At 71.3% G+C, this 55,305-nt stretch carries 56 protein-coding genes and 1 tRNA gene (1 of these 57 running past the window's edge); 30 read left to right on the top strand and 27 right to left on the bottom strand.

Annotated elements, in window-relative coordinates:
* Together HNR73_RS41050 and HNR73_RS34520 are read right to left on the bottom strand one after the other, a co-directional pair.
* On the bottom strand, positions 1-552 hold the 5' portion of the coding sequence (locus tag HNR73_RS41050; protein ID WP_184792247.1) for a TetR/AcrR family transcriptional regulator. It extends 105 nt beyond the left edge of the window; the window shows 552 of its 657 coding nt (coding positions 1-552); it begins with the start codon at positions 550-552; its stop codon lies beyond the left edge, outside the window.
* A gap of 14 nt (positions 553-566) precedes the next feature.
* Complete coding sequence (locus tag HNR73_RS34520) at positions 567-1,727, bottom strand: MFS transporter (protein WP_184792246.1); 1,161 nt, start codon at positions 1,725-1,727, stop codon at positions 567-569.
* Positions 1,728-1,787: 60 nt separating this feature from the next.
* Between HNR73_RS34520 and HNR73_RS34515 the strand changes: the two genes are divergently transcribed.
* Positions 1,788-2,489: a cysteine hydrolase family protein gene (locus HNR73_RS34515; RefSeq protein WP_184792245.1), complete on the top strand. Its 702-nt coding sequence runs from the start codon at positions 1,788-1,790 to the stop codon at positions 2,487-2,489.
* Between the two features lie 66 nt (positions 2,490-2,555).
* Here HNR73_RS34515 and ctaD read toward each other — a convergent pair whose 3' ends face one another.
* Positions 2,556-4,244: an aa3-type cytochrome oxidase subunit I gene (gene ctaD, locus HNR73_RS34510; RefSeq protein WP_184792244.1), complete on the bottom strand. Its 1,689-nt coding sequence runs from the start codon at positions 4,242-4,244 to the stop codon at positions 2,556-2,558.
* A gap of 151 nt (positions 4,245-4,395) precedes the next feature.
* Here ctaD and HNR73_RS34505 point away from each other — a divergent pair, with 151 nt between their 5' ends.
* On the top strand, positions 4,396-5,112 hold the full coding sequence (locus tag HNR73_RS34505) for a phosphotransferase (protein WP_184792243.1): 717 nt from the start codon (positions 4,396-4,398) through the stop codon (positions 5,110-5,112).
* A gap of 687 nt (positions 5,113-5,799) precedes the next feature.
* Here HNR73_RS34505 and HNR73_RS34500 read toward each other — a convergent pair.
* The 5 genes from HNR73_RS34500 to HNR73_RS34480 form a co-directional block, all read right to left on the bottom strand.
* Positions 5,800-6,813: a TAXI family TRAP transporter solute-binding subunit gene (locus HNR73_RS34500; RefSeq protein ID WP_239122177.1), complete on the bottom strand. Its 1,014-nt coding sequence runs from the start codon at positions 6,811-6,813 to the stop codon at positions 5,800-5,802.
* A gap of 23 nt (positions 6,814-6,836) precedes the next feature.
* Positions 6,837-7,280, bottom strand: a complete 444-nt coding sequence (locus HNR73_RS34495; RefSeq protein WP_184792241.1) for a roadblock/LC7 domain-containing protein — start codon at positions 7,278-7,280, stop codon at positions 6,837-6,839.
* Positions 7,281-7,288: 8 nt separating this feature from the next.
* On the bottom strand, positions 7,289-9,916 hold the full coding sequence (locus HNR73_RS34490; protein WP_239122178.1) for a nitrate- and nitrite sensing domain-containing protein: 2,628 nt from the start codon (positions 9,914-9,916) through the stop codon (positions 7,289-7,291).
* Positions 9,917-10,134: 218 nt separating this feature from the next.
* Positions 10,135-10,818 carry a potassium channel family protein gene (locus HNR73_RS34485; RefSeq protein ID WP_184792239.1) on the bottom strand — a complete coding sequence of 228 codons (684 nt, stop codon included), beginning with the start codon at positions 10,816-10,818 and terminating at the stop codon, positions 10,135-10,137.
* Positions 10,808-12,139 (bottom strand): TrkH family potassium uptake protein, encoded by a 1,332-nt coding sequence (locus HNR73_RS34480; RefSeq protein ID WP_203686356.1) that lies wholly within the window; start codon positions 12,137-12,139, stop codon positions 10,808-10,810. The genes HNR73_RS34485 and HNR73_RS34480 overlap by 11 nt, the downstream gene beginning before the upstream one ends.
* Before the next feature lie 281 nt (positions 12,140-12,420).
* Between HNR73_RS34480 and HNR73_RS34475 the strand changes: the two genes are divergently transcribed.
* The 6 genes from HNR73_RS34475 (at position 12,421) to HNR73_RS34450 (ending at position 15,517) form a co-directional block, all read left to right on the top strand.
* Positions 12,421-12,493 (top strand) — tRNA-Ala (locus tag HNR73_RS34475).
* Between the two features lie 271 nt (positions 12,494-12,764).
* Positions 12,765-13,079, top strand: coding sequence for a hypothetical protein (locus HNR73_RS34470; protein WP_184792237.1), 315 nt, complete (start codon positions 12,765-12,767; stop codon positions 13,077-13,079).
* A 2-nt stretch (positions 13,080-13,081) separates the two neighbouring features.
* On the top strand, positions 13,082-14,077 hold the full coding sequence (locus HNR73_RS34465; protein WP_184792236.1) for a hypothetical protein: 996 nt from the start codon (positions 13,082-13,084) through the stop codon (positions 14,075-14,077).
* A 9-nt stretch (positions 14,078-14,086) separates the two neighbouring features.
* Positions 14,087-14,758, top strand: a complete 672-nt coding sequence (locus HNR73_RS34460; RefSeq protein WP_184792235.1) for a hypothetical protein — start codon at positions 14,087-14,089, stop codon at positions 14,756-14,758.
* Positions 14,759-14,765: 7 nt separating this feature from the next.
* Complete coding sequence (locus HNR73_RS34455) at positions 14,766-15,203, top strand: hypothetical protein (protein ID WP_184792234.1); 438 nt, start codon at positions 14,766-14,768, stop codon at positions 15,201-15,203.
* Positions 15,188-15,517: a hypothetical protein gene (locus tag HNR73_RS34450; RefSeq protein WP_184792233.1), complete on the top strand. Its 330-nt coding sequence runs from the start codon at positions 15,188-15,190 to the stop codon at positions 15,515-15,517. Before HNR73_RS34455 ends, HNR73_RS34450 begins: the two co-directional genes overlap by 16 nt.
* 5 nt (positions 15,518-15,522) lie before the next feature.
* Here HNR73_RS34450 and HNR73_RS34445 read toward each other — a convergent pair whose 3' ends face one another.
* A complete protein-coding gene (locus HNR73_RS34445; RefSeq protein ID WP_184792232.1) occupies positions 15,523-15,885 on the bottom strand; it encodes a YbaB/EbfC family nucleoid-associated protein in 363 nt (120 codons plus the stop codon).
* Positions 15,878-16,168 (bottom strand): YbaB/EbfC family nucleoid-associated protein, encoded by a 291-nt coding sequence (locus tag HNR73_RS34440; protein WP_184792231.1) that lies wholly within the window; start codon positions 16,166-16,168, stop codon positions 15,878-15,880. Before HNR73_RS34440 ends, HNR73_RS34445 begins: the two co-directional genes overlap by 8 nt.
* Before the next feature lie 67 nt (positions 16,169-16,235).
* Between HNR73_RS34440 and HNR73_RS34435 the strand changes: the two genes are divergently transcribed.
* From HNR73_RS34435 to HNR73_RS34385, 11 genes are all read left to right on the top strand, one after another.
* Positions 16,236-16,661: a hypothetical protein gene (locus tag HNR73_RS34435; RefSeq protein WP_184792230.1), complete on the top strand. Its 426-nt coding sequence runs from the start codon at positions 16,236-16,238 to the stop codon at positions 16,659-16,661.
* Between the two features lie 44 nt (positions 16,662-16,705).
* On the top strand, positions 16,706-16,879 hold the full coding sequence (locus HNR73_RS34430) for a DUF4236 domain-containing protein (protein WP_184792229.1): 174 nt from the start codon (positions 16,706-16,708) through the stop codon (positions 16,877-16,879).
* A 68-nt stretch (positions 16,880-16,947) separates the two neighbouring features.
* Positions 16,948-17,724, top strand: coding sequence for a DUF4253 domain-containing protein (locus tag HNR73_RS34425; protein WP_184792228.1), 777 nt, complete (start codon positions 16,948-16,950; stop codon positions 17,722-17,724).
* Between the two features lie 78 nt (positions 17,725-17,802).
* Complete coding sequence (locus HNR73_RS34420) at positions 17,803-19,224, top strand: serine/threonine protein kinase (protein WP_184792227.1); 1,422 nt, start codon at positions 17,803-17,805, stop codon at positions 19,222-19,224.
* Between the two features lie 158 nt (positions 19,225-19,382).
* On the top strand, positions 19,383-19,661 hold the full coding sequence (locus tag HNR73_RS34415) for a hypothetical protein (protein ID WP_184792226.1): 279 nt from the start codon (positions 19,383-19,385) through the stop codon (positions 19,659-19,661).
* Between the two features lie 99 nt (positions 19,662-19,760).
* Positions 19,761-20,264, top strand: a complete 504-nt coding sequence (locus HNR73_RS34410) for a SigE family RNA polymerase sigma factor (protein ID WP_184792225.1) — start codon at positions 19,761-19,763, stop codon at positions 20,262-20,264.
* Complete coding sequence (locus HNR73_RS34405) at positions 20,261-21,295, top strand: hypothetical protein (protein ID WP_184792224.1); 1,035 nt, start codon at positions 20,261-20,263, stop codon at positions 21,293-21,295. The genes HNR73_RS34410 and HNR73_RS34405 overlap by 4 nt, the downstream gene beginning before the upstream one ends.
* A 57-nt stretch (positions 21,296-21,352) precedes the next feature.
* A complete protein-coding gene (locus HNR73_RS34400) occupies positions 21,353-21,697 on the top strand; it encodes a nuclear transport factor 2 family protein (RefSeq protein WP_203686358.1) in 345 nt (114 codons plus the stop codon).
* Between the two features lie 70 nt (positions 21,698-21,767).
* Positions 21,768-22,073 (top strand): type VII secretion target, encoded by a 306-nt coding sequence (locus tag HNR73_RS34395; RefSeq protein ID WP_184792223.1) that lies wholly within the window; start codon positions 21,768-21,770, stop codon positions 22,071-22,073.
* A gap of 10 nt (positions 22,074-22,083) precedes the next feature.
* Positions 22,084-23,160, top strand: coding sequence for a polymorphic toxin type 44 domain-containing protein (locus HNR73_RS34390; protein ID WP_184792222.1), 1,077 nt, complete (start codon positions 22,084-22,086; stop codon positions 23,158-23,160).
* Between the two features lie 361 nt (positions 23,161-23,521).
* Positions 23,522-24,772: an alpha-L-fucosidase gene (locus HNR73_RS34385; protein WP_221331275.1), complete on the top strand. Its 1,251-nt coding sequence runs from the start codon at positions 23,522-23,524 to the stop codon at positions 24,770-24,772.
* Between the two features lie 3 nt (positions 24,773-24,775).
* On the opposite strand, the gene HNR73_RS34380 is transcribed toward HNR73_RS34385, so the two are convergent.
* The 7 genes from HNR73_RS34380 to HNR73_RS34350 all read right to left on the bottom strand — a co-directional run bounded on the left by HNR73_RS34380 (position 24,776) and on the right by HNR73_RS34350 (position 29,099).
* Positions 24,776-25,438, bottom strand: a complete 663-nt coding sequence (locus HNR73_RS34380) for a hypothetical protein (RefSeq protein ID WP_184792221.1) — start codon at positions 25,436-25,438, stop codon at positions 24,776-24,778.
* Positions 25,439-25,454: 16 nt separating this feature from the next.
* Positions 25,455-25,967, bottom strand: a complete 513-nt coding sequence (locus HNR73_RS34375) for an Asp23/Gls24 family envelope stress response protein (RefSeq protein WP_184792220.1) — start codon at positions 25,965-25,967, stop codon at positions 25,455-25,457.
* 4 nt (positions 25,968-25,971) lie between these two features.
* Positions 25,972-26,295: a hypothetical protein gene (locus HNR73_RS34370; RefSeq protein WP_184792219.1), complete on the bottom strand. Its 324-nt coding sequence runs from the start codon at positions 26,293-26,295 to the stop codon at positions 25,972-25,974.
* On the bottom strand, positions 26,292-26,792 hold the full coding sequence (locus HNR73_RS34365; RefSeq protein ID WP_184792218.1) for an Asp23/Gls24 family envelope stress response protein: 501 nt from the start codon (positions 26,790-26,792) through the stop codon (positions 26,292-26,294). Before HNR73_RS34365 ends, HNR73_RS34370 begins: the two co-directional genes overlap by 4 nt.
* 26 nt (positions 26,793-26,818) lie before the next feature.
* Positions 26,819-27,013 carry a DUF2273 domain-containing protein gene (locus HNR73_RS34360; protein ID WP_184792217.1) on the bottom strand — a complete coding sequence of 65 codons (195 nt, stop codon included), beginning with the start codon at positions 27,011-27,013 and terminating at the stop codon, positions 26,819-26,821.
* Between the two features lie 88 nt (positions 27,014-27,101).
* Entirely contained in the window at positions 27,102-28,559 is a 1,458-nt protein-coding gene (locus HNR73_RS34355) for an SDR family oxidoreductase (RefSeq protein WP_184792216.1), read from the bottom strand.
* Positions 28,560-28,568: 9 nt separating this feature from the next.
* Entirely contained in the window at positions 28,569-29,099 is a 531-nt protein-coding gene (locus HNR73_RS34350) for an ArsR/SmtB family transcription factor (protein ID WP_203686367.1), read from the bottom strand.
* A gap of 65 nt (positions 29,100-29,164) precedes the next feature.
* Between HNR73_RS34350 and HNR73_RS34345 the strand changes: the two genes are divergently transcribed.
* Complete coding sequence (locus HNR73_RS34345; protein ID WP_184792215.1) at positions 29,165-31,120, top strand: prolyl oligopeptidase family serine peptidase; 1,956 nt, start codon at positions 29,165-29,167, stop codon at positions 31,118-31,120.
* Between the two features lie 42 nt (positions 31,121-31,162).
* Here HNR73_RS34345 and HNR73_RS34340 read toward each other — a convergent pair whose 3' ends face one another.
* A complete protein-coding gene (locus HNR73_RS34340; protein WP_184792214.1) occupies positions 31,163-34,297 on the bottom strand; it encodes a S41 family peptidase in 3,135 nt (1,044 codons plus the stop codon).
* Between the two features lie 133 nt (positions 34,298-34,430).
* Between HNR73_RS34340 and HNR73_RS34335 the strand changes: the two genes are divergently transcribed.
* Together HNR73_RS34335 and HNR73_RS34330 are read left to right on the top strand one after the other, a co-directional pair.
* Positions 34,431-35,240 (top strand): Fpg/Nei family DNA glycosylase, encoded by an 810-nt coding sequence (locus tag HNR73_RS34335; RefSeq protein ID WP_184792213.1) that lies wholly within the window; start codon positions 34,431-34,433, stop codon positions 35,238-35,240.
* 28 nt (positions 35,241-35,268) lie between these two features.
* Positions 35,269-36,198, top strand: a complete 930-nt coding sequence (locus tag HNR73_RS34330; RefSeq protein ID WP_184792212.1) for a S1C family serine protease — start codon at positions 35,269-35,271, stop codon at positions 36,196-36,198.
* On the opposite strand, the gene HNR73_RS34325 is transcribed toward HNR73_RS34330, so the two are convergent.
* A complete protein-coding gene (locus HNR73_RS34325; protein WP_239122179.1) occupies positions 36,195-36,845 on the bottom strand; it encodes a ThuA domain-containing protein in 651 nt (216 codons plus the stop codon). The two genes, HNR73_RS34330 and HNR73_RS34325, sit on opposite strands and share 4 nt — an antisense overlap.
* An 87-nt stretch (positions 36,846-36,932) precedes the next feature.
* Between HNR73_RS34325 and HNR73_RS34320 the strand changes: the two genes are divergently transcribed.
* Entirely contained in the window at positions 36,933-39,128 is a 2,196-nt protein-coding gene (locus HNR73_RS34320) for a hypothetical protein (RefSeq protein WP_184792210.1), read from the top strand.
* Positions 39,129-40,617: 1,489 nt separating this feature from the next.
* On the opposite strand, the gene HNR73_RS34315 is transcribed toward HNR73_RS34320, so the two are convergent.
* The 6 genes from HNR73_RS34315 to HNR73_RS34290 are packed head-to-tail and all read right to left on the bottom strand — an operon-like array spanning position 40,618 to position 47,420.
* A complete protein-coding gene (locus HNR73_RS34315; RefSeq protein ID WP_184792209.1) occupies positions 40,618-41,475 on the bottom strand; it encodes a sugar phosphate isomerase/epimerase family protein in 858 nt (285 codons plus the stop codon).
* A gap of 1 nt (position 41,476) precedes the next feature.
* Positions 41,477-42,673 carry a substrate-binding domain-containing protein gene (locus tag HNR73_RS34310; protein WP_184792208.1) on the bottom strand — a complete coding sequence of 399 codons (1,197 nt, stop codon included), beginning with the start codon at positions 42,671-42,673 and terminating at the stop codon, positions 41,477-41,479.
* Positions 42,674-42,675: 2 nt separating this feature from the next.
* The gene (locus tag HNR73_RS34305; protein WP_239122038.1) at positions 42,676-43,719 is read right to left on the bottom strand and encodes an ABC transporter permease; all 1,044 of its coding nucleotides are present in this window, start codon (positions 43,717-43,719) and stop codon (positions 42,676-42,678) included.
* Entirely contained in the window at positions 43,716-44,756 is a 1,041-nt protein-coding gene (locus HNR73_RS34300; protein ID WP_184792207.1) for an ABC transporter permease, read from the bottom strand. The genes HNR73_RS34305 and HNR73_RS34300 overlap by 4 nt, the downstream gene beginning before the upstream one ends.
* A complete protein-coding gene (locus HNR73_RS34295) occupies positions 44,753-46,294 on the bottom strand; it encodes a sugar ABC transporter ATP-binding protein (protein WP_184792206.1) in 1,542 nt (513 codons plus the stop codon). The genes HNR73_RS34300 and HNR73_RS34295 overlap by 4 nt, the downstream gene beginning before the upstream one ends.
* Positions 46,287-47,420 (bottom strand): Gfo/Idh/MocA family protein, encoded by a 1,134-nt coding sequence (locus HNR73_RS34290; protein WP_184792205.1) that lies wholly within the window; start codon positions 47,418-47,420, stop codon positions 46,287-46,289. The genes HNR73_RS34295 and HNR73_RS34290 overlap by 8 nt, the downstream gene beginning before the upstream one ends.
* Positions 47,421-47,527: 107 nt before the next feature.
* Here HNR73_RS34290 and HNR73_RS34285 point away from each other — a divergent pair, with 107 nt between their 5' ends.
* The 6 genes from HNR73_RS34285 (at position 47,528) to HNR73_RS34260 (ending at position 52,409) form a co-directional block, all read left to right on the top strand.
* Positions 47,528-48,706 (top strand): ROK family transcriptional regulator, encoded by a 1,179-nt coding sequence (locus HNR73_RS34285; protein ID WP_184792204.1) that lies wholly within the window; start codon positions 47,528-47,530, stop codon positions 48,704-48,706.
* Positions 48,707-48,775: 69 nt separating this feature from the next.
* Positions 48,776-49,933, top strand: a complete 1,158-nt coding sequence (locus HNR73_RS34280; RefSeq protein WP_184792203.1) for a serine hydrolase domain-containing protein — start codon at positions 48,776-48,778, stop codon at positions 49,931-49,933.
* A 56-nt stretch (positions 49,934-49,989) separates the two neighbouring features.
* The gene (locus tag HNR73_RS34275) at positions 49,990-50,448 is read left to right on the top strand and encodes a hypothetical protein (protein WP_184792202.1); all 459 of its coding nucleotides are present in this window, start codon (positions 49,990-49,992) and stop codon (positions 50,446-50,448) included.
* Positions 50,445-50,705 carry an effector-associated constant component EACC1 gene (locus HNR73_RS34270; RefSeq protein WP_184792201.1) on the top strand — a complete coding sequence of 87 codons (261 nt, stop codon included), beginning with the start codon at positions 50,445-50,447 and terminating at the stop codon, positions 50,703-50,705. The genes HNR73_RS34275 and HNR73_RS34270 overlap by 4 nt, the downstream gene beginning before the upstream one ends.
* A gap of 62 nt (positions 50,706-50,767) precedes the next feature.
* Positions 50,768-51,766 (top strand): L-glyceraldehyde 3-phosphate reductase, encoded by a 999-nt coding sequence (mgrA, locus tag HNR73_RS34265; RefSeq protein ID WP_184792199.1) that lies wholly within the window; start codon positions 50,768-50,770, stop codon positions 51,764-51,766.
* A gap of 76 nt (positions 51,767-51,842) precedes the next feature.
* Positions 51,843-52,409, top strand: coding sequence for a hypothetical protein (locus tag HNR73_RS34260; protein WP_184792197.1), 567 nt, complete (start codon positions 51,843-51,845; stop codon positions 52,407-52,409).
* Between the two features lie 65 nt (positions 52,410-52,474).
* Here the strand turns inward: HNR73_RS34260 and HNR73_RS34255 are convergent, their stop codons facing one another.
* Both HNR73_RS34255 and HNR73_RS34250 read right to left on the bottom strand, forming a co-directional pair.
* Positions 52,475-52,681, bottom strand: coding sequence for a hypothetical protein (locus tag HNR73_RS34255; RefSeq protein ID WP_184792195.1), 207 nt, complete (start codon positions 52,679-52,681; stop codon positions 52,475-52,477).
* A gap of 6 nt (positions 52,682-52,687) precedes the next feature.
* A complete protein-coding gene (locus HNR73_RS34250) occupies positions 52,688-53,758 on the bottom strand; it encodes a LacI family DNA-binding transcriptional regulator (RefSeq protein ID WP_184792193.1) in 1,071 nt (356 codons plus the stop codon).
* 281 nt (positions 53,759-54,039) lie between these two features.
* Between HNR73_RS34250 and HNR73_RS34245 the strand changes: the two genes are divergently transcribed.
* The gene (locus HNR73_RS34245) at positions 54,040-54,528 is read left to right on the top strand and encodes a DUF4395 domain-containing protein (RefSeq protein ID WP_184792192.1); all 489 of its coding nucleotides are present in this window, start codon (positions 54,040-54,042) and stop codon (positions 54,526-54,528) included.
* The last annotated feature ends 777 nt before the right edge of the window (positions 54,529-55,305 follow it).

Below are 55,305 nucleotides of genomic sequence, written 5' to 3'. Positions count from 1 at the left end.
CTGGAGGCCGCCGAGGGTCATGCCGATGAGCTGCCGGACGGCGCGTTCGGGGTCGGGTACGGCAAGCAGGTCGCCGTCGAGCTCGGTGAGGAGTCCGATGAGCGGCGCGTCCATCATCTCGCGGGTGATCTTGAACCAGAGGTGGCCGAGCTGCGGGAAGCGCGCGACCTCGCCGATGACCAGCCGCCGCAGCGCGAGGATGTCGTCGCAGAGCACACGCCGCGACCAGGACGCGAGGTAGGCGGTGAGCGATTCACGCAGGGCGGACAGGCCCGTGATGTCGGAGGCGAGGGGTTCCAGACCGTCGTAGGCATCGGTCAGGACACCGGCGATGACCGCGAGGAACAGCCGCTCCTTGCTGCCGAAGTGCTGGTAGATGGTCGGTTTCGAGACCTCGGCGCGCTTGGCGATCTTGTCGACCGAGGCCGCCGCGTAGCCCTCGCGCAGGAACTCGGCGACGGCCGCGTCGACGATCGAGGCCCGCTTGCGCTCCGAGGCGCTGACGGGCTCGGCGATGACGGGGATCCCGTATTCGTCCACATCGGTCGACACCGGCCCACCATAAACTAAACGGTTTGGTTTCGCTCACGGAGGGCGACGGCCAAGCCGGAGGCGGCCAATGGCAGCAGCGCGATGAGCGCCAGCCCGTGCCCGAGGCCCACGGCCGGGCTCAGCAACGACAGCGCGAAGGGACCGACGACGCTGCCGAACTGGAAGGCGAAGTTGACCAGCCCGACGCCCGCCGTGCGCGCCGACGGCGCCAGCCTCGCCGTCGCCGCGCCGACCAGCACGCCCTGCCCGGCCGCCGAGGCGAAGGCCGCGGCGGCCGAGGCCGCCAGCACCGGCGGGACGCCTCCGGCGAAGCCGGCGAGGAGGGCGGCACCGGCGGCCAGGAGCGCCAGGGCACCGGCCACCCGGGTCGCGCCGAAACGCAGTACCGCGCCCGCCGAGGCCCACGACAGGCCCGCACCGATCAGGCCGGGGACGACGAGCAGCGCGCCGACCGAGGAGCGGCTCCAGCCCGTCGCGGCGGTGAGGAGCTGCGGGGCGGCGTAGACGAGCCCGAAGTAGACGGTGGTGAGACCGAGCACGAGGCCGGTGGCGGCCAGGAAGCGGCGGTCGGTCACCACGACCGCCACAGCGAACCCGCCACGCGCGCGCTCGGTGTCGGGCGCCTTGAGGGCGAAAGGCAGCGACACCAGGCTGAGCGCGGGCAGGGCCAGCGCGACCCGCCAGGAGCTCGCGTCGGCGACCAGGGAGCCGACGAGCGGCCCGAGTGCGCCCGCGACGCCGATGCCCGCCGAGATGGCACCCAGGGCGCGCTGGCGACGGGTGGGGCTCTCGTAGTCGCGCGCGACACCCATGGCGCTGACCACCATCGCGCCCGCGCCCGCCGCGATCAGCGCACGGCCGACGCCGATGGTGGGCAGGGAGGGGCCGAGCAGGATCAGCGCGGCACCGGCCGCCAGCGCCGCTCCCCCGGTCCGCAGCATGGTCCGTCGACCGAAGCGCCCGGCGATGAACGCCGCCAAGGGCATCGCCAAGGCCATGCCCCAGCCGTAGAGGGTGAGCAGCCAGGTGGCCGCGCCGAGCGACACGCCGAGGGCGGTGGCGGCCGTCGGGAGCAGCAGGCTCGTGGCGGAGATGCCGAGCGAGACGGGGAAGGTCAAGGCCACCAGGGCGGGTGCGGCGACGGGAGCGCCGGAGCGGTGGCGGGTGATGGTCATGGCCCGATTGAACTACACGGTTTAGTTGGATGTCAATACTGAACGGTTTAGTATGACCACATGATCCCGAGCACCCACCCCACTGAGATCACCGTCGAAGCCCGCCCCGAGGCGGTCGCGTTCGACCTCGCGCGCACGGCCGTCCTCGTCATCGACATGCAGAACGACTTCGGCGCCGAAGGCGGCATGGTCCACCGCGCGGGCGGCGACCTGTCCCTGGTCCGGCACACCATCGCCCCCACCGCCCGCCTGCTCGACGCGGCACGCGCGGCGGGCATGACCGTCGTCTACACGCAGCACGGCTACCTGCCCGACCTCTCCGACCTGGGCTCGCCGGGCGGCAAGAACCGGCTCATCCACGAGGCCCTGAACGTCGGCGAGGAGGTCACCGCGCCCGACGGCCGCGCGAGCCGCATCCTGATCCACGACACCTGGAACACCGAGATGGTCGGCGAGCTCACGCCCGCCGACGGCGATGTCATCGTCGGCAAGAACCGCTTCAGCGGCTTCCGGGAGACCACCCTCGACGCCGACCTGTGGGCGCGGGGCATCGACACGCTCCTGGTCTGCGGCTGGACCACCAGCGACTGCGTCGAGGCCACCGTCCGCGACGCCGCCTACCGCGACTACCGGGCGATCGTCGTCGCCGACTGCACCGGCGAGACGCACGGCCGGGAGTTCCACGCCAACAGCCTCGCGCTCATCGAGCGCATGCACGGCTGGGTGACCGACTCCGCGAGCGTCCTGGCCGCACTGGCCTGAACCCCGCGAACGAAGAACCGCCGGCCCCCGAAGGGACCGGCGGTTCTCGTCGTCACACGGACCGGGCTAGTGCCCGATCTCCTTGCCGCCGTTGGCGTCGGCGATGGCCGCCAGCGCGGCGCCGTGCCGCGCGTCGAAGGCCGGGCGCTCGGAGCGGATGCGCGGCATCCGGTCGAAGTTGCGCAGCGGGGGCGGGCAGCTCGTCGCCCATTCGAGGGAACCGCCGTAGCCCCACGGGTCGTCGACGTTCACGACCCGGCCGGCCTTGTACGACTTGTACATGTTCCACAGGAACGGCAGCGTCGAGGCGCCGAGGATGAACGCGCCGATCGAGGAGATCGTGTTCAGCGTCGTGAAGCCGTCCTCGGGCGCGTAGTCGGCGTAGCGGCGGGGGAAGCCCTCGTTGCCGAGCCAGTGCTGCACCAGGAAGGTCGTGTGGAAGCCGATCATGGTCAGCCAGAAGTGGACCTTCGCGAGGCGCTCGTCGTACATCCGCCCGAACATCTTCGGGAACCAGAAGTAGACCCCGGCGTACACCGCGAACACGATCGTGCCGAACAGCACGTAGTGGAAGTGCGCCACCACGAAGTAGGTGTCCGAGACGTGGAAGTCGATCGGCGGCGACGCGAGCAGGACGCCCGACAGGCCGCCGAACAGGAAGGTGACCAGGAAGCCGATGCTGAACAGCATCGGTGCCTCGAAGGTCAACTGCCCCTTCCACATCGTGCCGATCCAGTCGAAGAACTTGATACCGGTCGGCACGGCGATCAGGAAGGTCATGAAGGAGAAGAACGGCAGCAGCACCTGGCCGGTGGCGAACATGTGGTGCGCCCACACGGCCATCGACAGGGCGGCGATGCTCAGCGTCGCGGCGATCAGCGTCTTGTAACCGAAGATCGGCTTGCGGCTGAAGACCGGGATGATCTCCGAGACGATGCCGAAGAACGGCAGCGCGACGATGTAGACCTCGGGATGCCCGAAGAACCAGAACAGGTTCTGCCAGAGCATGGCGCCGCCGGTGGCGACGTCGAACACGTGTGTGCCCAGATGCCTGTCGGACAGGACCATGCACAGCGCGGCCGCGAGGATCGGGAAGACCATCAGCACCAGCAGCGAGGTGACCAGGAGGTTCCAGGTGAAGATCGGCATCCGGAACATGGTCATGCCCGGCGCGCGCAGCGTCAGGATCGTCGTGACCATGTTGACCGCGCCGAGGATCGTGCCCAGACCCGAGATCAGCAGGCCGACGAACCACATGTCGGCGCCGGCTCCCGGCGAGTTGACCACATCGGACAGCGGCTGGTAGGCGAACCAGCCGAAGTCGGCGGCCCCGCCCGGCGTGGCGAACCCGGCGACGACGAGCGTGCCGCCGAAGAGGTACAGCCAGTAGGCGAAGGCGTTCAGCCGCGGGAAGGCGACGTCGGGGGCGCCGATCTGCAGCGGGACGATGTAGTTGCCGAACGCGAACACCACCGGGGTGGCGAACAGCAGCAGCATGATCGTGCCGTGCATGGTGAACAGCTGGTTGAACTGCTCGGCCGACAGGAACTGCAGACCCGGCCGCGCGAGCTCTCCGCGCATCAGCAGGGCGAGGGTGCCCCCGATGCCGAAGAACACGAACGAGGTGACCAGGTACATGATCCCGATCTGCTTCGCGTCGGTTGTCCGCAGCGTACGGGCCAGCCACGAGCCCTTGGGCTCGCGACGCACCGGCCATGGCCGCGCGACGATCGGCTTCGGTGAAACGGTGGTCACCTGTCGGCCTCCTGTGGCGATGTCTCAATGTGGGCGGTCCGCGGCAGGGCATGCCGCTGGCCCAGCGATCGCAGAATAGCCCTCCGGGTCCTCTACGCGTTGTCGGGGTTGCCAAAAAGATCGGCGTGGCGTACTGGCATCATGCGTGGCCATGGAGTCCACCGGGGACCGCCTCCCGCACGGGTACACCAACCTCACGACGAGCGACGGCACGACGGTGACCAAGAGGTACACCGGACCGCAGGTCAGCGAGCGGCTCACGCGCGAGGCCGCGATCCTGCGCGCGATCGGCTCGGTCGTACCGGTCCCGGCGGTGAAACACGTCGGCGAGGACTACCTCACGATGCGGCACATGCCGGGCACGCACGGTCAAGAGGTTCTGAATCCCGACACCGCCGCGGCGGTCCTCGCCGCCTGCGGCCGGGTCCTCGCGCGGATCCACGCCGTCCCCGCCGCCGTCCTGCCCTTCGAGCGGACGCCCGACATGGCCGCGCTGGGCCGGACCTCGCTGGTCCACGGGGACTTCGGGCCGAACAATGTGCTTCTCGACACCGGCTCGCGCGAAGTGACCGCCGTGCTCGACTGGGAATGGGCGCACCTGGGCCGGCCCGTCGAGGATCTCGCGTGGTGCGAATGGATCGTGCGGATGCACCACCCCGACTGCATCGACGCGCTCCCCCACCTGCATCACGGCTACGGGGCGCAGGCCCCGGCGTGGGAGCAGCGGCGAGGGGCGATGCTCGCGCGGATCAGGGAGCTGCACGACCACTGCGCGAGCGAGACGGACCCCGCACGGATCGAGGCGGCGCACGCGGGCGTGACGGAATGGCGCCGCCGACACGCGATCACGACGAACTGGCGGCCCTGAGTCGTCGGCGGGGGCCTGACCGGCCGCCATATTCCGGGCTCGAAGACCCGCGGAGGCGTGGCGGCGTGGACTTCCGCGGAGATCGCGGTCGGCCCGACGCAAAGGCGCACACATTCGCTGCCGCGACGCCGTCACCTCGAACCGGCGACACCGCCGCGCGGCACCACCCCTGACCCGGCCCGCGAACTCGCGCGCCGGAGTGCGGCACGACCCGGGTGGTCTCGGAGTCCTCGGCTCAAGGAACGCACGGGGCGTGACGGAACGGCGCTGCGGGCACGCGATCACGACGGACGCAGGGCGCTGACCCGCTGGCTCAACCGACCGCCGTCGTCCGCGGCGTCAGGACTCGCGCGGGGCGAGGGGCCGCACGATCGCCGCGCCGACGGGAGACTCCACGTGGCCCGAAGGCGCGCCGGCATGACGGCCCGGACTTCCGCAAGGATCGGCGTGTGGGTGCGCCGGCTTCGCGCGCTGAGGGTTCGGTTCGTGGTGCGGCTCGAAGACACGCACGGTGTGACAACAGCGATCCCGAGAGGCCCCGGCTGGCGGCATCCGCGCGGCTGCGTTCGGTCACGTCGGCGAATGCGTCTTGGAGCGGGCCGCCGCGATCCATGTCGAACTTCTGGCCCCGCCCCTGCCCCACGCCCCCCGGCGGCTTACTCACCGCCGGGGGTCGTGGGTCGCGGTCTAGGGATTCTCTTTGTAGTACTTCGCCGCGCCGGGGTGCAGCGCGACCGGCGTGGTGTCGGCGGCCGTCGCCTTGGTGATGTCGTTGACCACGGGCACCAGCGCGCCGATGCTCTTCTGGTAGTCGAAGAGGATGCGCGTGATGTCGTAGGCCAGGTCCTCGGGCATCTTGTCGCTGACCAGGAGCAGCGTCGGCGCCTCCACCGAGGCGAGGTCCTCGATGTCGTAGGCCGTGCCCCGGATCGTCGTCGGCCGGTAGCCGCCGTAGTTGTTGCGCATGTCCTCGGCGACCGACCCGAGCGGGACGAGGTGGTGCTTGCCCTCGCTCAGGATCTTCTTGATGTTGGCGTTCGGGACACCGCTGGACGCGAAGAACGCGTCCAGGCCGTTGGAGTCGTCGAAGGGGAGACGGATGCGCGTGAGCGCGTCGGTGATGGGCACGTTCTCGGACTTCACGTCGTCCTTGACGCTCATGCCCGCCGTCACCAGCACGCGCTCGGAGAACACGTCGTCGCCGGATCCCGCGTTACCGCGGCTGATGCGCAGGCCCCGCAGTCCCTCGACCGTGTCGACCCGCTCGCGTGGGGCACCGGTGGCCGGATCGGTGCCCAGGTCGTCGCGGACCACCAGGTGCAGCACACCCGGGAAGACCGAGGCGAGCGCCAGGATCGGCTGCTTGAGGTCCTGGAAGTCACCGGTGCCGTTGTAGGCGTCGGCGGGGACGCCGTCACCGGAGACGCCCAGGGCGGCGTCACCGCGGACGATCCGCTGGACGTTGTCGGCCGACGCGCCGGTCGGCTGCGCCGTCGCGACCGCGCCGGGCAGGCCGCTGTTGATCGCGTCGGCGAGGGCGCCGCCGAACTGGTAGTAGACACCACTGGTACCGCCGGTGCCGATGGCGAGTCGGCCCTGGTTCCAGGCGGTGGCGGAGTTCTCGGGCTTGTCGGCGCCGGCGTCGGAGCACGCCGCCAGCACCGACGAGGAGATTCCGGCGGTGCCGAGGGCCGCGGCCACTCGGAGCAACCGACGACGGTCCATCAGCGCTCCCCGACCGGCGGCGCGCTGCCGGCGGCACGTCGGATGGCGGGCTCAAGGGCGCTGGCGACGCGCTTGACGAGCAACGCCATCTCATAGCCGACAAGTCCAAGGTCGCAACCCGCGGCCGCCAGCACGGCGACCTGGGCGCGGTCCCCAACCGCCATGAGCAGCAGGACTCCACCGTCCATGTCGACGACGGCCTGGCGAACCCGGCCGGCGGCGAGCACACGTGAAGCACCCGTGGTGAGGCTGGCCAAGCCGCTGGTGATCGCGGCGAGCTGGTCGGCACGGTCCGTCGGCAGGCCCGCGGAGGCCGCGAGGGCAAGACCATCCACGGAGACCGTCAGCGCGTGCGCGACATCGGGCACCTTCTGCGTGAACGAGGTGAGCAACCAGTCGAGCTCACCGACCGCGCCCGCATGTGCGCCATTGCCGGGCGGCATCGATCGAGTCATCGTTGGTCCGTCCTTCGGGAGTGGGATTGGGGGTTATTGGAACGCAACTGCATGGTCGAGCTGGAGGGGACCCGTCCACTGTTCTGGCCCAGTCCGGCTTCGTCCTCACGACCCGCGGCGGTGCCGCTGGCCAGGCCGGACAGTCGGGCTCGGATCTCGTCGGGGTCGATGCTTCCGGTGATCTCGGCGGCGGTGGGGACCTGGCGGGAGCCTCGTCCGCCGGCCGGGACCGACGCGTCGATCGAGCCGGGGAGCAGTCGCGCGCCGGGGCGGCGCTGGGGCAGTCCGCCGGTCGTGGCGGCGGCCGGTTCGGCCGCCGGTTCGGCGAGGACCCGCTGCACCTGAGCGTACGCCGTGTCGCTGGGACCGCTGCGCCACTCAAGGGAGCCCGGCGGCAGCGACGGACTGTCGCCGGAACCGGTGCTGGGCCGGAACCAGCCCGTCGGGACGATGTCGGTGCCCAGGGGACCGGCGGGCCGCTCGTCGCCCGTGCGGGGACGCGGGACGCGCTGGTCGGCGGGAGACGTCGGCCGACGGTCCGGGGTGACGACGGGGCGCGGTTCGGGCGCCGCGGCGATGGCCCGGGGGCGCTGTCCGTTGTCGACGGCGGCCGTCGGCGGGCGGCCCGCGATCGGCATGGGCCGCGACTGGCGGGGCGGGAGCTCGCGACGGGGATCGGCGCCCAGGGGCGGACGCGGGTCCTCGTAGGTGTCGAGCGTGCGATCCGTGGAGATCATCGCGTCGGGCACCCGCACCATGGCGAGCGTGCCCTTGCCGGCGGTGCTGTGCAGCTGCACCTCGATGTCGCGGCGGGCGGCCAGTCTGGCGACCACCAGCAGACCCATCGTGCCGGCGGTGGCACTCGTCAGGGCCGAGGGCTCGCGCAGCCGTTCGTTGGCGGCGTCGAGCTGCTCGGGCGGCATGCCGATGCCTTCGTCGGCGATGGAGATCGCGAGGTCGTTGACGCTGCGGCGCACCGTGACGCGGACCTGCGAGGTCGGCGGCGAGAACACCGCCGCGTTCTCCAGCAGCTCCGCGAGCAGGTGCACGAGGTCGCCGACGGAGTGCGCGGTGATCGGGACGTCGCCGGCACCGTCGATCTCGACGCGGGTGTAGTCCTCGATCTCGCCCGCGGCCGCCCGGATGACGCTGGCGACCGGCTCGGGGGTGGTGTAGCGGCGACCGGGGTCGCCACCGGCGAGGACGAGCAGGTTCTCCTCGTTGCGGCGCATACGGGCCGCGAGGTGGTCCAGCGCGAACAGGCGGGCCAGCACGTCCGGGTCGGTCTCGGCTTCCTCGAACTCGTCGAGGAGGCGCAGCTGGCGCTGCACGAGGCTCTGGCCGCGTCGGGCCAGGGCGATGAACAGGGCCTCGACGTCGAGGCGCAGCAGCGACTGGTCGGCGGCGAGCCGGAGGGCCTGTTCGTGGACGGCGTCGAACGCGACGGCCACCTGACCGATCTCGTCGTCGTTGCGTCCGGCGCGGGCCATCGGCGCGGCGTCCATGGCGGTGCGCAGACGCCGGCCGACCTCGTCGGAGTTGCCGGCGCCGGCGACGTCGGCCACCGCGCCCGGCAGGCTCTCGTCGGCGACGGTGAGGGCGTTGCGTCGCAGGACGCGCAGCCGCCGGGAGGTCCGGACCGCGAAGAGGATGGCGATGGTCAGGGTGACCGTGGTGACGCCGAGGGCGATCGAACCGGTCGCGAGGGCTCGCTGCTGGGCGGAGATGGTCAGCTCGGAGGCGCTGGACTCCATCCACGTCGTCACGTCGAGTTCGACGTAGTAGAGGCGCAGGAGCAGGTTGCTCATCGCGACCGTCCACGACTCCGGTGCGATCTCCTTCCAGGCGACCTCGTCGGCGTCGAGGCCCTTGAGGATCGTCTGCTGGAAGCGGTCGACGTTGTCGTAGTCGACGGTCTGCGCGATCTGGTCGTAGTTGAAGCGGATGCCCGGGTCGGCGTAACGGTAGAACTCACCGATGCGCTCCTTGGTCTGACCGACGACGTCGGCGACCAGCGCGAGCTTGGTGGGGTTGTACTTGCCCTCGTCGAGGATGTCGCGGACGAGGATCAGCTCGTGGGCGGTGAACTGCTTCGCCGTCGCGATGGCGGCGGTGGCGCGGGCCTGGGCGGCCAGCTTCGGGTTGACGATCTGGTCGGGCAGCTTGTCGGCCACGACGAGGATCTGCTCACCGATCTTGTTGTAGGAGTCGAGGCCCGAGGCGCGGGAGTTGAGCTCCCCGGCGATCGACTCGGTACGGGCCGTCTCCAGCTGGAGCAGCGAGCTGTTGGCGCTCGTCACCGCTCCCCGGAGGTCGGGTGCGGCGCTCTGGGCGGCCTCACCGGCGCTGCGGAACTTCTCCAGCGCCTGGTCGGTACGCAGGCGCTGCGACTCCAGCAGCGGCTTGCCGACGCCGCCGGCGGCCAGCGAGGGCCCGGAGCGCTGCACGTAGGCCAGGGTCTCACTGGCCTCTCGCTGGAGTTCCTGGACAAGACTGGAGGTGCTGCCGGCGAGTGTGGCCAGCACCTGGGCTCGGTCGGCGTCATCGGCTTCGATCAGGGCGTTGCGGACTTGGATCGTTCCGAGTGCGACCAGGCCCACCAGCGCGATGACGATGGGCAGCATTAGCTGCACGCGGACCGATTGCACAGTCGCGCGCCTGGACGAATCGCCACGGGCCATGATGCGGTCTCGCTCTCATTTGCGGACAACTCTGCGGGTGCCACGGATATCCTGGCCGCCTTCCCGCACCCGCTCAAGTCCGGGGGCGGTATTTCACCCTATGAAGTCGACGGTCCACTGTGCGCGATCGGAATGTCACAGAATAAAGCCGTCTGACTACATCAGGTAATGGCGGCGAAGGTCTCCACTTGCATTGTCGGGCCGGAGACGATGATCAAGTCGCCTTCGGCTATCGAGGTATCCGGCCGGGCGTAGGTGAAGTCCTCTCCCGGTCGTTTCACACCGACGACGGTGACACCGTACTTGGTGCGCAACTGCGCCTCCGCGAGGGTACGACCGACGGCCTCGGCGGGTGGGCGCGTCTTGACGATGGCGAATCCGTCGTCGAATTCAATGAAGTCGATCATGCGTCCGGTGACCAGATGGGCGACCCTTTCACCCATCGCCGCCTCGGGATATACGACGTGGTGCGCGCCGACCCGGTGCAGAATGCGTCCGTGTTTGGCCGTGATCGCCTTGGCCCAGATCTCGCCGACTCCGGCTTCTTCGACGGCGAGGACGGTCAGCACACTGGCCTCGATGTCCGTTCCGATGGCCACGACGACCCGATCGAACTCACCGATTCCGAGTTGGGACAGGACCGAGGCGTCGGTGGCGTCGGCCTGCACGACGTGGGTGAGCCGGTCGGACCACTGCTGGACGATCTCGGCGCGCTCGTCGATGGCGAGGACCTCGTGGCCGAGCCGGACCAGGGACTCGGCGACCGCGCCGCCGAAACGTCCGAGCCCGATGACCGCGACCGTCCCGGAGTCGGGCTGGATCAGCCGCTTCTTCTTAGCCGACAATGGGTCGCTCCTCTGGATAGCGGTACAGGCGGCCGCGCACGCGCAGCGCCATGGCGGTCGCCACGGCGATCGTGCCGACCCGCCCGATGTACATAAGGACGATGAGCACCAGCTGGGCCCCCGCGTTGAGCTCGGGTGTGATGCCCGTGGAGAGGCCGACGGTGCCGAAGGCGGAGAGCGCCTCGAAGAGCACCCGGTCGAGCGGGAAACTCGTCAGGAGCAGCAGGGCGACCGTTCCGGTGGCCGCCGCGGCGACACCGAGCAGCGCGACCGTCAGGGCCTGGCGCTGCACGGTCGGGCTGATCCGGCGGCGGAACACCGACACGTCGGGCTCGCCACGGACCTCGGCCCAGATGACGAAGGCGAGCAGGAAGAAGGTGGTCACCTTCACGCCGCCGGCCGTGCCGCCCGAGCCGCCGCCGATGAACATCAGGCCGTCGGTGAAGGCCAGGGTCTCGGGGCGCAGCGCGGTGATGTCGATGGAGTTGAAGCCGCCGGTTCGGGGCATCGAGCCGGAGAAGAAGGCGGGCAGGAGCTTCTCCCAGGCGCCCATGGGACCGAGCGTGCCGGGGTTGTCCCATTCCAGGGCGAGGTAGGCACCGAAACCGGTGACGAGCAGGACGGCGGTCGCCAGGAGGGTGAGCTTGGTGTGGACGCTCCACTTGCGGGCGGGCATGTTGCGGCGGAAGACGTCGGCGAGGACGGGGAAGCCGATACCGCCGATGATGACCGCGAAGACGATCGGCAGGCACATGAACGGGTCGGTGACGAAGCCGGTGAAGCTGTCGGCGTGCGGTGAGAAACCGCCGTTGGTGAAGGCCGAGACGGAGTGGAAGACGCTGTTCCAGGCGGCCTCGCCCCAGCTGTCGGTGTAGGTCGAGCGCATCCGGACGAGCAGGACGAGCGCGACGAGGGCCTCGACGGTGAAGGTCAGCGCGGCGGTGCGGATGATGACGCTGCGGACGTCGCCGAGGGCGAGCGAGCGCGTCTCCATCTGGGTCATCATGCGATCGCGCAGGCGGAGCCTGCGGGCGACGAGCAGGGCGAGCAGGGAGGCGCCGGTCATGATCCCGAAGCCGCCGGCCTGGACGAGGACGAGGATGACGACCTGCCCGAAGGACGACCAGTAGGTGCCGGTGTCGACGGTGATGAGGCCGGTGAGGCTGACCGCGGAGGTGCTGGTGAACATCGCGGTGAGCGGTGGGGCCGAGCCTTCGCCGGCGCGGGCGATGGGCAGCATGAGCAGGACGGTTCCGACCGCTATCGCGGCCAGGAAGCCGAGCGGCACGATACGGGCAGGGTGCCGCAGTGATCGACGCACACGGGGATTCTGCCGCATCGGCGATCGCGATGGGCGATCATCCCGCCCTCGACCTGGCCACGGCACGTGACGTGCCCGGTCGCTCGCGGAAGGTGCGCGCGGCGGGACGGCGGCACCAAGAGAGATAAGGTGCGCCCGGCGGCGCCCGGCGGCGCCCGGCGGCGGCGCCGCGAAGGGGCGTTCCCGCGGGTGGGGGCCGGTGGCGGGGAAGGCCTAACCTCCTCGACCGCCCCCGAGAGGGCCGTGTAAGCTACTGCGAGTGCTCAACGAAAGACGAGCGCGGGGCTGTGGCGCAGCTGGTAGCGCACCACACTGGCAGTGTGGGGGTCAGGGGTTCGAGTCCCCTCAGCTCCACCCCGTATGAAGGCCGTTGACCTGGTGACAGGTCGGCGGCCTTTGTCGTGTTCGCGGTGGGCGCCCGCTGGGGCGTGAGGTGGGTCTCCGGTCGAGGTGGGCCCTCCCGGTTTCCGAGCTCCGGCGGTCTGGTCCGGACGTGCCCGCGTCGTCCCCGGTCTTCGGCCTTGCGGCAGTGGCTCTTTCCTTGCCGCGCAATGCTTTCCGAACTCACCACATTGGACACCCGGCGCCTTGCGTTCCCTCGCTACCCTCATCTTCGGGAGGCCACATGCAAGGGTTCGCCGTCGACACCACCGCTCTTCGCACCGCCGCCACGCGCCTCGGTGCCCTCGGGGCGCGCGTCGCTCCCCTCGGCGCGGCTCCGGTCGCGCAGGCGACGACCGCGGTCGTCGCGACCCCGACCTATCTCTCCGGCACCGCGTGTGAGGCCTTCGCCGGCCAGCTCGAAGGCGTCCTCGCCCTCATCAGCGAGGAGATCATCGGCCATGAGACCGGCCTGAACGGCAACGCCGGTGCCTATGAGAAGGCCGAGGAGACCGCCGAGGCCGACTTCGCGAAGATCCAGCGAGCGATCGGAGCCTGACGATGCCCACCTACGCCACCGCGATGGCCTCCGCTCCGACCGCCGTGGCGAGCTTCGGGACGGCGATCCAGTCGGTCTCGACCCAGCTGACCACCATCAACGGCCAGTACGCCTCCGACACCGGTGGCCTCGCCGCCCGTTGGCAGGGCGAGGCGCAGCAGGCCCAGCAGAAGAAGGCGACCGACGTCGAGAAGCGCGTCACCGAACTCGCCGGGAAGATCGGCCAGGGCGCGCAGGCCGCGATTCAGGGCGGCCAGCAGATGCAGAGCATGGTCATGGCCCTGCGCACGCGCAGCCAGACCATCCTCGCCTTCGGCTACCTCATCATCCCGCCCATGGGCCTGGTCACCATCGGTCCCGTCCACGAGGCCGAGGCGGCCGCGGCGGGTCCGGGCGCGCCCGGCGTGCTCGCGGGCTACCAGGCGATCGCGGTCGAGCTGACCGCCGAGCTCGCCGCCCAGGTCGTGCAGCTGACCGCGCTCGACGCGCAGACCTCGACGCGCCTGGAGACGATCGTCGCCCAGATGACCCGCAACCCCTCGGCGGCGCACCGTCCGTCCGGGAACGCCTGGGTCCAGCAGCTCAGCGCCACCGACCGGGCCAGTTACCACCGCCTCCAGGGCGCCACGGGCCGCGCCCGCGCCCGCAGCGCCGCCCAGTACCGCGCGAGCATGAACCAGCGCGGCACCGGCAGCATGGTCCCGGTCGGCCGCAACATCGAGGCCCTCCGCCACCGCTTCACCGGCAGCGACATCGAGCACGCCGTCGCCAACGATCCCGCCGTCCGGCTCGACCCGAACATCCGGCACACGGGTTCGCAGCGCGGCGGCGCCGGGAACCCCGACTTCGTCATCGGCGGCCGCCACAACGTCGACATCACCGGCGGCAGCGAGAGTTCCATCGCCAAGCACCTGGGCCGCGACTACTACGACGACGTCGGCCAGATGATCACCTACCCGTCGCTGCCCAACAGCGCGCTCGCGAGCATCTTCGCCTAGGTTTCGCAGATGACCCACGTCAAAGAGCAGTTCCCGTACGCGAAGATCCTCGGCACGGACCGGGTCCTCGGCGGCACCGAACTGGACCGCTGCCGCTTCGAGGGAGGCGTGCTCGCGCAGGACACCGACCCGGCGTGCGGGCTGGTCGTGCGCGACCTGGTGATGCGCGGGTGCCGTACGACCGGGCCCGCCGAGTTCCACGGCGTCACCTTCGACGGCGTCACCGTCGACGGCCTGTCGCACGGCGGTCCGCTCGTCCTCAACGCCTGCCTCCTGCGGCATGTGACCTTTCGCGGGAAGATCGGCGTGATCGGCGGCGGCCCGGCTTCGACGGCCCATCCGGAGGCGGTGCGGCAGGCCTTCGCCGACGCCGCTGCGGCCTTCTACGCCCAGACCGACTGGGCGCTCGACATCACCGAGGCCGAACTCGCGGGCGCCTCGCTGAGTCAGATCCCCGGCCATCTCGTGCGACGCGACCCCGAAACCCAGTTCCTCGTCCACCGGGCCCGGGCCTCCGCCGTCGACTCCCGCACCCTCCCGATGGCCGCCGAGATCGCCGTGGAACTGGCGAAACTGTCACCGTACGAGACGATGGTGGCGGTGGCACCGAAGCGGTCCAAACGCTTCGCGGCCGCGCTGGAGGAACTGACCGTGCTCCGCGACCTCCGCATCGCCGAATAGGGACCCGATGATCACCGACATGTTCGCCGCCGACGCCGTGCGTCTGCGCGCCCTCAACGACGACGGGCTCCCGCACCCGTCGACACACGGCCTGCGCTCGATCGCCGCCCGTGACGTCGATCCCGTCAGCCTCGCCGTCCTCGAAGTGCTGCTCACCGACGTCGCCGTCGAGGAGGCCGTGGCCGAGGCCGTCCGCACGCCCGCGCAAGAGGCACCCGACCTCTACGCCGGGCCCGTCCTCACATTCGTCAACGCCGGCCTCGTCCGGGCCCTGCCCGCCGTCGACGACGCCGCCCTGGAGATCCTCGCCACCGACTGGATCGCCAACGGCGAACTCGCCGGAGCCCAACACGCCGCCGTCGTCGACTGGCTCACCGCCGCTCGCTCGCTGTTTCGCGACGCGGCCGCCAAGGACCGTCTCATCTGCGTTTGGAACTGCCTGTGATCACGCCCCGGCAATTCGAGGCCGCCCGCGCCACCCCGTGGCTGCGGGCCGCCTTCCACCAGAAGGACACCGTCGAGGAGACCCTCGCCGACCCCGAGGTCGTCGGCGATCCCAACACGACGGCGGGGAAGAGCGGCGCGGCGAACCTCGACGCGCCGGACATGCTCCTCGGCGGGCGCACCGGCGTCGACGTCATCCCGGACACCCCGGCCAGTCGTGCCGCACACCTCGACCGGGGATACATCGAGGGTCCCGACCAGCTCGTGACCTACCCGGTGCCCACCGCGCAGTTCCTCGCCGAGATCTTCGCCTGAGGCGGCTAGAACTCCGCCGATTCGGCGACGAGGTCGTCGACGAACTTCCGGTAGGCCCGCACGGCCACCGGGCTGGCCTTGTCGGCCTCGGCCCGGAACTCCTCGCGCGCGGCCAGCTGGCCCTTGCGGATCGTCGCCGCGACGGTCTCGGCGAGGGTGAAGCGGTCGACGTTGCGGAGCACGTCGGGCCGCAGGAGCAACGCCGTCACCCGCCCCTTGAGGCTCACCGTGACCCGGATGGCGCCGTCCTGGTCCTCGGTCTCGACGCTGCGCTCCCCGAGTTCGGCGAGGACCGGCCCGTACTCGGCGGCCGCCGCGACGGCCTCGTCGGCGAGCCGCTGGAACTCGCGTACGCGTTCCTCACTCATGGCCGGTCTCCCGCGGAGGCGCCGGGAACCGCTCGGCCAGTTCGAGGAGCGCGTCGGTGCGGGACTTCTCGGCGGCGTCGACGGCGGCCAGGACCGCCGCGGAGATCGCCTCGGTGTCCTTGCGCTGCACCGCCGTCCCGAACTCCAGTTCCTGGACGAGACCGTCGCCGTCGACGGTCACGGTCGCCAGGCCACCGTCGTCGGAGCCGGTGTACCGGGATTCGCGCAGACGCGCGAATGCGGCGTGAACGGCGTCCGCCGTCGGTGAGGGGTCCGCTGGCATGGCTCCACTGTAGGGAGTCCTGTCACCTGCCGGGGGTCGGCGTTCGGCCACCGCGATGCCTTGGCGGGTGGGCGATCCCGGTGACCGCGGCACACCTCAGGCCCACACCGGAGGCGAGGCGGCGACCGCACGCGCGGCGGCGCGCGCCGGGTCGCTCATGTGCGTCTCCACCGACGCGGGCACGCCCTTCGCCGACATCGGCGCGGCCGGGCCCAGCGTGTGGGACCTCGTCCGTCCCGGTGAGCTCCTGGCCAACCTCGACACCGACGACCTGCCCGACGAGGCGCTCGACAAGGCCGACGGCCTCACCCCCGACATCATCGGCGACCTCGCCGACACCACCGGGCTCCCCGTCGTCGTCAAAGGCGGTCTTCCTCGGCAGACCGGTCCTGTGGGCGCTCGCCGGCCTGGTCGCCTGACAGGCCACACAGGACAGTCCACTGTGCCGTCCTCACCTGGAAGTCGTTTGGGGTCGGGCGTGCCCGGGCAATAACGAGGCACCCCCGAGTGACCGAGATGAGGAAGGACGACCGCCCCATGGGACTCATGTTCCGCAAGCGCAAGAAGATCGGGCCGCTGATCCTCAACTTCACCGAGAACGGCTTCTCGTCGTGGAGCATCAAGATCGGCCGCTGGTCCTGGAACTCCAAGGCCCGCCGCCACCGGGTCGACCTGCCCGGCCCGCTGTCCTGGAAGCAGGACAAGAACTAGCTTCGACGAAGGAGCGCCCGCGGTGTGGGCGCTCCTTATCGTCGCCGTACCCGGCCTAGCCTGGTGACATGGACCTCGCCGAAGCCCTGACCGGGCTGGAAACACCGCTGCCGGCCGGAAGTCTCGTCACGCCCGAGGACGGCGGCGCACCGGTCCTGTGGCTCAGCGACCGGGCCGCCGACGTGGACCTTTGGCGGCGGCTGGCCGACGAGCACCCCCGCTCGGGCCTGTGCCCGCTGGTGCTCTCGGAGCTGTCCTGGGACGACGACGAGTTCCGGCCCTGGGAGTCCGGCGAGCTCTACCCCGGTCACATGAGCTCCCCCGCGCACGCCGACATCGCGACGGTCCTCGACGTCTGGTGGCAGCGCTATGCCGGGCCCGAGGAGGGCGGCAGCGTCACCGCGCCCTATGGCCCGGACTGGCCCGGGCTCGCCGAAGGCGCGTCGTTCGCGCCGGGCGCCGTCGACGAGGCCGCGACGCGACTCGCCACCGAACTGCTGGCCGACAAGAACCGTCGCATCGGGCTCGTCGCGGCCCGGACGAACGCCGAGGCCCTCGCGGCGGTCGGGTGGAGCGGGCCGCTGAACTACGAGAACGACACCGGTCTCTTCTGCGCCGTCCTCGCCGACTGGCGGCGCCGCTTCGGGACGACCGTCGTCGGCGCCGGTTTCGACACGCTCTGGGTGAGCGTCGCCGCGCCGCCGAAGGACCTCACCGAGGCGTTGCCGCTGGCCGCCGAACTCTTCGCCTTCTGCCCCGACAGCGTGTGGCAGGGCGCCGGAACCCTCGACTTCCTGGCCGAGCGGATGGTGGGCGCGGGAACCTGGCGCTTCTGGTGGGACTGAAGTGAACGGGGCCCGTGGGGCCCGCTCGGCCATCGCTACGATGCATGGGATTCCTACCCTGTCGACCGAGGGGCTCCCATGCACGCGGAGGAACTCGTCGGCGCCCGCTACCGACTCGACACCCGCCTCGCCGGCGGCGTGATGGGCGAGGTCTGGCGCGCCGTCGACATCCGGCTCGACCTGGCCGTCGCCGTCAAACTCCTGCACACCGGGGTTTCGGCGGGCGAGGAGTTCCGCGCCCGCTTCGAGTCCGAGGCTCGGACGCTCGCCGGACTCGACGCTCCCTCCGTGGCGACCGTGCGCGACCACGGCGTCGAGGAGACACCCGAGGGCACGCGCTACTACCTGGTCTTGGAACTCGTCGACGGCCGTCCGCTGGCCGGCCTCGGAATCCTGCCCTTCGGGGAGACCGCGCGCGTCCTGGCCGACGCCGCCGAAGGCCTCCAGGCCGCCCACGAGGCCGGGATCGTGCACGGCGGCCTCGCCCCAGCCGAGGTTCTGATCACCGCCGACGGCGACGTCAAGCTCATCGGCTTCGGCGCCGATCGCGTCGCCGCCTACAGCGCGCCCGAACTGTTCGGTGACCCCGATCCGACGCCGTCGGCCGACATCTACGCCCTCGGCGCCATCGGCTTCGCATGCCTCACGGGCACCCCGCCCTTCGGTTCCGGCGACCCCGCCGCCGTCGAGCACGGGCACCTCAACCAGCCGCCGCCCGCGCTTCCCGAGGACGTCCCCGAGGCGCTCGCCGAGGCCGTCTACCGGGCCCTGCGCAAGGAACCGGCCGACCGCTGGCTCACCGCCCACTCCTTCGGCGCGGCCTGCCGGACGGTCGCCACGGCGAAACCGGCGGTCGTGGAACAGGCTGTCGCCGCCCCGGAACCGGCGCCCGAACCGGAAGCGGTCGACAAGCCCGAGCCCACGGCGATCGAGGCCCACGTCCCCGACGAGACCGTCGCCGACACCCGTCCACCGGCCCCCGCCGACGAGCCCGCTCGCCGTCGCCGCCGTGCGCCCGTCCTCGTGCTCGCCGCCCTCGTCGCGCTGATCGCGCTCGCCGCGGCCTTCGTACTGCCGCGCCTGATGGACGACGGCGACCCCGGTACGGCCGGTGCGGCGCCGTCGTCGGGCGCACCGAGCGACGCGGCGTCCTCCTCGCCCGGGGTCGCGCCCACGGAGGAGGACGACGGCGCGCCCGGTTCCGCCGACGACCGGCCCGGGACACCGGCCGGGACGACGACCGGTGCCGAGTCGAGCGGCGCCGCACCCCTCGTCGAGGTCCCCGACCTGGTCGGGAAGCAGATGTCGGAGGCCCCGGAAGTGCTGGAGGCCGAGGGTTTCGAGAGCCACGAGGGCATCTCCGAGCGCTCCGGCGAGTGGATCGCCGCCTGCGAGATCTGGGCGCAGACCCCGGAGGCGGGCGCCCGTGTCGAGGCCGGCACGAAGGTCGTCTACCGCTACGCGCCCACCCTGTTCGGTGACTGCGCGACACGAGCCTGAAGGCACCGGACTCCGCCGGAGACGGCGGCGCGACCCCGGGACGGACCGGCCTGCGCGGGCGGGTCCGTCCCCGGTCCTAGGACCATCGCCCCATGGGCACAAGATCACCGGCTGACTACGCTTCGGACGTCACCGCGCCCCTCCCGAAAGGCAGTCCGATGCCCGCAGACGCCACCGCCCACGTCCGCATCGCCCGACCGAGCCGTGATCTCCAGGCGGCCGAACGGTTCTGGATCACCGGCTCCCCCACCGCCGAGGACCTGCTCGTCGTCTACCTCAACGAAGCCGTCCCCGGCGAACTCGTCGAGCGGCTGGAGGGCCACGGCGGCACGCGGGTCCCGGCGCACAACCCGTACTGGGACACCTGGGGCGTGACCATCGAAGACCCCGACGGCTACCGGCTGGTGCTCTCCACGCGCGACTGGTCGAACTCCTAGCCGCGCGAAAGAACTCTCCCGCCCCGGGCATAGATCGGGGCGGGCCGGCTCGTCTACGCCTGAGCCGGGGTACGGTCCCGGCCCGTCCCCGGAGGTCGCATGAGTCCCGAACACGAGCGCGAGTTCCGCGAGTTCGTGGCGGCGCGCTCCCCGGACCTGCTCCGCACGGCCTACTACCTGACCGGCGACGTCCACCGCGCCCAGGACCTGCTGCAGACCGCGCTGCTGTCCTGCGCCCGCCGCTGGTCGAAGATCCGCGCCTGGGACCAGCCGATGGCCTACGTCCGCAAGGCCATGTTCCGCCACCAGATCAACTGGTGGCGCGTCCGGCGCAACCGTCTGGAGACCCCGACGGAGACGCTGCCCGACCGCGGCCACGACCCGATGGCGGCCTGGACCGTACGCGACGACCTGATGTCGGCGCTGCGGCGGATCCCGCCGCGCCAGCGAGCCGTGGTGCTCCTGCGCTACTACGAGGACCGGCCGGAGAGCGAGGTCGCGCGGATCCTCGGCGTCTCCATCGGCACGGTCCGCAGCCAGGCCGCCAAGGGCCTCGCCAAGCTTCGCGAACGGCACCGGGAACTCGTCTTGGAGGACGGATGAACGAGCACCACCGCGTCCGGGACGAACTGCGCGCGCTTCCCGAGCCCTCGATCCCCACGCCCCCGGCGGATCTCGCCGACACCGTGCTGGGCAGGCTCGGGCGTCAGCGGCGGGCCATGCGCGCCGGGATCGCCGCGCTCGTCCTCGTTCTCGTCGCCGCCGTGCCGATCGCGTTGACGCGGGGGCATTCCGAGGGAGGGCCGCCACCCGCCGGACCACCGACGACGGAGGCGCCCGCGCTGCCGGTTCCGGGCGGCGGGCCGTCGGCCATCCACGTCTACGGCACCGGTGGCGAGAGCTTCGTCCTGGACCCGGACACCGCCTCCTACAAGGCATTCCCCTTCGACGTTGTCCTCTCCCCCGACCTCACCTGGGCCGCGGTCCTCAGCGACGGCAGGATCGGCATCGCGACACGCGAGGCCCTGCTCGCCGACGGCGAGTCGGCCGTGGACTGGGCGAACCTGCCGGCGGTCGACAGTCCACGGTGGGCTCCGAACGGCGTGGCGCTGCTGGTCACCGCCACCGACCGCTCGGCGGCCTACGTGTACGGCCTGGACACCGACGCCTACAACGCGGTTCCCCTGCGCGGCATGGAGATCGCCGGGCCGGCGGGCTGGGGGAGCGACTCCCTGCGGTACGTCGTGCCGGTGGCCAAGGACGGCCGGCCCAGCGGAGTGCGGTATCTCAACGCGCAGGGCACCGGCATGCCGGGCACCCTCGAAGGGTCGCCGGGGACGGTCATGGGCTACTCACCGGATCTGCACTACGGCTTCACGCTCGGCTTCCAGAAGACCTCGACCGTCTTCTACGTCAAGAACGGCGTGATCGCCTCGACACCGACGCAGCTCGGCGGCTTCGCCGGCTGGTACGACGACGCGACGGTCGCGCTGGTCGAGGGTTCGGCGCTGGTGCTCGTCGGCGCCCAGGACGCGAGGGAGATCGAGCGTCTGCCGCTGCCCGGTGTTCCCGCGCTGATCCAGATCGGGCCGAGCGCGGGCCTTGCGGGCGCGGCGGCGGGATACGGCTTTTAGCCACGGTTGTCACACCGGAGTGCGAGTCTGGGCCGAACCGACATCGAGGAGTACTCCGTGAGCGCCACCGACACCGTGCGTGCCATGTTCGCCGCCTACCGCGCCCAGGATCGCGCGGCGGCCGAGGCGCTGATCGGCGAGGACTTCCACTTCACCAGCCCACGGGACGAGCGGATCGACCGGGCGGCGTTCTTCGCGCGCTGCTTCCCCACCGCCGACCGCTTCACCCGGCAGGACCTGCTCCAGGTCGTGCCCGGCGAGGGCGAGGACGTGTTCACCCTGTACGAGTACGATCTCGCCGACGGCGGCGGCACCTTCCGCAACACCGAGGTCAGCACCGTCCGCGACGGGCTGGTCGTCGAGACGCAGGTCTTCTTCGGCGGGGCCGTAACCGGTTCTTAACCGGTAATCGGCCCATGACTGTCCACAAGGGATTGTCCACACAGTACGGGCTGCACTACTCTGCTCACACATGAGGATCGACCCCCAGAAGGTGCGGCAACTGGCCAAGCGGATCCGCGACGCGGCCGACGACATCCAATCGGCCGCGAGTTCACGGGGGCCGCAGATCGAGCAGACCCACGCCGGGATGAGCGGTTTCTCCGCGGCGTCGACGCTCCAGAAGCTCACCTCGACCCTCGGCGGGCAGGTGCGCGGGCTCCATCCGCGCACCGGGAGCCTCGCCGGGGCGATGGACACCGCGGCGGCCAATCACACCGCGAACGACCGCGGTTCACGTGAACAGTTCCTGCGCTACCTCAACTCCCTCAAGAACTAGGGCGGCCGGCATGGTGACCTGGAGCCAGTTACGCGGCGTCGACGTCGGCGGGATCGACGAGCGGGCGGCCGTCGCGCAGAAGCTGTCGGCGGAGATCCGCGGCTACACCGATCACATCGAGAGCGCCCACAAGGGTGTTCCGGCGGCGTGGGAGGGCGAGGACGCCGACGCGGCGGCGACGGCGATCGCCAACCGCGCCAACGACTACAACCAGGCCGCGCACGCCTACCGGATGACGGCCTCGGCACTGTCGAGTTTCACCACGACGATCCGGCACGCGCAGCGCCTCGCCGACGAGGGCGAGCACTGGGCGGCGAAGGCGGGTTATCGCGTCGACGACGCCGGGACGCTGATCCCGGTACGGCCGGTGCCGTTCGGCAGCGGGATGCTGGGGATGGCGAGGGGTGCGGTCCGGCAGGCTCTTGACCTGGCGCGGCAGGCCGATTCGCGGCTGGCCTCGGAGCTGGCGGCGATCGTGCTGCCGTCGGCGCCCGGCCAGGTGCGTCCGTCGACGATGAGCCCGACGCAGTTCGACGAGATCGCCGCCTACATCGCCGATGAGATGAAGCGCAACGCGCAGAGCCCGGAGGCCGCCGACATCCGGCATTGGAACACGGCGGTGATCCCGGTGGTGGCGAAGGCGAAGTTCTGGGACATGGTCGCGACGGGGCATCCGTGGGATCACAAGTGGCAGATCGCCCAGAAGTGGGGGATGGACACCGGGAACCTGAACTCGCTGTACACGTGGGTGGACGAGAAGAACGCGAACCTGCGCTACGACGTCTGGTCGAACGTCCACTATGGATACGTGGGCCGGCACGCGGGTTTCGGCGAGCAGACGCTGCTCGACTCGGCGAACGCGACCTGGCTGCCGGGCACCGGCGGACAGCTCGACGCCGCCGACGACGTGGCGATCCGCATCGGGTACGACTTGTACAACCGTTATCCGCCGGATCAGATCACGCCGGACGTGGTGAAGCGGTCGATCATGGACGCGTGGCCCCGCTTCGAGGCGGCGACGGCGTCGCAACGCCTGGCGAACGAGGCGGCGGGGAAGGACCCGGGGCGGTTCCTGGTGATCGAGTAGGGCGAGCCTCGCTCCGCTCACCCACGGACGCCGGGAACCAAGCCGCAGCCTCGCCCACGAGCGCGCGCCCGCTTCGCAGCTCCCGCACGCCGGGAACCCCACACCGGCGGCGGACCGAGCCCGATCCCATACCCCCCAGGCGGTTTCGATCGCGCCCGCTTCGCAGCTCCCGCACGCCGGGAACCCCACACCGGCGGCGGACCGAGCCCCATCCCATACCCCCCAGGCGGTTTCGATCGCGCCCGCTTCGCAGCTCCCGCACGCCGGGAACCCCGCACCGGCGGCGGGCCGAGCCCGATCCCATACCCCTCAGGCGGTTTCGTTCGCGCCGCCAAAGCAAGCAGAGTATCCTCCGTCGATCATGAGCATCTCCCCCACCTCCCACCAGCTCGCGTGGCAGCGCGCCGGTTTCGGCGTCTTCTGCCATTTCGGCGTCAACACCTTCCACGGCCGTGAGTGGAGCGACGGCACCCTCCCCGCCGCCTCCTTCGCACCGACGGCCTTCGACGCGCGACGGTGGGCTGACGCCGCGGCGGAGGCCGGTGCGCGCTATCTCGTCGTGACGGCGAAGCACCATGACGGTTTCTGTCTGTGGCCGACGGCGACAACGGACTATTCGGTCCGGTCTTCGCCGTGGCGGGGTGGGCGTGGTGATGTCGTCGGGGAGGTCGCGGAGGCGTGCCGGGCGGCGGGGATCGGTTTCGGCGTGTACGTGTCGCCGTGGGACCGCAACGCGTCCTGTTACGGCGATCCGGCTGCCTACGACGACTTCTACGTCCGGCAGTTGACGGAGTTGTGCACCGGCTACGGCGAGCTGTTCGAGATCTGGTTCGACGGCGCCGGTTCGGAGGGCCGGGTCTATGACTGGGACCGCTTCATGGGCGTCGTCGCGGAGCATCAGCCGGGCGCGATGGTGTTCAACATGGGCCGTCCGACGATTCGCTGGGTCGGCAACGAGGACGGTCTGGCCGCCGATCCGGTGCGTTATGCCGTGGCCCATACGGAGAAGTCGATGTTCACCGGTGAGGTCGACACGCTCGGCGCGGCGACGTATCTGCCGCCGGAGTGCGATGTCCCGATCCGCGGGGACTGGTTCTGGCAACCCGATGACGCGCACACGCTGAAGAGTCTGCGCCATCTGATGGCGATCCACTACCGCTCGATCGGGCTGGGCGCGGGTCTGCTCCTCAACGTCGGGCCGGACCGGCGGGGTCTCTTCGACGACGCCGACGCGGCTCGTCTCGCGGAGTTCGGCGCGGAGGTCCGCAGGCGCTTCGGTTCGCCGGTGGAGGCGGTGCTGAGCGTCGAGGGCGACGTGGTCGTCGCGCGGTTCGCGGCGCCGGTGGCCTTGGACCATGTCGAGTTGCGCGAGGATCTGGCCGAGGGGCAGCGGATCTTCGCCCACGAGATCTTCGCCGACGGCGTCGCGGTGGTGAGCGGCGGGACGGTCGGCGTGCGGCGGTTGCACGCGGTGGGAAGCCGGACGGTGCGCGAGTTGCGGATCCGGCTCGACGCGGGCCGGCTGGAGTCGGTCGCGGCCCACGTGACGGGCGTGGAGCGACCGGAGGAACCGGAGGAGCAGCCCGAGCGGCCGCCCGGGAAGATCATGTAGCGGTCAGCGCACGCGCGACGAGCCTTCGCCGGTATCGGGCCGGACGGTCACGTCGAGGCGGTCTACGCGCAGTCCGGTGGTCTCACCGAAGCGGGCCAGGACGGTGTCGAGCTGTTCGCGGGCGTCGGCGACGCGGGCCTCGGGCTTGAGGTCGAGCCGGATCCACGCGACCGGGTCGGGCGCGTCGCCGGTCAGCGCGACGCTGGCCTTGCGCACGGACGGTCCGGCGGCCACGTCGCGTTCGAGGGCACGGGTGATCCCACCGGCGCGGACCTTCGTGCGCCCGACGGCGGGCGTGATCACGGCGGTCGCGACCCCGCCTTTGACGTCGAGGGCGGCGTAGTCGGTCGGCTCCGAGGGCATGACGGGTGTCTCGGTGGTGCGCTCGAAGACGACGTCGCTCATGCCCGCCTCGCCCCGGCGGCGCAGTTGCGCGCGCAGGAGCAGCAGGCCGACCAGCGCGACGATGACACCGGCGGCCATGACGATCGGCAGGCTCCAGGACCCGCCCCGCCGCCACAGGTCGAGCACCTGCGGGCCGAGCAGTGGCGTGTCGGCGCCGAAGCGCGGGAGGAGATCGAAGTGGACGAGCACTCCGCTGACGCCGGCGGCGGTCAGCAGGACGCCGATCACGGTCCACCAGGCCCTGTTCGCGGCATCGGTCACCGGTGCTCCTCCCCCGTCATGCGACCCGCTTGGGCCGCGTCAGCCGCACCCGGACCGGACCCGAAGGCGCCGACATGCGCGCCAGTTCGCCGCGCACGGCCTCCTCCACTTCCGCCTTGGCCTCGGGCGCGGCGGTAGCGCGCATGTCGAGCCGCCAGCCTTTGCCCAGTCGCGCGTGGGAGCGGCTGACACCGGGCACGCGGTCGACGGCGCCGGCGAGACCGAGTTCGGCCGAACGCCGCCGCACGTACCAGCCTTCGGCGCCCTCGACGGGCAGCCGCTCGGGCCGCCACGGCCGCAGTTGCGCGAAGATCACCAGCAGGCCGAGGACGGCCACCCCGATCGCGATCGCGAGGACGACGCGGTCGGCGAAGGTGACCGTCGTGAGCGTGTCGTACCAGCTCCGCAGCGGTATCAGGATCGGCGGACGGCCCGCGGCGACCATGACGCCCTCGGCGGTGACGAGTAGCCCACCGACCAACAGCGCGAGGGCCAGCAGCAGGGCGACGAGCCGGTTGGCGACACGCATCGCCTCACCCCCCCTTGGGGCGCGGCAGGTTCGCCAGGTCGAGGTCGGCGACGGTGACCGCGACGGGCCGGCCGTCCTGCTCGGCGGCCAGCCGCTCGGTGACCAGCGCGCGGACCTTCTCGGCGACCGGCTCGACCGGGACCCGGTCGACCGCGACGTGGACTTCGACGACGTCGCCCGACAGGCGCAGCCCGGCGACGCGGCCGCCCGCGAAGTGCGTGGCGACCTCGACCGGTGAACTCGACACGAGCCTGGTCACACCCGGGACTTTCACGATGGCGTCGTGGAGCTCCTTGGCGAAGGCACCACGGTCATGGGCGTGCGTCACTGGACCCGCGGCTCCTTGTCGTCGTCTTCGTCGTCGCCTTCGACGAACACGTCGTCGACGTTGATGTTGACCTCGACGACCTTGAGCCCGGTCATCTCCTCGACGCGGTCGATGACGTTGCGCCGGACGGCGTCGGTGACGTCGACGATGCTCTGGCCGTACCAGGTGACGATGTCGAGGTCCACGGCCGCTTCGAGCTGCCCGACCTCGACCGACACGCCCTGGCCGAGCGATTCGCCGCTCCCGGGGACGATGGCGCGCAGCTGACCCATCCGGCGCGACAGGCCCGAGCCCATCGAGTGCACGCCGGGGATCTCGCGGGCGGCGAGGCCGGCGATCTTCTCGACGACGCCGTCGGCGATGCGGGTCTTGCCGTTCTCGGTCTCCATCTGGGTGCGGCCCTGTTCGGCCGCGGGCCGTTTCGCGCCGGTCTTCGACGGTGAGGTGTCGCGTTTGGCGTCCTCGCGGGCGGCTGTGCTGGTGGCCGTGTCGGCCATGGTCTGCCTCCTGGCGTAGTGGATCGTCAGCGCGACTTGGTGCCGCTGGGCGTGAACCTGCCGACCAGTTCGTTGACATCGACGTCGCCGTCGAGGACCCGGCCGATGAAGAACCCGATGCCGCCGACGATGAGCGCGCCGATGGCCGGGCCGATGCCCGCGAGTGCCCACAGGCCGACGAACAGGAAGCCCGCCAGGAAACCGAACTGCTGCCGAGACATGGAGCGCCTCCCTCGTCTTGCGCCGGAACCGGGCGGGTCGGTCGGGACAAGGCTATCGGGGTCAATCAGGCGAATGGTTGCTTATCGACTATTTCGGTCGCTCGGCCGCCCGGCCGATGTTACGGGCCATGCCACCGAAGACGATCGCGTGGAAGGGCGCGACCGAGGCCCAGTACAGGTGCCCGGCGAGCCCTTTCGGCAGGAAGATCGCGCGCTGCTCGTAGCGGCTGCCGCCGGGCCGCGAGCGCACCCGCATCTCCAGCCACGCGCGCCCCGGCACGCGCATCTCGGCACGCAACCGGAGCAGTTCGCCCGGGACGATCTCCTCGACGCGCCAGAAGTCGAGGGCCTCGCCGAGACGCAGCCGGCGGGGATCGCGTCGCCCCCGGCGCAGGCCGACACCGCCGACGGCACGGTCGAGCCACCCGCGAACGGCCCATGCCAGCGGGAAGGAGTACCAGCCGCGCTCGCCGCCGACGGCCTCGACGACGTCCCACAGCGCCTCGGGCGGGGCGTCGACGTCGCGTCCGCGCATGTCGGTGTAGACCGTGCGGCCCGACCAGGCGGGGTCGCTCGGCAGGGGTTCGGCGGGCGCGCCGAGAACGGAGGCGTTGGTCCAGCTCGTCTCGACGGCCGCGTCGGCGATCCGGCGCAGCGCCAGCTCGACGGCGGTCTCGAAACCGGTGAGGCCCTCGGGCGGGTCGGGGACGTGGTCGGCGATGTCGTGTTCGGAGCACACGGCCTCGTGCACCAGGCTCTCGACGAGGGGCCTGGCGATCGCGTTGGGAACCGGTGTCACCAGCCCCACCCAGTACGAGGACAGCGTCGGTGTGAGCGCCCGGACCGGGAGCAGGACACGCGGCGGCAGGCCCGCGACCCGGGCGTAGCGGCGCATCATGGCGGCGTAGGTGAGTACGTCGGGGCCGCCGATGTCGAAGGCGCGGTTCACCTCCGGTGGGAAGGCCGCGGCCGCCGCGGTCAGGTAGTACAGGACGTCGCGGACGGCGATCGGCTGGACGCGGTTGCGCACCCAGCGGGGAGTGACCATGAGCGGCAGCCGCTCGGTGAGGTGCCGCAGCATCTCGAAGGACGCCGACCCGGAGCCGATGATGACCGCCGCCCGCAGCACCACCGCCGGGACGTCACCGCGCAGGAAGACCTCGGCGACCTCACCGCGCGAACGCAGGTGCGCCGAGATGTGCCGGCCGTGCGGGACCGGGCCGCCCAGGTACACGATCCGCCGCACTCCGGCCGCGCCGGCGGCCTCGGCGACGTTGGCCGCCGAGCGGCGGTCGACGTCGGCGAAGTCCTTGCGCCCCAGGGCGTGTACGAGGTAGTAGAGGACCTCGATACCGTCCAGGGCGTCGGCGAGGCCTTCGCCCGTGGCGACGTCACCGGTCGCGATCTCGACATCCAGGGCCCACGGGACGTCGCGCAGGCGGTCCGGGGAGCGGGTCAGGCAGCGCACTTCGTGGCCGGATTCGAGCAGGCGGGGGACGAGCCGTCCGCCGACGTAACCGGTGGCGCCCGTGACCAGGATCCGCATGCCCCATGATCACCCCTCGGGCGGATCCGGCACCACCGATTCGGTCATCGCGAAGGCGACCGCGGTGAGACTGACCCGTTCGGCGCCCTCGGCGTGCGGGGCGACGGCGGCGGCGTGGAAGCGCTCGATCGCGGCGAGCACGTCGTCGTGGGCGGCCTGGTAGGCCTCGGGTGTCATCCAGAGTTCGCCGTCGACGGTGAGCAGGGGGCGGTCGACGCGGTGGGCGGGGACGCGGTCGCGCACGGCCCCGCCGAGGCTCTGGACGAGCAGCGGCAGGCCGCCCTCGGCGGCCTGGTCGCTCAGGGGCGTGCCGCGGACGGTGGCGAACCGCCGCTCGCGGCCGCCGCGTTTGGCGCGGATCTCGACGAGTTCGACGTAACCGGCCTTGTCGAGGACCCGCAGGTGCTGCGTGGCCAGGCCGTGGCCGATGGACAGCTCGCGGGCGAGCTCGGCGGCCGACATCGGCCCGGCCCACATCAGCGACAGCATGCGCAGGCGGATCGGGTGGGCGAGGGCGCGCAGGCGCGGACTGGTCGGCACGTCCCCACTAAACCAGACGGGGGACCCTCTGGCCCTACACCCTAGCAATCGCTAGAGTGTTGATCATGCGTTACCCCGAGGCACGCCGGGACGACACCGCCGTGGAGCGCCACGGCCAGGTCGTCCCCGATCCCTACCGCTGGCTGGAGACCGACTCCCCCGCGACCGGCGCCTGGACGAAGGCGCAGGACGCGCTCGCCGAGGGCTACTTCGCGGGGCTGGCCGGGGAGCGTGCGGCCTGGCTGCGGCGGCTCGCCGAGCTGGAGCGGCCGACGGTGGGCACGCCGAAGGAGGGCGGCGGGCGGGTCTTCGTCACGCGCGGCCGTCCCGGCGCCGAACATCCCGTGCTCGTCGTGATCGAACCCGACGGGCGCGAACGCGTCGTGCTCGATCCGGCGGACCTGTCGGAGCGGGCGACGATGACCCTCGACGTGTACACGCCCTCACCGGACGGGCGGCTGCTCGCCTACCAGGTCTCCGACCGGGGCGACGACCGTTCCTTCCTGCACGTCCTCGACGTCGGGCGCGGTGAGACGCTCGGGCCGCCGGTGTGCACCGGCTGGGCCGCCGACGTCGCCTGGCTGCCCGACTCGCACGGGTTCGTCTACCAGCGGCCGTCCGCACCGCTGGTCCACGACGTGTGGCGGCACGAGATCGGCACGGGTTTCGACCGGGACGCGCTCGTGTTCGCCGATCCCGGAGTCACGGCGGCCGAGTACCGGCTCTCGCTGGATCCGGCGGGGTCGCGGCTGGCGGTGACGGTCGAGCACAGCTCCCTCCTGCGGACCGACGTGCACGTCGTGGACCTGCGCGACGGCGGCCGCACGACCGTCCAGTCCGGGCCGGACGTGCTGACCTACGCGCGTTTCGGGCCCGACGGGCGGCTGTACCTCCTCACCGCCGAAGGCGCTCCCCGGTGGCGGCTCGCCGAGGTCGGCGACGACGGGGCCTGGCGGGACGTGATCGCCGAAGGCGAGGACATCCTCTACGCCTTCGCCTTTCACGGACGGCGGATCCTGGCCGCCCATCGCCGTGACGTGGTGAGCGTCCTGAGCCTGCACGACCCTTCCGGCGCGCTCGCCCCGGTCGAACTTCCCCTGCCGGGCAGGGGAAGGCTCGATCTGGGCGGCGGGCTGGTCTACACCGACCACACCACGCCGCCGACGCTGCTGCGCCTTTCGGCGGACGGTCCGGTCGCGGTCGAGGAGACCGAGGCGGTCGCCGGGGTGTCGGTCGAGCAGTTGTTCGCGACCTCGGCCGACGGGACGCGGATCCCGTTCTTTCTACTGTCCCCTTCGGACGTTCCGGCCGGCCGGCGGCTGCCGACGATCGTGGAGGGCTACGGCGGGTGGAACGTGTCCTGGCCGCCGGAGTACCGGCCGACGTGGCTGGCGTGGGTGCTGGCGGGCGGCCGGTACGCGATGACGAATCTGCGCGGCGGCGGCGAGTACGGCGCCGCGTGGTTCGCCGCCGGAATGCGCGCGCACCAGCAGAACCCGGTCGACGACTTCATCGCCTGCGCGCGGCTGATCGTGGAGCGTGGTTCGGCGACCTCGGCGATGCTCGGTGCGAGTGGGGGCAGCAAGGGCGGGATCACCGTCGGGGCGGCGATCACGCAGGAGCCGGGGCTGTTCGCGGCGGCGGTGATGTCGGCGCCGATGCTCGACATGGTGCGCTTCGAGGAGCACGGCGAAGGAGCACAGTGGACGAACGGTTTCGGCAGCGCCGCCGATTCCGCGCAGTTCGCCTGGCTGCGGGACATCTCGCCGGTCGCGCGGGTCCGTGGAGGCGTGGAGTACCCCGACGCGCTGTTCACGATCTTCGACAACGACGCCCGCGTCCATCCCGCGCACGCCCGCAAGATGTGCGCGTCGCTCCAGCACGGGCGGCCGGAGACCGCCGGGCCGCTGCTGCTGCGGCGCCGGGGCGAGAGCGGTCACGGTGCCCGTTCGGCGAGCCGGGCGCGCGATCTGCACGCCGACCACCTGACCTTCTTCGCCGACCGCCTCGGCCTGTCCTGACGCACCGGGTGCCATCCGCTGTGGACGGCACCCGGTCGCGGGTCAGGGACGCGGCGGCAACGCCGGGCGGGTCTTCACCGGCAGTGGGGCCGCCCGGTGCTCGTAGGGCGGCCGCTTCTCCAGTTCGGTCAGGGCCAGTTCGATCGCGGTCTCCAGTTGCGGGTCGCGTCCGGCGGCGTAGTCCTGCGGGGTGCGCCAGACCTCCACATCCGGTGCCACACCGTGGTTTTCGACGCTCCAGTAGGCCTCATCGAAGGAGATCGCCATCATCGGGGTGAAGGTGGTCGAGCCGTCGACCAGCCGCTGGAGACGCGTGCTGCCGATAACGCCTCCCCACGTGCGGGCGCCGACCAGCGGGCCGAGACCCATCAGCCGGAAGGCCTGCGCGAACATGTCGCCGTCGGAGCCGCAGTACTCGTTGACGAGACCCACCAGCGGCCCGCGCGGCGATTCGAGCGGGTAGGGCTGAGTACGGCCGTGCCGCCAGTGGGTCTGACCGACCCTGCGGCGGGCGAGTTTCTCCAGCACCAGCGGGGACAGGTGGCCGCCGGAGTTGTTCCGGGCGTCGACGATCAGGCCCTCGCGGTCGAACTCGGCGAGGTAGTCGCGCATGAAGTAGCCGAAACCGTTCGGGAACATCCCCGGCACGCTGACGTACCCGACGCGCCCGCCGGTCGCCTCGTGGACCCTGCGCCGGTTCGCGGCGACCGCGTCGCTGTAGCGCCCGGCGTACTCCTCACCGACCGGTGTGACCACGACGTCCCGCGAGCCGTCGGGCCCGCGCACGGTCAGCTCGACCGGTGCCCCGGCCTGGTTGACCAGCGCGGCGGCGGGCCCGTGGTCGGCATCGACGCCCACACCGTTCACGGCGAGGATCTCGTCCCCGTCGACGACGCCGGCCACGTGCAGCGGCGAGGTCGCCTCGGGGTTCCAGCGGTCGCCGCCCACGAGTGCCGACACCCGCCAGGTGCCGTTCTCGTCGTCTCGGACGAGGTCGGCGCCGAGCCGGCCGACGGAGCGCCGGTCGCCGGGCACCGGCGGCTCGAACTGGTGGTAGGTGTGCGAGGTGCCCAGTTCGGCGTGGAACTCCAGGATCAGGTCCCCGAGTTCCCGGCGTGTGGCCACTGTGGACAGCAGCGGCTCGTACTCGGCGTAGACACCATCCCAGTCCACACCGGACATCTCCGCGGTCCAGAAGTGGTCGCGCAGTCCGCGCCAGGACTCGCGCATGATCTGCCGCCACTCGTCCGCGAGCCGCACCGACAGCTTGACCCGGCTCAGATCGAGGCGGCCCTCCTCGCCCGACGGCGCCTTGCCCGCGGGCAGCACACGCCACTCGTCGCCGGAGCGGTGGATGGAGGTCGACCGGTCGGCGCTCAGCCACACGTCGGCGACGTTCTCGGCGACCGTGCTCAGCTCACCGCTCGCGAAGTCGAGGACCTGGAGGGTGTCGGTGACCCGGCCCGGCGGCTTACGCCGGTCGAGCTGCTCACTGGAGACACCCGAGAGCAGCAGGGCCCGGCCACCGGGGAGGCCGAGGACGCGCTTGTAGCGGCCGTCGGGAACCGGGAAGCGGTGGATCCGCTCGGCGATCCCTTCCAGGACAACGCCTTCGCCCTCGCGCTCCCCCGCCTCGAAGGGCGAACCGAGGCCCGGGCGCAGCGCGAGGGCGTACGGCCGCGAACCCTTGGCGAAACCGACGTCGAGGTGCAGCGAGTCGTAGGTGCCGTTGAAGTCGCGGAAGCCGATGAAGTAGAGGTAGTGGCCCTCGGGATCGAACTCCGGCCGGAAGTCGTGCAGGACGCGCTCGGCGGCCGTGGCCCACTCACCGGTCTCCACGTTGCGCAACCGGATCGACGAGCGCGGCTCGCCCTCCGGTTCGGTGCCCGCGTCCGGGTGGCGGTAGGCGATCCAGACACCGTCGGGCGAGAAGACCGGGTCCAGCAGGGGCCCGTGCGGGCTGGTGTCGAGGACCCGCGAAGTACCGGCGGCGAGGTCGACGAGGATCAGCTCGTAACGCTGGTTCACCACCACGGCAAGGGAACCGTCGGGCGAGACGGCGTACTCGACGACCGCTCCCAGATCCAGCCCGTGGCGGCGCTCGCCGTCCTCGCCGAGGACGAACAGCCGCTCCTCCGGGCCGGCGTCGCTCACCAGGCCGATCACGCGCTCGCCGTCGAGATGGCGCACCATGCGGTAGCGGGCGGTCGCGGTCTCACCGCGGCGCCGGACCGGACCCTTCGCGGGGGCGAACGCGAAGAGCTTGCCCCGGGTCGCGAGCGTGACCCGCGAGCCGTCGGGCGACAGGGCCGCGGACTCGGCGAACTCGGCCGCGGAGACGAAGGTGTCGGCGAAGGGCAGGGACGGCCGCTCGACATCGACCTCGACGCGGCGGGGCCGCGAGTCGGGGGCCGCGGAGTCGAGGACGTACAGACCGGTTCCGGCGTGATAGACGAGAGTCTCGCCGTCGGTGGAGAGGTTGCGGGCGTAGAAGCCGTCGTGATCGCTGTGGCGGCGCAGGTCACCGGTGTCGAAGGCGACGCTGTAGACGTTGCCGGTGCCCTCGTGGTCGGAGAGGAAGAACAGGCGGCCGTGCGCGACGCGGGGACCGGCGAGATTGCCGTTGAGCTCGGCGAGGATCCGGCGGTACTCGCCGGTGCCGTGCTCGTCCCACCAGATCTGGCCCTGAGTGCCGCCCTTGTAACGCTTCCAGTGCGCCGGGTCGGTCCAGTGGCGGTACACAAAGGACGGTTCGCCGGGGCCACCCCCGACGGCCATGCCGGAGCCCTCCGGCAGGCGAAGCGGCCCGCCGAAGGGAGCGTGGGCGGGCACCTCCCAGAGCAGCGGTTCCCGCACCGACCCGGCCGTCGAGCCGTAGCGGACGACGCGGCCGTCGGGCGACCAGGACACCGAGAACACGAACTCGCCCTGCCAGGTCAACCGCGTGGAGCGGCCGGTGGCGAACTCCATGACGTGGACCTCGGGAGCACCGTGCGCGGCACTGATGTAGGCGAGGTGGGCACCGTCGGGCGAGAAGGCGGGGAACGCGGCCGCCGCACCCGAGGTGAGCCGCGTCGCGCGGCCCCCGGACACCGGGACCGACCACAGGTCGTCCTGGGCGACGAAGACGACCGTGTCGCCGGAGACAGTGGGAAAACGGGCGTACGGGATCGACATGGACAAGCCTCCGTGGGTGGGAGCCATAGATCACGCGGAACCTGAAACCTAACCCCGGCGGGCGGGCGCCCGCAGCCCTGTTTCGGCGGCGGGGCAGGATGGAGCGTCTCCCGGAGCGCAGAACGGAGCCCCCATGCCCGAAGGCCACATCATCCACCGCCTGGCCGGTGCCTACGGCGAGCGCTTCGCCGGGCGGAAGGTCCGGGTGACCAGTCCGCAGGGGCGGTTCGCGGAGAGCGCGAAGCTGCTGGACCGGCGGGTGATGGAGGGCGCCGACGCCTATGGGAAGCACCTGTTCCTGGGTTTCGGTCCGCGCGGCTGGGTGCGGGTCCATCTCGGGCTGTACGGGAAGGTCGCCTTCGCGCCGGGGAGCGGTGGGGAGGTCGTCGGGCAGGTGCGGTTGCGGCTGGCCAACGCCGACTGGTTCGCCGATCTGCGCGGGCCGGCGGCCTGTGAGCTGATCGGGGAGGGTGAGCGGGCGGCGGTCCTCGACCGGCTCGGGCCGGATCCGCTGCGAGCGGACGCCGATCCGGAGCGGGCGTGGCGGCGGGTGTCGAGGTCGCGGACGAGCATCGCCGCGCTGCTGCTGAACCAGGAGATCGTGGCGGGTGTCGGGAACATCTACCGCGCCGAGGTGCTGTTCCGGCACGGCATCGACCCGTATCGCGAGGGCCGGGCGGTCACCCGCGCGGAGTGGGACGCGATCTGGGCCGACCTGGTCGCGCTGATGCGCCTGGGCGTCGAGGCGAAACGGATCGACACCGTCCGCCCGGAGCACCTGCCCGAGGCGATGGGCCGGCCGCCGCGCGTCGACGACCACGGCGGTGAGGTGTACGTCTACCGCCGGGCTTCGCTGCCGTGCCACGTGTGCGGGAGCTCGGTGTCGCAGGCCGCGCTGGCGGGGCGGAACCTGTTCTGGTGCCCGGTCTGCCAGAAGGCATAGATCTTCTTCGATGCGCGTTGAGCCCTTCATGACCGAAGCGATGGACGCCTACAGCCGCATCGTCACCACCGTCGCCGACCGCCTGCTCCCCAGCGTCGCCGCCCTCTCCGTCCGCGGCCGGCGCGGTACGGGCGCGGGTTCGGCCGTCGCCTTCACCGCCGACGGGTTCCTCCTCACCAGCGCGCATGTCGTCGCCGGAGCCGACCACGGCACCGCCGCGTTCGCCGACGGCACCTCGACGCGCTTCACCGTCGTCGGCGCCGATCCGCTCTCCGACCTCGCGGTCCTGCGCGCCGACGGCTCCAGTCCCGCCACCGCGGAACTCGGCGACGCCGACGAACTGCGCATCGGCCAGCTCGTCATCGCCGTCGGCAACCCCATGGGCCTGGCCGGTTCCGTCACCGCCGGCGTCGTCTCCGGCCTGGGGCGCTCGCTGCCCGCTCGCGACGGTCGACACGTCCGGCTCATCGACGACGTCATCCAGACCGACGCGGCACTCAACCCCGGCAACTCCGGCGGCGCCCTCGCCGACTCCCACGGCCGGGTCGTCGGCGTCAACACCGCCGTCGCGGGTTACGGACTCGGCCTCGCCGTCCCGGTGAACGCCACGACCCGCCGCATCATCGGCGAGCTGCTCACCGAGGGCTCGGTCCGGCGGGCGTACCTGGGCGTCGCCGGGATGCCGGTGCCGCTGCCGCCCCCGCTGGCCGAACGCTTCGGGCAGCGCGAGGGGCTGCGCGTCGTCGAGGTCGTCCCCGACAGCCCGGCGGGTCTCGCGGGCATCTACCTCGGCGACGTCCTGCTGTCGGCGGCCGGGGAGAAGCTGACGTCGATGCAGGTCATGCAGCGGCTCATGCTCGGCCCCGCGATCGGCAGCCGCCTCCAGATCACCCTGCTGCGCAAGGGCGCGCTCGTCGACGTCGTGACCGTCCCGACCCGGCTGGGCACGCGGCCTTAGACGCCTGTGGCGTAACGGATCCCGCCGAGGACGTGGGCCAGGAACTCCGGTTCGGCGAAGGACTCGTGGGTGTGGCCGAGGGCGGTGTAGAAGGCCTTGCCACCACCGATCTCGTGGAACCAGGCGAGGGGATGGTCGGCGCCCATCTCGGCGCCCTCGTAGCTGGACTCATCGACGGTGAGGAGGACGCTGACGCGCCCGCGCGGGTTCTCGGCGAACTCGTACCACTCGTCGAAGCGCGGCCAGGTCGCGCCGAGGTGCTTCGTGGAGTCGTGATCGCCGTCCTCGATGTGGATGACGCCGTCCTGGGGACGCGGGTGGCGGGTGAAGCGGGCGCCGACGAGCTCGCCGTACCAGGGCCAGTCGTACTCGGTGGTCGACGCGGCGTGGATGCCGACGTAGCCCCCGCCGCGCTCGACGTAGTCCTTCAGCGCTGCCTTCTGGGCGTCGTCGAACAGCGCGCCCGAGGTCGACAGGAAGACGACGGCGGCGTAGCGGGCCAGGTTCTCCGGCGTGAAGGCGCCGGCGTCCTCGGTGGCGTCGGTCGCGTAGCCGTTGGCGGCGGCCAGGGCCTCGACGGCGGCGACGCCCGTGGGGATCGAGTCGTGGCGGAAACCGGTCGTCTTCGAGAAGATCAGCAGGCGCATCCGGCCAAGATAGCGCTTTCCGAGGAGACTTGCCCGCGTGTGGGACATTGACGGCATGACCTACGGAAACGAGTCCCACGCGCACCGATGACAGGCCCGCACTCCGTCTACGCACACGTGGTCGCGCAACTGGCCGAGCACCGCGATGGCCCCTTCGCCTTCCAACAACCCGCCGAGCAGCACGCCGACACGGTGCCCTTCGAGGAACGCGGCGACCTCATCCTCGCCGAGATCCGGCGCTTCTCCGGGCGCACGCACCGATCACTGCACACCCGGCTCGCCGAGATCGGCTTCCCGGGGCGCCGCTGGCACGCCGACGAGCACGACTTCGGGCCGGAGGAGTCCGTCGCCGCGCTCGCCCGGTGGCTGATCCGCGACGCGAGTGCCTCGCCTCCGCTGCTGATCGGCCTCACGATGCTGCGCGGCCGGGCCGGGCCGGAGGACGCCGACGTGCTGCGGCACCTGGCCTTCCTGCCCAACGAACCCGGCGCGGCGGCGATCGGGATCCTGGCGGAGCCGCCCGGATCCACCGGGCATCTCCTCTGGATCGCCGGTATCTGCGGCGAACGAGGACCCGCCCGGCTCGCCGTCGCCGCGCTCTGCGGCAGACCCGAGGCCGTCCCCTGGCTCCTCCGGCACTCGATGACGGGCCCCGACGACTGGACCGGCAACGCCCCGCGGGTTGCGCGGGCCGTCGACCTGCCGCGCGCCTTGCGGGAGCACGGGGACGAGGTCGTCGTCGTGCGCAACGCCGCCCACATCCTGCTGTCCGCCCCCAGGGTCAGGACGGGAAGCCTCCGCGGCGGGCTCACCGGGTACGCCGACGCCGTCGACGCCTACGCGGCCTTCGCGGAGGTCTGCGACCGGCTGCCGGTCGCCGAACACGGGCTCATCGAACGCGTCCGTGACGACCTGTACCTCCACGTCCCCGCGCTGCTCGACTGGCCACCGGGGACACGGGAGGAGATCGCCGCACGGCTCACCGCCGTGCTGGGACGTTCCCCCGCGCCCGCGACGCCGTCGGCCGGGTTCCGCGTCGAAACCGCGGGCATCGGCGCGGAGGGCAAGACGGCCCTGTCCGTCCTCGTGGACGGGCGGCCGGTGCTCACGGCGGAGTTCTTCGCCACGAGCGATGCCTGGTACCTGCTCGACTCCGCGAACGGGCTGCACGCCCGTGCCGAGCCGCACGAAACCGAACTGGCCAACGGCGCCTGCGACCCCGAATGCTGCGGCGGGCTGTTCGTCACCATCCGCAAGGAAGGCGGCCAGGTCATCTGGGACGGGTGGCGCCAGACGATGGCCGGTGACCCGTGGCCCTTTCCGGAGGTGCGCTTCGACGCCGGCGAGTACGAGGCGGAACTCAAACGGGCCACCCGTGCCCACACCGCCGAGCGTGTCCTCGAACTCGCCACCGCGGGCGACGAGCAGACCCTCATCGCGATCGCCGAGGACGGCCCCGACGCCGACCTCGCGGTACGGCAGCTCAGCCGGCTCGGCACGCCGTCGGCAGCGGACTGGCTGCGGCGCAACGCGATCCGGCACGACGGCCACATCAGCCCACGATCGGCGGGACGCATCGCCGACGCGACCGACCTCGCCACCACGCTGACCACCGGACCGGATGCCGAGACCGTCGCCGGTGCCGCGCGGATCCTCCTGGCGATGGCAATGCCATCGCCGAGGGGGGCGCTGCTCCTCGACCGGGCCGACGCGCTCGCCACCTGGAGGGCGCTCGCCCACGTCGCCGGCGTGCTGGAACCGGTACTGGTCGCCCGGCTCGCCGTCGAACTGCGAACGGGCCAGACCGCAGCCCTGCCATGGAAACCGGGCGAGCCGGCGACACTGCGGAAACGGCTCGTCGCGGCCCTCCCCCGAGGTGACGCCGAACCGTGGGCCGACCGGGTTCTGCGCTGGCTGAAACGCCCTCGAACCGCCGCCACGGAGGGCTTCCACGCACTGTCCCTGGAGCGACCGCCGACCGGGCCGGTCATCGCCGACGTGGGCCTGGTTCCACTCGTCGACGGCGTCCCGGTCTCCCCCGGCGTCTCCAACGCCCGCCTGGAGGCCGACGCGCTCCCCCGCCTGCTCTCCACCGGCCGGACCCGCATCCACAGTGGAGAATGCCACGACGGTTGCGGCGCCACCTACGCCGACATCCGACGAGACGGCGAGGTGATCACCTGGTACGTCACGCCGAGCCTGGAATCGCACCACGTCGATTCCCGCTACCGCTTCGAGGCATCCGCCTACGAAGAGACGATCGAGCGCGCCCGAACGGGGTGAGACCGACAGCCGGACCGCCACCCGCCCCGGCCCGGCCTGGCCTGGCCCGGCCCAGGAGACAACGCCCATGCGCACGCACCAAGATCGCCACCACCGGAGTCGTCGTTCTCGCCCCACGCTGCGGCCGGGGTCCGGCCGGGGTGGGTGAGCGAAGCGGGCCTCGGCCTTGACGGGATGGCTGCGGCCGGGTTCCCTGGCCTGTGTGGGTGAGCGAAGCGAGGCTCGGCCTTGATGGGATGGCTGCGGCCGGGTCCCCGGCCGGGGTGGGCGAGCGAAGCGAGGCTCACGCTCGCGGGGCCGCGTCTTGGGTTCCCGGGCTTGGGTGGGTGAGGTTTTCAGGGCCTGTGCTTGTTTGGGCGGCGCGAACGAAACCGCCTGAGAAGTATGGGATCGGGCTCGGCCCGCCGCCGGTGCCGGGTCCCCAGCGTGGGCGGGCGAGCGAAGCGAGACTCGGCCTTGACGGGATGGCTGCGGCCAGGTTCCCTGGCCTGCGTGGGCGAGCGAAGCGAGACTCGGCCTTGACGGGATGGCTGCGGCCAGGTTCCCTGGCCTGCGTGGGCGAGCGAAGCGAGGCTCACGCTCGCGGGATCGGCGTCTTGGGTTCCCGGTCTTGGTGGGTGAACTTGAAGAGCCTGTGCTTGTTTGGGCGGCGCGAACGAAACCGCCTGACAGGCATGGGATCGGGCTCGGCCCGCCGCCGGTGCCGGGTCCCCGGCCGGGGTGAGCCGCGAAGCGGGACTCGACCTTGACGGGATGGCTGCGGCCGGGTTCCCTGGCCTGCGTGGGCGAGCGAAGCGAGACTCACGCTCGCGGGGCGGCGTCTTGGGTTCCCGGGCTTGGTGGGTGAACTTGAAGAGCCTGTGCTTGTTTGGGCGGCGCGAACGAAACCGCCTGACAGGCATGGGATCGGGCTCGGCCCGCCGCCGGTGCCGGGTCCCCGGCCGGGGTGAGCCGCGAAGCGGGACTCGACCTTGACGGGATGGCTGCGGCCAAGTTCCCGGCCGGGGCGAGCCGCGAAGCGAGACCCGGCCTTGACGGGCCGCTGCGGCCAGGTTCCCTGGCTTGCGTGGGCGAGCGAAGCGAGGCTCACGCTCGCGGGGCGGCGTCTTGGGTTCCCGGCCTTGGGTGGGTGAGGTTTTAAGGGCCTGTGCTTGTTTGGGCGGCGCGAACGAAACCGCCTTTGCGGCATGGGATCGGGCTCGGCCCGCCGCCGGTGCCGGGTCCCCGGCCAGGGCGGGCGAGCGAAGCGGAACCCGCCCTTGACGGGACCGCTGCGGCCGGGTCCCCGACCCAGCGCGAGCCGCGAAGCGAGACTCGCCGAGGGAAGTCCGCTGCGGCCGCGTCCCCGGCGCGAGACCGCTACCGCCGGCCCCCGGCATGACCGAGCGCACCCGAAAGACCGAGCCCGCCGGCCGTCTCCACCGGCAACGTCGCGCGTTGACGAAGACCCCGGACGGCCGCGATGGCGACACGCGGCCGTCCGGGGAACCTACTTACCCCACAGCCCCCGCAGGAACTCCAGCCCGTCGAAGGCGAGCGCGTCCTGCGTCTCGGCGAGCGGCCGCCAGATGGAGGCGGCGGTCGCGATGGTGGCGTTCTCGGCGGTGAAGGACTCGATGACCAGCGGCCCCCGGTACTCCACTTCGGACAGTGCCGCCAGAATGCCCTTCCAGTTCAGGTGGTCGGCGCCGGGGGCACCGCGGTCGTTGGCGCAGACCTGGACGTGCGCGACGCGGTCCTCGGCGATGCGGATCGCCTCGGCGACGTCGCGTTCCTCGATGTTCATGTGGTAGACGTCGAGGGCCAGACCGACACCCTCCTCGGGCAAACCGTCGAGGGCGTCGAGTCCTTGTTCGACGGTGTTGATCAGCGAGGTCTCGTAACGGTTCAGCGGCTCGATCGCGACGGTCACGCCGGCGCCCAGAGCGTGCTCCACGACGGGTCCGAGCCCTTCGCGCAGCTGCTCGTAGGCCGCTTCCCGCTCGGCCTCCGACATCCGCCAGGTCCGCCCCACCGAGGAGTAGGCGGGCCCGGCGATCGTCGGCGACCCGACTTCGGCGGCCACGTCGACGACGTGCCGCAGATAGTCCTGTGTGGACGCCACGACCTCGGGCGGCGCCTCGACCAGTTCGCGGCCCGGGCCCATGACCAGCACGACGCTGGCCGCCAGGCCCAGGCCTTCGAGCAGTGTCGCCGCGCGGCCGGGGTCCCAGTCACCGGGCGTCTCCACAGGAAGCTCGATGACGTCGAAACCCCGGTCGCGCACCATCGGCGCGAGTTCGGCGAGGCGGGCGTCGGTGAGGGGCGACGTCCAGACCCACGTGTTCACGCCGATGGCATGGCTCATGTCAGCGATCTTTCCAGGCGTCGGGGAATCCCGGGAGGTCCTCCCCGCCGAACTTCGCGTAGTGCAGCGAAGGCATGTCGGCGTTGCGGGCCAGGTAGTCGTCGAGTTCGGCGTCGGTGATCGGCGACTGCGGGAGCACCCACTCCGACGGGACCTTCTCGCCCTTGAGGATCATCGTCGCGGCCAGGATCGGCGTGCGCCACTGGAAGTTCGAGTACACCGGCGCGATCGCCTTGATGCCGGTGTCCTTCCACTTGCGCATGAAGGTCAGCTCGTCCTCGCCGGAGAAGACCGGGTAGGGCTTTCCGGCGTCCTCGAAGGCTTCGAGGGCCGCGACGGCACCGTCTCCGGCGTCCATCCAGATGCCGTCGACGTCGCCGCGCTGCAGGTACTGCGAGACGATGTCCTTGATCTTGGCGCCGTCACCGCCGGTGAACTCGTTGCCGAGCACCTCGATGCCGCTGCCCTTGAAGACCTCCTGCGCGGCCGCCCAGCGGTTCTCCAGGACGTCCACGCCGGGCAGGATCCGCAGCGCGAGGACCTTCTTACCGGGTTCGAGGTTCTTCACCAGGAACTCGGCTGCGTCGGCGCCGAATGCGTAACCACCGATGGGGTGGATGTAGGTGACGGCACAGTCGGTCTGCACACCGCGGTCGAACACGACGACCGGGACACCGCTGTCGCAGGCGGCCTGGACGGCGGGCGTCAGGGTCGCCGTCGTCGACGGGGAGATGATGATCGAGTCGCAGTCGCCGGCCTCGACGAAGGCCTGGATGTCGGAGATCTGCTTGTTGTCGTCGTCTCCGGCGTCCGACACGCGGAACTCGCCGATGTCACCGCTCTGCTTGAGCACCTCCACCTGCTGCTGCATGGTGATCCAGCCGGTGACCCGCCACGGGTTGGAGATCGAGGCGTTGGAGAAGCAGACCGTGGCGTCGCCGCCGTCCTTCTTGAACTTGGCGGTGTCGATCCACTCGGGCTGGATCGCCTGCAGGTAGGGCTTGTCGGCGGGGCCTTCGGGCGTCATCGCGCGCTGGGCGAGCTGACGGTCGTAGTCGGCCCGGACGAACCATTCGCCGTCGGCGGTCTGGGTCGGCTGGTCGCCCGGGGGTGTCTCGGTCGGCGTGTCGGTGGAGCAGGCGCTCAGCAGTAAAGTGACGGCCGCCAACCCGACGAGGGCGAGGCGAGAGGCGCGCATTGTTACTCCTTGGAGAGGGCCACATCGCTGTGGCGGTTGGGTTCTGGGGGCTTCGGGGACGGGTGCGGGGTGTGCCTGCGCGATCGTTCCCGCGAGGCGTAGGCGACGGCGACGATGATGATCAGGCCCTGCGCGGTCGGCCGGATGGTCGACGGGACGCTCAGCTGGGTGAAGAGGGTGAAGAGGCTCTCGACGGTCAGGGCGCCGGCGATCGCGGCCAGGACGGCCCCGCGGCCGCCGCCGAGGACCACGCCGCCGAGCACGACGGCGGTGATGGCGACGAACTCCATGCCGTCACCGACCTGCGAGGTGACCCCGGCGAAGCCGCCGACGAGGATCCCGGCGACGGTCGCCGACAGTCCGGAAAGGACGAACGCGGCCGTGCGGACCCACCACACGCGGGTTCCGGCGAAACCGGCGGCCTTCTCGTTGTCGCCGACGGCCACGAGGGTGCGGCCGAAGGACGAGCGCATGAGCAGGACCGCGGCGGCGCCGACGGCGACGATGATGAGCAGCGCCCAGGGCAGCTGCCCGATGAGTGGGACGTCGTCGATGCCGCGGCGCCCGAACACCCGGAATCCCTCCGAAAGGGCCCCGGTCGGCGCTCCGCCGGTGAGCAGCCGGATCGCCCCGAAGAGGACCAGCATCATCCCGAGGGTCGTGATGATCGAGGGCACTTTCAGCAGGGTCGTGATCAGGCCGTTGACGAGTCCGACGGCGGCGCCGCCGAGCAGCATCAGCAGGATCACCGGCCAGGTGCGCGACTCCTGGCCGTCGATGAGCAGCGCGGCGAGGACGACCTGCGCGCCCACGAGCGAGCCGACCGACAGGTCGAACTCCCCGGCGACGATGACGAAGTACTGGCCGACGGCCAGGATCAGCAGGGGCGCTGCCTTCTTCACGAAGAGCATGAGGTTGGCGGGCTCGAAGAAGCTCGCGTTGTTGGCGAAGATGATCGCGAAGATCGCGATGAGCACCAGGTACACCGCGCCGCTGCCGCTGATCAGGAAGCGGCCGGCGTCGGCGAGTTTCCGGGCCGAGCTCACGAGGCACCTCCGGCGAAGCGGACCCGGCTCGGTCTGGCCGAGAGCTGCCGCCGGGCGTAGATGGCGACCGCGACGACGATGATGGCGCCGCGCAGCACGTCCTTGTAGAAGGGGTTGACCTCAAGGATGTTGAACACCGTGTCGAGGACGGCGAGGATCATGACCCCGGCGACGGTCCCGGCGATGCCGCCGCGCCCGCCCATGAGGTAGGTCCCGCCGAGGACGACGGCGGCGATCGACTCCAGGTCGAGGCCGTAGTCGTAGACGAGGGCGCTGCCGGTGCCGAAGCGGGCGGCGATGAGCAGTCCGGCGACGCCCGCGGCGACGGCGCAGAGGATGTGGGCGGTGACGATGGTGCGGTCGGTGCGGATGCCCGACAGCCGCGCCACGTCGGTGTCGCCGCCGACGGCGTAGATGTGGTGCCCTCCACGGGTCTTGCGCAGGTAGAGCACACCGGCCACGGCGAGCACGAGCATGACCACTGTGGACAGTGGCACCACGGAGACGCGGGTGTACCCGAACTGCTGGAAGGAGGCGGTGACCTTGCCCGCCGGTCCGGCGAACTCGGTGTCCAGCCAGCCTTTCAGGATCAGGCCGGTGCCGAGGGTGGCGATGAAGGCGTTGACCTTCAGTTTGGTGATGACCAGCCCGTTGACGAGCCCGACGACGGCCGCGGCGCCGAGGGCCGCACCGATCCCGAGCGGGACGTTGGCCTCGGAGCCGTTCATGACCATGGCCGCGATGAGCGAGCAGGAGGCCATGACGTACCCGACCGACAGGTCGAGGGAGCGGCACAGGATCACCAGCGTCTGCCCGATCGCGATGAACCCGAGCAGGCTCGACCGGGTGAGCATGTCGACGATGTTGCCGGTGCTGAAGAGGTTCTTGCCGTCGGCGGCGACCAGGACGGCGCCCACCACGAGGATCGCGACGAGGGCCGCGTAGACCAGGGCCGTCGTGCCGATCCGGAAGGAGCCGCGCGATCGGCCCGGCGGCGGTCCCGCCGTCTTCGGGGCCTCGCGCACTGCTGCGGTCATGACTGCGCGCCTTTCGCCGCCCCGTCGGGGGTCTGCGGTGTCGTCGGGCCCGCGGCGGCGGGCGTGTGACCGGTGGCCAGGGCCATGACGTCCTCCTCGGCGCTGCCGCCGGGCAGTTCCCCGGCGATGCGGCCGTCGTGCAGGACGCAGACGCGGTCGGCCATCCCGATCAGTTCGGGGAGTTCGGAGGAGATCAGGACGATGGCGACGCCGTCGGCGGCGAGCCGTCGCATGAGGCCGTAGACGGCCTGTTTGGCACCGACGTCGATGCCGCGCGTCGGTTCGTCGAGGACGATGACGGCCGGGTCGGTGGCCAGCCATTTGGCGAGCACGACCTTCTGCTGGTTGCCGCCAGAGAGGTAACGGACCTCCTGGCCGGTGCCGCGCGAGGAGAGTTCGAGGGCGGCGAGGATCTCGGGGATCCGTTTGGCGCGACGGGACGCCGAGCCGGGACGGACGGCGTCGAGGACGAGCCGCGCGTTGGCCAGGACGGTCTGGTTGAGGGCGAGCCCTTCGGTCTTGCGGTCCTCGGTGACCAGCGCCAGTCCGGCGCCGACGGCCTTGCGCGGGGAGCGGATCCGCACGGGTTTCCCGTCGACGGAGATCCGGCCGCGGGTGAAGGGGGCGACACCGAAGAGGGCGTGCGCGATCTCGGTGCGGCCGCTGCCCTGGAGGCCGCCGAGGCCGAGGATCTCTCCACCGTGGACGGTCAGGTCGATGCCGTCGAGCTGGGTGTTGCCGCCGCCGGCGATCTCCAGGCGGACCTCGCCGGTTCCGTTGCCCGGAAGGGGATCGGGGAAGAAGGCCGAGATGGGGCGGCCGACCATCTTCTTGACGAGTTCGTCGGGGTTGGTCGCCGCGGTGTCCATGGTGTCGACAAGGCGACCGTCCTTGAGAACCGTGATCCGGTCGGCGAGATCGAAGATCTCCTTGAGGCGGTGGGAGACGTAGAGGATCGCTACCCCGCGTTCCTTCAGCCGCGCGACGAGATCGTAGAGAAGGCCGACCTCACGGTCGGCGAGCGCGGCGGTCGGTTCGTCCATGGCGATGATGCGGGCGTCGTGGGAGATGGCCTTGACGATCTCGACGACCTGCTGCCGGGCCACCGACAGCGAGCGGATGCGCGTGCTGGGGCGGATGTCGGTGACGCCGAGTCCGTCGAGGAGGGCGGCGGTGTCGGCGGCCATGCGGCGGGAGTCGACGAGTCCACGTCGGCGGGGTTCGCGGCCGAGCCAGACGTTCTCGGCGACGGTGCGTTCGGGGAGGAGGTTGAACTCCTGGAAGACCGTGGAGACACCGGCCTTCTGGGCCTCGACGGGGTGCGCGAAGGAGACGGGCCGTCCGTCGAGGGCGACGGTTCCGGCGTCGGCGCGGTGCACGCCGGCCAGGATCTTCATCAGGGTGGACTTGCCGGCGCCGTTCTCGCCGACGAGCGCGTGCACTTCTCCTTCGCGGACGGTGAGGTCGACGCCGTGCAGGACGCCGACGCCGAGGAAGGACTTGCCTATCCCGGTCATCTCCAGCAGGGGCTCAGTCATCGCCGACCGCCACCCATTCACGTTTGTGGGCCGAGGCGAGGACGGCGTCGGCGAGCCGGGCGGCGCGCAGTCCGTCGTCGAAGGTCGGCAGGCCGTCTCGGTGGTCGCCGTCGACGGCCGCGCGGGTGTCGGCGACGAAGGCGTCGAAGCAGTCCTGGTAGCCCTGCGCGTGCCCGGCGGGGGTGCGTGCGTAGCGCGCTGCGGCGGGGCTGAGGGTCTGCGGGTCGCGGATGAGGAGTCCACTGTGGTCGCGGCGGCCGTGCCAGAGCAGTTCGGGCTGCTCCTGGTCGAAGGCGAGGCTGCCCTCGGTGCCGGAGATCTCCAGCAGGAGGCGGTTTTTGCGTCCGGCGGAGACCTGGCTGATGACGGTCGAGCCGACCATCCCGGTCGCGGTGGCGAACTGGAGGGTGGCGATGTCCTCGGTGGTGACCGGTGGTCCGCCGCGGTTTCCGTTGACGGTGACGGTCTGTGCCGACAGGCCGGTGATGCGGTCGCCGGTGACGAACTCAAGGAGGTCGCACCAGTGCGAGCCGATGTCACCGAAGGCGCGGGTCGGTCCGCCGAGGGCGGCGTCGACGCGCCAGTTGTCGTCTTCGGGGCGCAGCAGCCAGTCCTGGAGGTAGCTGCCGTGGGCGAGGTGGACGGTGCCGACCGAGCCGCTCCGGATCCGTTCGCGGGCTTCGCGGACCATCGGGTGGAAGCGGTAGACGAAGGGGACGGTGGCGACCTTCCCGCGGGCGGCGGCCGCGTCGGCCATCGCGGCGGCCGCGTCGGCGCTGGTCGCCAGGGGTTTCTCGCACACGACGTGCTTCCCGGCGGCGAGGGCCGCGAGGGTGAACTCGGTGTGCAGGTGGTTGGGGGTGCAGACGTGGACGACGTCGACCTCGTCGTCGGCGATGAGGGCGGCCGCGTCCGGGAAGGCCCTGGCCGCGCCGAACTCGGCGGCGGTCGCGGCGGCGCGGTCGGGTGTGGATCCGCTGACGCCGACGACGTGGCCGCCCGCGACCCGGATGGCCCGGGCGTGGACCCGGCCCATGAACCCGGCGCCGATGATGGCGGCCCGGTACCCGGACACCGGCGGGTCGTGGCGGGAGCCGGCCAGTCCCGTCGAGTCAGTTAAAGCCATGCCGGGACCGTACCGAGACTTATGACAGCCGTCAAGCAAAAGTTGCTAGCCGTGGAGAACTTAGTTGGATTAGCAAGATCGTAAGATGCTTATGATTCACTGGGGTCGTGACAAAAGAGACGGCCACCCCGGGTGGAGCGGGCACCTTGCTGCAACTACTGCGCGACGGCGTGCCCCGCACCAGATCCGAGCTGGCCGCGGTCACCGGGCTGGCCAGGTCCACCGTCACCTCGCGCGTCGACGCCCTGCTCGCCAGCGGGCTCATCGGGCCGTCCGGTGAGGCGGCCTCGACCGGCGGACGTCCCCCGACGACCTTCGCGTTCAATCCGTCCGCGCGTGTCACCCTCGCCGCCGACCTCGGCGCGACCCACGCGCGCCTGGCCGTCACCGACCTCGCCGGCGCGGTCCTCGCCGAACACCGCGCCGACCTCGACATCGCGCTGGGGCCGGTGCCGATCCTCGACTGGGTCGTCGAACAGGGCCGCGCGCTGCTGACCCGCACCGGCCGCGAGGTCGGCGACCTCCTCGGCGTCGGGATCGGCCTGCCGGGACCCGTCGAGCACGACACCGGGCGCGCGGTGAACCCGCCGATCATGCCGGGCTGGGACGGTTTCGACGTGCCGGGATACGTCGGGGAACGGCTGCCCGGGCGCGTCCTCGTCGACAACGACGTCAACATCATGGCCCTCGGCGAGCACTACACGCAGTGGAGGGACGCCGGGCATCTGCTGTTCGTGAAGGCCGCGACCGGCATCGGCTGCGGGATCATCGCCGACGGGCAGGTCTTCCGGGGCGCGCAGGGCGCCGCCGGGGACATGGGGCACATCAGGGTCACCGCGAGCGGCGAGACGCCGTGCCGCTGCGGCAACACCGGGTGCCTGGAGGCCGTCGCGAGCGGTGCGGCGATCGCCGCGCGCCTGGCCGCCGAAGGCTTCGACACCGCCAACGCCCTCGACGTGGTCGAACTCGCGCGGGCCGGGTCGGTCGAGGCGCTGCGGCATATCCGGCAGGCGGGACGCGACATCGGCGAGGTGCTCGCGGCGGCGGTGAACCTCTTCAACCCGTCGATCATCGTCGTCGGCGGGTCCCTCGCCCTGGCGGGCGACCATCTCCTCGCGGGCGTGCGCGAGGTCATCTACCAGCGGTCGCTGCCCCTGGCGACGCAGCACCTGCGGATCGTGCCGTCGCGGACCGGCGAGCGCGCGGGAGCGGTCGGGGCGGGGATCATGGTGATCAACGACGGGCTGGGTGCGGCGAGGGTGGACGGGCTGGTCAGCGGCGGCTGAGGCCGTTCACCGGATTCTGTCGGAGCCGCCGGGTAGCTTGCGAACAGTCGCGCCGAGGAGGACGGACGGATGACCGCTGAGCTCTTGCCGAAGAGGGCCGCGCGTGTGCGCGACCACCTCGACCGTTTCGTCGGTTCGGGAGTCGTCCCGGGCGCCGGAGTCGTCCTCGCCCACCGCGGCGAGGTACAGGTCGTGGCCGTGGGGACCCTCGCCTTCGAGGGCGCGGGCGCGACGACGCCGATGGCGGCCGACACGATCCTGCGGATGGGCTCGATGTCGAAGCCCTTCACCGCGGCCTGCGCGATGACCCTCGTCGAGGACGGCACCCTCCGGCTCGACGACCCACTCGACGACCTCCTCCCCGAGCTGGCGGACATGCGCGTCCTCGCCGACCCGCTCGGGCCGCTCTCCGACACTGTTCCCGCGAAACGGCCGGTCACCCTGCGCGGCCTGCTGGACTCCACATTCGGGACCGGCATGGTGATGACCGCGTCGCCGATCGCCGAGGCCCTCGGCGCCGTCGGCCGTCCGGAGCCCGACGAGTGGATGCGCCGGCTGGGGACGCTTCCGCTGGTCCATCAGCCCGGTGAGGCCTGGCTCTACGACACGGCCGCCAACGTCACCGGCGTGCTCATCGCCCGCGCGACCGGCACATCCTTCGGGGAGGCCCTGCGGGAGCGCGTCTTCGGCCCGCTGGGGATGAAGGACAGCGGTTTCACCGTGGACCCGGCCGAGCTCGGCCGTTTCGCGACGGCCTACGCCAAGGACGACGCCCCCGACGGCTCACCGGTCGTCGACGACCCGCCCGACGGACAGTGGAGCCGGCCGCAGACCTTCGAGTCCGGCGGGGGCGGGCTCCTGTCGACCGGGCACGACTACCTCACCTTCGTCATGTCTCTGCTGTCGGGCGAGGGCGTGCTGTCGCGGGCGTCGGTGGAGCTGATGACCACCGACCAGCTCACGCCCTCGCAGAAGAAGCTGTCCGGGTTCGGCCCCGACTACTTCGACGCCATGGGGTGGGGGTTCGGGATGGGCGTCGCCACCGGCCCCAACCGGAGCGGCCACGCGACCGGGACCTACGGCTGGCCCGGCTACTACGGGACCGCCTGGTACACCGACCCCGCCGAGGAGAACACGACGATCGTGCTCATGCAGCGAGAGCACATGGGCAACCAGAACCTGCCGGTGTGGGACGAGTTCTGGGCGGCGGTGTACGGCGTGGGCTGAGACCGGGACGGGCGGCGGCTCGTAGAATCGAGGCCAGCCGCACACCTGGGGGGCACATGGCCGGGGCGACGACCCAGCAGCCGACCACCGACGCCGAACCCGGCGTACGGATCCGCCGCAAACTCATCATCTGGGGCATCTTCAGCGTCGGCATCGCCGTGCTCCCGGTCGGCTTCAACGCCTTAAGCCTCATGACGCGGGGCCAGCGCTTCGGCCTCGACTCCCTGCTCGGCAGGGGCGAACTCCTGCTCATCGCCGCCGCGCTCGCCGCGACGGCCGCCGGGGAGCTGTTCGCGTCGACGGCGGCGAGGCTGCACAACATGCGGCTGGCGCTGGCGGGATTCAACCTGTTCCTGGCCTTCATCGCCTGCTACTGGTTCGGCGACGTCGCCGCGGCCTTGGTAGACCAGACGCCGATCCAAAAAGGCGTGGTCGCCGCCGGATCCCTGGTGATCCTCTGTTCGGCGCTCGTCTTGACCGGCGCCAGCGCGTTCGTATCGGAGCTGAGCCGATGATCGCCGAGGCGCTGATGGTCGCTCTCAGTTCCGGTGCCGCGCTGGGTGGGCTGTTCACCGCCGTTGCCGCGTGGCGCTCGGCGCGCCGGGACGCCCCGACGGTGACCGTCAAGGTGACCGGTTCCGAGGGCGAACGGACGGTCACGATCTCGGGAGCGTCACGGCAGGAGATCGAGGCGATGCTTCAGACCCTGCGGAAGGAGCCCGAGGCCGACCGGCCGGAGACCGTCCGGGGGTCCGGCCCGGACGAGGACTGAGCCCTTGATGGAATCGCTCCCACCCCCTGTCGCGGCCCAAGATCCCCGTTAAGCTCACCGTCGTGACCTACCTCGCCGCACCGAACCGCTATGACTCCATGCCGTACCGCCGCACCGGGCGCAGCGGACTCAAGCTCCCCGCGATCTCGCTCGGCCTGTGGCACAACTTCGGCCACGAACGTCCGATCGCCACGCAGCGCGACATCCTCCTGCGCGCCTTCGACCTCGGTGTCACGCACATCGACCTGGCCAACAACTACGGTCCGCCGCCCGGCGCCGCCGAGGAGAACTTCGGCCGCGTCCTCGCCTCCGACCTCGGCGTGTACCGTGACGAGCTCGTCATCTCCAGCAAGGCCGGCTACGGCATGTGGCCCGGCCCGTACGGCGAATGGGGCTCCCGCAAGTACCTGGTGTCCTCTTTGGACCAGTCGCTGGCGCGCATGGGCCTCGACTACGTCGACATCTTCTACCACCACCGTCCGGACCCGGACACGCCGCTGGAAGAGACCATGGGCGCGCTCGACGCGATCGTCCGCCAGGGCAAGGCGCTCTACGTCGGCATCTCCAACTACAACGCCGAACAGACGGCCAGGGCCGCGGCGATTCTCGCCGACCTGGGCACGCCGCTGCTGATCAACCAGCCGTCCTACTCGATGGTGAACCGCTGGATCGAGCGCGACGGTCTCCTCGACGCCCTCGAAACCGCCGGCGCGGGCTGCATCGCCTACAGCCCTCTCGCGCAGGGCCTGCTCACCGACCGGTACCTCAAGGGCGTCCCGGAGGACTCGCGCGTGCGCACGAGCGTGTTCCTCAACGAGTCCGACCTCTCCGACGAGACGATGTCCAAAGTCCGCGCGCTCAACGACATCGCCTCCTCGCGCGGTCAGTCGCTGGCGCAGCTGGCCCTGGCGTGGGCGCTGCGCGACTCGCGCATGACCAGCCTCATCATCGGCGCCAGCAGCGTCGCGCAGCTGGAGACCAACGTCGCCGCGGTCGGCAACCTGGACTTCACCGAGACCGAGCTGGCCGAGATCGAGAAGTACGCCGTCGACCGCTCCTGAACGGTCCCGTCGGACGGTGTAGATCCGGACGTTCGTCTCATCGGACGGTGGTCTTTGAGGACATAGGCTCGCGCTCATGGCCTCAGAGATCACCGTTTTCGTCGTCGTGCGCGCCTCCGTACCGGCGGCCCGGTTGCCGTCGGTGTCGTCGACGTTCCCCTCGCCGTTCGACGACGAGGAGATCATGTTCGAGGACTGGTGGCGCGTCAGCGGAACCTCCAACTTCCCCGAGGAACTGGAGCCGACCCTGGAGGCGATGGCCCACGAGACCGGTTCCCCGGTGCTCGTCGCCATCGTCGGCGACCACGAGTACGCGCTCGTCATGGGCTTCTCGCCGCAGCGCGGGAGCTTCGTCGCCTGGCTCGACACCGAGGCCGCGATGCTCGACGACCACACACTTGAGGACTACGACTACGAGGACGGCTTCAAGGCCAGTTACCAGTGGGCCAAGGCGGCCGGGATGACCCCGAACCGCGAGGCCCTCGAAGCGGCCCTCACCCGGCGGTCGGACAACAACGCCGACGACCTCTTCCGCCTCTACATGGCCGGTCTCGGCGTGCCGGGCGTTCCCGTCGGCGACCTCTACGGACTGCTCGACACCGGCGGCAGCATGACCGGCTGGAGCATCTCCATCGGCTTCTGAGCACACGAAGAGACCGGCCCGGGATCCACAGTCCCGGGCCGGTCTTGTTCATCTGAAAGGAATCGTTACGACGTCCGGGTCACCGGACGGCGGGCGTCGAGACGGTCGGCGAGGCGGCGCAGGGTCCCGGCGGTGCCGCGGCGCAGCGGGCCCGGGTTCTCCGGACGGCGCTTGACGCGGGGCAGGACGACGGGGGCGTTCGGCATCGCGGAGTTGGCGTGGCGGCGGGCCGCTTCGAGGGCGGACATCGCGCCGATCGGGTGCAGGTCCATGTCGGGCTATCTCCTCATGGTCGCGGGCCCTGTTGAGGCCCGGACGATCAGTTCGGTAGGCAGGAGGAGCCGACGTTCGGCCGGATCCTCGGGTGGATCGAGCAACAGCTCACCGGCGAGCGTGCCCTTGCTGACGGCTGGTTGCCGGACCGTGGTGAGCCCGGCCGGTGCGGCCTCCGGGATGTCGTCGAACCCGGTGACCGAGACATCGCGCCCGGGCGTGAGCCCGCGGGCGGCGAGTGCGTCCATCGCGCCGAGCGCGAGGAGGTCGGTGCACGCGACGATCGCGGTGGGGCGATCGGCGCGGTCGAGCGCGTGGGCGGCGGCCTGTGCACCGCTGGCCCGCGAGTTCGCGGCGGCGTTGACGACGATCAGGTCGTCCCAGCCGACGCCCACCTCGGCGAAGACCTCCGCGACGCCGGAGACCCTTTCGCGCTCGACGAAGTAGCGGAAGTCGCCGGGGCCTGCCAGGTCCAGCGGACCGGTCTCGCCCTTCGGCGCCATGTCGTTGGTGAGCAGCGCGATCCGGCGGTGACCAAGACCCAGCAGGTGCCGGGCGGCCGCGCGCGTCGCCGCTCGTTCGTCGACGCCGACCTGGAGTTCGCCGGCCGGGACGTCGTCGCGGTATTCGGTGGTCACGACCGGAAGCCCGCGTGAACGCAGCGCCTCCAGCGAACCGTGCCATTCGGGGACGCAGTAGACGCAGAAGCCGTCGACGACGGCGTTCTGGACCGCCGCGACGCTGGCCGCCTCGTCCTCTGTGGACAGCGGGACCAGCAGCAGGCCCGTGCCGTTGCGCTCGACGGCCTCGGCGAGGCCGCGCAGGAAGAGCACGGCGAAGGGGTCGACGAACGCGTAGGACAGCGTGGTGGTGAACAGGACGCCGACGGCACCGGCGCGGCCCCGCCGCAGCGAGCGGGCGGTGGCGTCGGGTCCGGCGTAGCCGAGTTCCTTCGCCGTCGCCAGGATGCGGGCGCGCAGCTCGGGAGAGAGCTGATCGGGCCTGCCGTAGGCGTTCGAGACCGTGCTGCGGGAGACGCCGACGGCGTCGGCGACAGTCTGGAGCGTGGGGCGCATGTTCACCTCCTCGGAGCTTCGGAGCTCGACCTTCTGGATCGGTACAGAGCCTCTGTATCAATACAGTAGATCGCCCTCCCGGGGCGCGCCAGTGCTTTCCCGGTTCGCTGCGTCACACGGGAACGCCTGGGACATAAGGGATCCACTCCGCCGACGGTGGTGGTGCGGAAGCCGCGGGCTCCGTCGCAGGTCAGGGGTTATGGGATCTTGTTTTCCTACTAAGTCGATAGACATAGTGCTACCGTCGGGCGCAAGCACCGTCACACCCGAAGGCTTCCCCCATGTCCCGCCTGTTCTCCTTCCCCAATCCCGTCAACGAGGTCGCCGCCCGGCTCGTCGCCGCCGGAGTCGTCGTCATGGCCGTCTCCACGATCGTCTTCGACCTTCCGTGGCTCACCCTGGTGATCGCCTACGGGTTCATCGCGCGCGTCGCCGCCGGGCCGCGGTTCAGCCCACTCGGACAGTTCGTGACGCGGGTTCTGACGCCGCGACTGCCGTTCGCGGCGAAGCCCGTTCCCGGCCCGCCCAAGCGTTTCGCGCAGGCGATGGGCGCGGTCATGTCGACCGCCGCCGCCGTACTCGCCCTCGGATTCGGCCTGACCACGGCGGCCTGGGTGGTGCTCGGAGCGCTCGCCGCGGCGGCGACGCTGGAGGCGGCGTTCGGGTACTGCCTCGGATGCAGGATCTTCGCGCTGGGGATGCGACTGGGGCTGGTGCCCGAGGAGGTCTGCGTGGAGTGCAACGACATCTGGGCGCGAGCGAGGGCTTAGACGCGGGGGTGGGGACTCACGGCCGACGGACGTGCACGGACACGGCCGCTCGCCGCGCGATCACGGACGCGCGGTGAACTCCGCCGCCTCACCGCGATGGAGCAGGGCGAACGGGCACCCAACGGCCTCACGACGTGTCGGCCGCCATGCTTCAACCGACCACCACGGCCACCCTCGGCTACGTCCGCTCTCGGCGCGGCCGGAGGTCACCGTCGCGGCGGCATCCCCGCCGGCGTTCGTCGCTCCGCGCGAACGTCGTGGCCTGCGCGCTGGGGGCGTTCGGTTTCGCTCGTGGTCACGCGGCTCAGTGTGAACGCGGTGGCCCGAGCGAGCCACGGGCGAATCCGCCCATGCGCGCACCTCGCGAACGCCGCCCCACCCAGCTCAGCACCAAAGGCTCGCACGACCGCCCAGCGTCTCCCCGCTCGACGAAGGAATCCGGGAAGTCGAGGGGCTGGTGTGGGATGAGCGGTCCGGCGGCGATGGCGGGACGCCGGGCGAGCATGTCACGACCCACGCAGCGGCAGCGAAAGTCTGGTGCCGGACAAGCGGTCCGGCGGCGAAGCGATCGCCGAGAGCCACGCACGTGCCCGCACAGGCGGCAGACGGAGGCGGGGAGGGCTAGCAGGGTCGCGGCCAACGCGGCGGCAACGTCGAGGATCTAGCGCGGGATGAGCGGCCCGGCGGCGAAGCGATCGCCGAGAGCCACGCACGTGCCCGCACAGGCGGCAGACGGAGGCGGGGAGGGCTAGCAGGGTCGCGGCCAACGCGGCGGCA

This window comes from Phytomonospora endophytica (assembly GCF_014202425.1).
Taxonomy (GTDB): Bacteria; Actinomycetota; Actinomycetes; order Mycobacteriales; family Micromonosporaceae; genus Phytomonospora; species Phytomonospora endophytica.
Note: the sequence above shows the minus strand (reverse complement) of the source record. Positions and strands in the feature narration are given on the sequence as shown.

Bases quoted from the DNA above. Each gene is read 5' to 3' on its own strand.
- HNR73_RS34520 (WP_184792246.1), bottom strand. From the start codon at position 1,727: ATGACCATCACCCGCCACCGCTCCGGCGCTCCCGTCGCCGCACCCGCC.
- HNR73_RS34515 (WP_184792245.1), top strand. From the start codon at position 1,788: ATGATCCCGAGCACCCACCCCACTGAGATCACCGTCGAAGCCCGCCCC.
- HNR73_RS34505 (WP_184792243.1), top strand. From the start codon at position 4,396: ATGGAGTCCACCGGGGACCGCCTCCCGCACGGGTACACCAACCTCACG.
- HNR73_RS34495 (WP_184792241.1), bottom strand. From the start codon at position 7,280: ATGCCGCCCGGCAATGGCGCACATGCGGGCGCGGTCGGTGAGCTCGAC.
- HNR73_RS34490 (WP_239122178.1), bottom strand. From the start codon at position 9,916: ATGCTGCCCATCGTCATCGCGCTGGTGGGCCTGGTCGCACTCGGAACG.
- HNR73_RS34470 (WP_184792237.1), top strand. From the start codon at position 12,765: ATGCAAGGGTTCGCCGTCGACACCACCGCTCTTCGCACCGCCGCCACG.
- HNR73_RS34465 (WP_184792236.1), top strand. From the start codon at position 13,082: ATGCCCACCTACGCCACCGCGATGGCCTCCGCTCCGACCGCCGTGGCG.
- HNR73_RS34460 (WP_184792235.1), top strand. From the start codon at position 14,087: ATGACCCACGTCAAAGAGCAGTTCCCGTACGCGAAGATCCTCGGCACG.
- HNR73_RS34455 (WP_184792234.1), top strand. From the start codon at position 14,766: ATGATCACCGACATGTTCGCCGCCGACGCCGTGCGTCTGCGCGCCCTC.
- HNR73_RS34445 (WP_184792232.1), bottom strand. From the start codon at position 15,885: ATGAGTGAGGAACGCGTACGCGAGTTCCAGCGGCTCGCCGACGAGGCC.
- HNR73_RS34440 (WP_184792231.1), bottom strand. From the start codon at position 16,168: ATGCCAGCGGACCCCTCACCGACGGCGGACGCCGTTCACGCCGCATTC.
- HNR73_RS34430 (WP_184792229.1), top strand. From the start codon at position 16,706: ATGGGACTCATGTTCCGCAAGCGCAAGAAGATCGGGCCGCTGATCCTC.
- HNR73_RS34425 (WP_184792228.1), top strand. From the start codon at position 16,948: ATGGACCTCGCCGAAGCCCTGACCGGGCTGGAAACACCGCTGCCGGCC.
- HNR73_RS34420 (WP_184792227.1), top strand. From the start codon at position 17,803: ATGCACGCGGAGGAACTCGTCGGCGCCCGCTACCGACTCGACACCCGC.
- HNR73_RS34415 (WP_184792226.1), top strand. From the start codon at position 19,383: ATGCCCGCAGACGCCACCGCCCACGTCCGCATCGCCCGACCGAGCCGT.
- HNR73_RS34410 (WP_184792225.1), top strand. From the start codon at position 19,761: ATGAGTCCCGAACACGAGCGCGAGTTCCGCGAGTTCGTGGCGGCGCGC.
- HNR73_RS34405 (WP_184792224.1), top strand. From the start codon at position 20,261: ATGAACGAGCACCACCGCGTCCGGGACGAACTGCGCGCGCTTCCCGAG.
- HNR73_RS34395 (WP_184792223.1), top strand. From the start codon at position 21,768: ATGAGGATCGACCCCCAGAAGGTGCGGCAACTGGCCAAGCGGATCCGC.
- HNR73_RS34390 (WP_184792222.1), top strand. From the start codon at position 22,084: ATGGTGACCTGGAGCCAGTTACGCGGCGTCGACGTCGGCGGGATCGAC.
- HNR73_RS34385 (WP_221331275.1), top strand. From the start codon at position 23,522: ATGAGCATCTCCCCCACCTCCCACCAGCTCGCGTGGCAGCGCGCCGGT.
- HNR73_RS34375 (WP_184792220.1), bottom strand. From the start codon at position 25,967: ATGCGTGTCGCCAACCGGCTCGTCGCCCTGCTGCTGGCCCTCGCGCTG.
- HNR73_RS34365 (WP_184792218.1), bottom strand. From the start codon at position 26,792: ATGGCCGACACGGCCACCAGCACAGCCGCCCGCGAGGACGCCAAACGC.
- HNR73_RS34360 (WP_184792217.1), bottom strand. From the start codon at position 27,013: ATGTCTCGGCAGCAGTTCGGTTTCCTGGCGGGCTTCCTGTTCGTCGGC.
- HNR73_RS34355 (WP_184792216.1), bottom strand. From the start codon at position 28,559: ATGCGGATCCTGGTCACGGGCGCCACCGGTTACGTCGGCGGACGGCTC.
- HNR73_RS34345 (WP_184792215.1), top strand. From the start codon at position 29,165: ATGCGTTACCCCGAGGCACGCCGGGACGACACCGCCGTGGAGCGCCAC.
- HNR73_RS34340 (WP_184792214.1), bottom strand. From the start codon at position 34,297: ATGTCGATCCCGTACGCCCGTTTTCCCACTGTCTCCGGCGACACGGTC.
- HNR73_RS34335 (WP_184792213.1), top strand. From the start codon at position 34,431: ATGCCCGAAGGCCACATCATCCACCGCCTGGCCGGTGCCTACGGCGAG.
- HNR73_RS34330 (WP_184792212.1), top strand. From the start codon at position 35,269: ATGACCGAAGCGATGGACGCCTACAGCCGCATCGTCACCACCGTCGCC.
- HNR73_RS34325 (WP_239122179.1), bottom strand. From the start codon at position 36,845: ATGCGCCTGCTGATCTTCTCGAAGACGACCGGTTTCCGCCACGACTCG.
- HNR73_RS34320 (WP_184792210.1), top strand. From the start codon at position 36,933: ATGACAGGCCCGCACTCCGTCTACGCACACGTGGTCGCGCAACTGGCC.
- HNR73_RS34315 (WP_184792209.1), bottom strand. From the start codon at position 41,475: ATGAGCCATGCCATCGGCGTGAACACGTGGGTCTGGACGTCGCCCCTC.
- HNR73_RS34310 (WP_184792208.1), bottom strand. From the start codon at position 42,673: ATGCGCGCCTCTCGCCTCGCCCTCGTCGGGTTGGCGGCCGTCACTTTA.
- HNR73_RS34300 (WP_184792207.1), bottom strand. From the start codon at position 44,756: ATGACCGCAGCAGTGCGCGAGGCCCCGAAGACGGCGGGACCGCCGCCG.
- HNR73_RS34295 (WP_184792206.1), bottom strand. From the start codon at position 46,294: ATGACTGAGCCCCTGCTGGAGATGACCGGGATAGGCAAGTCCTTCCTC.
- HNR73_RS34290 (WP_184792205.1), bottom strand. From the start codon at position 47,420: ATGGCTTTAACTGACTCGACGGGACTGGCCGGCTCCCGCCACGACCCG.
- HNR73_RS34280 (WP_184792203.1), top strand. From the start codon at position 48,776: ATGACCGCTGAGCTCTTGCCGAAGAGGGCCGCGCGTGTGCGCGACCAC.
- HNR73_RS34275 (WP_184792202.1), top strand. From the start codon at position 49,990: ATGGCCGGGGCGACGACCCAGCAGCCGACCACCGACGCCGAACCCGGC.
- HNR73_RS34270 (WP_184792201.1), top strand. From the start codon at position 50,445: ATGATCGCCGAGGCGCTGATGGTCGCTCTCAGTTCCGGTGCCGCGCTG.
- HNR73_RS34260 (WP_184792197.1), top strand. From the start codon at position 51,843: ATGGCCTCAGAGATCACCGTTTTCGTCGTCGTGCGCGCCTCCGTACCG.
- HNR73_RS34255 (WP_184792195.1), bottom strand. From the start codon at position 52,681: ATGGACCTGCACCCGATCGGCGCGATGTCCGCCCTCGAAGCGGCCCGC.
- HNR73_RS34250 (WP_184792193.1), bottom strand. From the start codon at position 53,758: ATGCGCCCCACGCTCCAGACTGTCGCCGACGCCGTCGGCGTCTCCCGC.
- HNR73_RS34245 (WP_184792192.1), top strand. From the start codon at position 54,040: ATGTCCCGCCTGTTCTCCTTCCCCAATCCCGTCAACGAGGTCGCCGCC.